Origin of the sequence: Methylocella tundrae, from assembly GCF_901905185.1 — a bacterium.
Classification (GTDB): domain Bacteria; phylum Pseudomonadota; class Alphaproteobacteria; order Rhizobiales; family Beijerinckiaceae; genus Methylocapsa; species Methylocapsa tundrae.
In genome coordinates this window covers 1-55585 of the sequence record NZ_CABFMQ020000081.1, presented here as the reverse complement: position 1 = coordinate 55585, position 55585 = coordinate 1, and the positions used below count along the sequence as shown (strand labels likewise).

General features: G+C 62.2%; 53 protein-coding genes, 1 tRNA gene and 2 pseudogenes. 33 read left to right on the top strand and 23 right to left on the bottom strand.

Features of this window, described 5'->3' with window-relative positions:
* The first annotated feature begins 101 nt into the window (after positions 1-101).
* Entirely contained in the window at positions 102-533 is a 432-nt protein-coding gene (locus tag MPC4_RS10960) for a DUF1036 domain-containing protein (RefSeq protein ID WP_134489370.1), read from the top strand.
* Between the two features lie 46 nt (positions 534-579).
* On the top strand, positions 580-2052 hold the full coding sequence (pyk, locus tag MPC4_RS10955; protein ID WP_134489368.1) for a pyruvate kinase: 1473 nt from the start codon (positions 580-582) through the stop codon (positions 2050-2052).
* Positions 2053-2223: 171 nt separating this feature from the next.
* Here pyk and MPC4_RS10950 read toward each other — a convergent pair whose 3' ends face one another.
* Positions 2224-3012, bottom strand: coding sequence for an ETX/MTX2 family pore-forming toxin (locus tag MPC4_RS10950; protein ID WP_174512556.1), 789 nt, complete (start codon positions 3010-3012; stop codon positions 2224-2226).
* A 187-nt stretch (positions 3013-3199) separates the two neighbouring features.
* On the bottom strand, positions 3200-5380 hold the full coding sequence (locus MPC4_RS10945) for a transglycosylase domain-containing protein (protein ID WP_174512555.1): 2181 nt from the start codon (positions 5378-5380) through the stop codon (positions 3200-3202).
* Between the two features lie 334 nt (positions 5381-5714).
* Here MPC4_RS10945 and dnaN point away from each other — a divergent pair, with 334 nt between their 5' ends.
* Positions 5715-6833, top strand: coding sequence for a DNA polymerase III subunit beta (gene dnaN / locus MPC4_RS10940; RefSeq protein ID WP_174512573.1), 1119 nt, complete (start codon positions 5715-5717; stop codon positions 6831-6833).
* A gap of 259 nt (positions 6834-7092) precedes the next feature.
* Here the strand turns inward: dnaN and groL are convergent, their stop codons facing one another.
* Both groL and groES read right to left on the bottom strand, forming a co-directional pair.
* Positions 7093-8736, bottom strand: a complete 1644-nt coding sequence (gene groL / locus MPC4_RS10935; RefSeq protein ID WP_174512554.1) for a chaperonin GroEL — start codon at positions 8734-8736, stop codon at positions 7093-7095.
* A 48-nt stretch (positions 8737-8784) separates the two neighbouring features.
* Positions 8785-9072, bottom strand: a complete 288-nt coding sequence (groES, locus tag MPC4_RS10930) for a co-chaperone GroES (RefSeq protein ID WP_134489360.1) — start codon at positions 9070-9072, stop codon at positions 8785-8787.
* Positions 9073-9110: 38 nt separating this feature from the next.
* Between groES and MPC4_RS10925 the strand changes: the two genes are divergently transcribed.
* A complete protein-coding gene (locus MPC4_RS10925) occupies positions 9111-9413 on the top strand; it encodes a hypothetical protein (RefSeq protein WP_174512553.1) in 303 nt (100 codons plus the stop codon).
* A gap of 43 nt (positions 9414-9456) precedes the next feature.
* On the opposite strand, the gene MPC4_RS10920 is transcribed toward MPC4_RS10925, so the two are convergent.
* The 3 genes from MPC4_RS10920 to MPC4_RS10910 form a co-directional block, all read right to left on the bottom strand.
* On the bottom strand, positions 9457-9687 hold the full coding sequence (locus MPC4_RS10920; protein WP_174512552.1) for a hypothetical protein: 231 nt from the start codon (positions 9685-9687) through the stop codon (positions 9457-9459).
* An 87-nt stretch (positions 9688-9774) separates the two neighbouring features.
* The gene (locus tag MPC4_RS10915) at positions 9775-10116 is read right to left on the bottom strand and encodes a type II toxin-antitoxin system PemK/MazF family toxin (protein WP_244628959.1); all 342 of its coding nucleotides are present in this window, start codon (positions 10114-10116) and stop codon (positions 9775-9777) included.
* A complete protein-coding gene (locus MPC4_RS10910) occupies positions 10101-10289 on the bottom strand; it encodes an antitoxin MazE family protein (protein ID WP_174512551.1) in 189 nt (62 codons plus the stop codon). The genes MPC4_RS10915 and MPC4_RS10910 overlap by 16 nt, the downstream gene beginning before the upstream one ends.
* A gap of 224 nt (positions 10290-10513) precedes the next feature.
* On the opposite strand from MPC4_RS10910, the gene efp reads away from it, so the two are divergent.
* From efp to MPC4_RS10895, 3 genes are all read left to right on the top strand, one after another.
* The gene (gene efp / locus MPC4_RS10905) at positions 10514-11086 is read left to right on the top strand and encodes an elongation factor P (protein WP_134489351.1); all 573 of its coding nucleotides are present in this window, start codon (positions 10514-10516) and stop codon (positions 11084-11086) included.
* Positions 11083-11874, top strand: coding sequence for an inositol monophosphatase family protein (locus tag MPC4_RS10900; RefSeq protein ID WP_174512550.1), 792 nt, complete (start codon positions 11083-11085; stop codon positions 11872-11874). Before efp ends, MPC4_RS10900 begins: the two co-directional genes overlap by 4 nt.
* A gap of 121 nt (positions 11875-11995) precedes the next feature.
* Positions 11996-12505, top strand: coding sequence for a DUF2852 domain-containing protein (locus tag MPC4_RS10895; protein ID WP_244628958.1), 510 nt, complete (start codon positions 11996-11998; stop codon positions 12503-12505).
* Between the two features lie 45 nt (positions 12506-12550).
* Here the strand turns inward: MPC4_RS10895 and arfB are convergent, their stop codons facing one another.
* Complete coding sequence (gene arfB / locus MPC4_RS10890) at positions 12551-12973, bottom strand: alternative ribosome rescue aminoacyl-tRNA hydrolase ArfB (protein ID WP_174512549.1); 423 nt, start codon at positions 12971-12973, stop codon at positions 12551-12553.
* 109 nt (positions 12974-13082) lie between these two features.
* Here arfB and MPC4_RS10885 point away from each other — a divergent pair, with 109 nt between their 5' ends.
* From MPC4_RS10885 to MPC4_RS10875, 3 genes are all read left to right on the top strand, one after another.
* Positions 13083-14081 carry an extensin-like domain-containing protein gene (locus MPC4_RS10885; protein WP_342343628.1) on the top strand — a complete coding sequence of 333 codons (999 nt, stop codon included), beginning with the start codon at positions 13083-13085 and terminating at the stop codon, positions 14079-14081.
* Between the two features lie 93 nt (positions 14082-14174).
* Entirely contained in the window at positions 14175-14420 is a 246-nt protein-coding gene (locus MPC4_RS10880; RefSeq protein ID WP_174512547.1) for a hypothetical protein, read from the top strand.
* Positions 14421-14456: 36 nt separating this feature from the next.
* On the top strand, positions 14457-14873 hold the full coding sequence (locus MPC4_RS10875) for a DUF1236 domain-containing protein (protein WP_174512546.1): 417 nt from the start codon (positions 14457-14459) through the stop codon (positions 14871-14873).
* Here the strand turns inward: MPC4_RS10875 and MPC4_RS10870 are convergent.
* A complete protein-coding gene (locus tag MPC4_RS10870; RefSeq protein ID WP_174512545.1) occupies positions 14870-15739 on the bottom strand; it encodes a LysR family transcriptional regulator in 870 nt (289 codons plus the stop codon). The two genes, MPC4_RS10875 and MPC4_RS10870, sit on opposite strands and share 4 nt — an antisense overlap.
* Before the next feature lie 114 nt (positions 15740-15853).
* Between MPC4_RS10870 and MPC4_RS10865 the strand changes: the two genes are divergently transcribed.
* The gene (locus tag MPC4_RS10865) at positions 15854-16909 is read left to right on the top strand and encodes a bile acid:sodium symporter family protein (protein ID WP_174512544.1); all 1056 of its coding nucleotides are present in this window, start codon (positions 15854-15856) and stop codon (positions 16907-16909) included.
* Between the two features lie 296 nt (positions 16910-17205).
* On the opposite strand, the gene MPC4_RS10860 is transcribed toward MPC4_RS10865, so the two are convergent.
* Positions 17206-19221: a tetratricopeptide repeat-containing sulfotransferase family protein gene (locus tag MPC4_RS10860; protein ID WP_210253628.1), complete on the bottom strand. Its 2016-nt coding sequence runs from the start codon at positions 19219-19221 to the stop codon at positions 17206-17208.
* 140 nt (positions 19222-19361) lie between these two features.
* On the opposite strand from MPC4_RS10860, the gene MPC4_RS10855 reads away from it, so the two are divergent.
* Positions 19362-21695: a phosphocholine-specific phospholipase C gene (locus MPC4_RS10855; protein ID WP_174512543.1), complete on the top strand. Its 2334-nt coding sequence runs from the start codon at positions 19362-19364 to the stop codon at positions 21693-21695.
* Between the two features lie 536 nt (positions 21696-22231).
* Here MPC4_RS10855 and MPC4_RS10850 read toward each other — a convergent pair.
* The 3 genes from MPC4_RS10850 to MPC4_RS10840 form a co-directional block, all read right to left on the bottom strand.
* On the bottom strand, positions 22232-22447 hold the full coding sequence (locus MPC4_RS10850; protein ID WP_174512542.1) for a hypothetical protein: 216 nt from the start codon (positions 22445-22447) through the stop codon (positions 22232-22234).
* A gap of 416 nt (positions 22448-22863) precedes the next feature.
* Positions 22864-22940 (bottom strand) — tRNA-Met (locus MPC4_RS10845).
* Positions 22941-23024: 84 nt separating this feature from the next.
* Positions 23025-23450 carry a hypothetical protein gene (locus MPC4_RS10840; protein WP_174512541.1) on the bottom strand — a complete coding sequence of 142 codons (426 nt, stop codon included), beginning with the start codon at positions 23448-23450 and terminating at the stop codon, positions 23025-23027.
* 1216 nt (positions 23451-24666) lie between these two features.
* On the opposite strand from MPC4_RS10840, the gene MPC4_RS10835 reads away from it, so the two are divergent.
* The 11 genes from MPC4_RS10835 (at position 24667) to MPC4_RS10785 (ending at position 34963) form a co-directional block, all read left to right on the top strand.
* Positions 24667-26616 (top strand): methyl-accepting chemotaxis protein, encoded by a 1950-nt coding sequence (locus MPC4_RS10835; protein ID WP_174512540.1) that lies wholly within the window; start codon positions 24667-24669, stop codon positions 26614-26616.
* Positions 26616-26927 carry an STAS domain-containing protein gene (locus tag MPC4_RS10830; protein WP_174512539.1) on the top strand — a complete coding sequence of 104 codons (312 nt, stop codon included), beginning with the start codon at positions 26616-26618 and terminating at the stop codon, positions 26925-26927. The genes MPC4_RS10835 and MPC4_RS10830 overlap by 1 nt, the downstream gene beginning before the upstream one ends.
* On the top strand, positions 26924-27289 hold the full coding sequence (locus MPC4_RS10825; RefSeq protein WP_174512538.1) for a response regulator: 366 nt from the start codon (positions 26924-26926) through the stop codon (positions 27287-27289). Before MPC4_RS10830 ends, MPC4_RS10825 begins: the two co-directional genes overlap by 4 nt.
* A gap of 50 nt (positions 27290-27339) precedes the next feature.
* Positions 27340-29559: a chemotaxis protein CheA gene (locus MPC4_RS10820; RefSeq protein WP_174512537.1), complete on the top strand. Its 2220-nt coding sequence runs from the start codon at positions 27340-27342 to the stop codon at positions 29557-29559.
* A gap of 5 nt (positions 29560-29564) precedes the next feature.
* On the top strand, positions 29565-30050 hold the full coding sequence (locus tag MPC4_RS10815; RefSeq protein WP_134489316.1) for a chemotaxis protein CheW: 486 nt from the start codon (positions 29565-29567) through the stop codon (positions 30048-30050).
* Positions 30047-30958: a CheR family methyltransferase gene (locus MPC4_RS10810; RefSeq protein WP_174512536.1), complete on the top strand. Its 912-nt coding sequence runs from the start codon at positions 30047-30049 to the stop codon at positions 30956-30958. Before MPC4_RS10815 ends, MPC4_RS10810 begins: the two co-directional genes overlap by 4 nt.
* A complete protein-coding gene (locus tag MPC4_RS10805) occupies positions 30955-31992 on the top strand; it encodes a protein-glutamate methylesterase/protein-glutamine glutaminase (RefSeq protein WP_174512535.1) in 1038 nt (345 codons plus the stop codon). Before MPC4_RS10810 ends, MPC4_RS10805 begins: the two co-directional genes overlap by 4 nt.
* Before the next feature lie 14 nt (positions 31993-32006).
* Positions 32007-32396 (top strand): response regulator, encoded by a 390-nt coding sequence (locus MPC4_RS10800; RefSeq protein WP_134489310.1) that lies wholly within the window; start codon positions 32007-32009, stop codon positions 32394-32396.
* Positions 32393-32968, top strand: a complete 576-nt coding sequence (locus tag MPC4_RS10795) for a chemotaxis protein CheD (RefSeq protein ID WP_174512534.1) — start codon at positions 32393-32395, stop codon at positions 32966-32968. Before MPC4_RS10800 ends, MPC4_RS10795 begins: the two co-directional genes overlap by 4 nt.
* A gap of 56 nt (positions 32969-33024) precedes the next feature.
* A complete protein-coding gene (locus MPC4_RS10790; protein WP_174512533.1) occupies positions 33025-33408 on the top strand; it encodes a hypothetical protein in 384 nt (127 codons plus the stop codon).
* 376 nt (positions 33409-33784) lie between these two features.
* Complete coding sequence (locus tag MPC4_RS10785) at positions 33785-34963, top strand: MFS transporter (RefSeq protein WP_244628957.1); 1179 nt, start codon at positions 33785-33787, stop codon at positions 34961-34963.
* A gap of 20 nt (positions 34964-34983) precedes the next feature.
* Here the strand turns inward: MPC4_RS10785 and MPC4_RS10780 are convergent, their stop codons facing one another.
* From MPC4_RS10780 to MPC4_RS10760, 5 genes are all read right to left on the bottom strand, one after another.
* The gene (locus MPC4_RS10780; protein ID WP_174512532.1) at positions 34984-35463 is read right to left on the bottom strand and encodes a molybdenum cofactor biosynthesis protein MoaE; all 480 of its coding nucleotides are present in this window, start codon (positions 35461-35463) and stop codon (positions 34984-34986) included.
* A 1-nt stretch (position 35464) separates the two neighbouring features.
* Positions 35465-35716, bottom strand: coding sequence for a molybdopterin converting factor subunit 1 (moaD, locus tag MPC4_RS10775; protein ID WP_174512531.1), 252 nt, complete (start codon positions 35714-35716; stop codon positions 35465-35467).
* A gap of 24 nt (positions 35717-35740) precedes the next feature.
* Positions 35741-36337, bottom strand: a complete 597-nt coding sequence (gene pgsA, locus MPC4_RS10770; RefSeq protein ID WP_174512530.1) for a CDP-diacylglycerol--glycerol-3-phosphate 3-phosphatidyltransferase — start codon at positions 36335-36337, stop codon at positions 35741-35743.
* A gap of 93 nt (positions 36338-36430) precedes the next feature.
* Positions 36431-38509, bottom strand: coding sequence for an excinuclease ABC subunit UvrC (gene uvrC / locus MPC4_RS10765; protein WP_174512529.1), 2079 nt, complete (start codon positions 38507-38509; stop codon positions 36431-36433).
* 109 nt (positions 38510-38618) lie between these two features.
* On the bottom strand, positions 38619-39686 hold the full coding sequence (locus MPC4_RS10760; protein WP_244628960.1) for a PA0069 family radical SAM protein: 1068 nt from the start codon (positions 39684-39686) through the stop codon (positions 38619-38621).
* Positions 39687-40985: 1299 nt separating this feature from the next.
* Here MPC4_RS10760 and MPC4_RS10755 point away from each other — a divergent pair.
* On the top strand, positions 40986-41150 hold the full coding sequence (locus MPC4_RS10755; protein WP_174512527.1) for a hypothetical protein: 165 nt from the start codon (positions 40986-40988) through the stop codon (positions 41148-41150).
* 400 nt (positions 41151-41550) lie between these two features.
* Here the strand turns inward: MPC4_RS10755 and MPC4_RS10750 are convergent, their stop codons facing one another.
* A complete protein-coding gene (locus MPC4_RS10750; RefSeq protein WP_174512526.1) occupies positions 41551-41934 on the bottom strand; it encodes a transposase in 384 nt (127 codons plus the stop codon).
* 287 nt (positions 41935-42221) lie between these two features.
* Between MPC4_RS10750 and MPC4_RS10745 the strand changes: the two genes are divergently transcribed.
* The 7 genes from MPC4_RS10745 to MPC4_RS10715 all read left to right on the top strand — a co-directional run bounded on the left by MPC4_RS10745 (position 42222) and on the right by MPC4_RS10715 (position 49727).
* Positions 42222-43475 (top strand): urea ABC transporter substrate-binding protein, encoded by a 1254-nt coding sequence (locus MPC4_RS10745; protein ID WP_174512525.1) that lies wholly within the window; start codon positions 42222-42224, stop codon positions 43473-43475.
* Between the two features lie 56 nt (positions 43476-43531).
* Positions 43532-45094 (top strand): urea ABC transporter permease subunit UrtB, encoded by a 1563-nt coding sequence (urtB, locus tag MPC4_RS10740; RefSeq protein ID WP_244628956.1) that lies wholly within the window; start codon positions 43532-43534, stop codon positions 45092-45094.
* Positions 45091-46185: an urea ABC transporter permease subunit UrtC gene (gene urtC, locus MPC4_RS10735; protein WP_134489288.1), complete on the top strand. Its 1095-nt coding sequence runs from the start codon at positions 45091-45093 to the stop codon at positions 46183-46185. The genes urtB and urtC overlap by 4 nt, the downstream gene beginning before the upstream one ends.
* Complete coding sequence (gene urtD, locus MPC4_RS10730; protein WP_174512523.1) at positions 46185-46913, top strand: urea ABC transporter ATP-binding protein UrtD; 729 nt, start codon at positions 46185-46187, stop codon at positions 46911-46913. The genes urtC and urtD overlap by 1 nt, the downstream gene beginning before the upstream one ends.
* The gene (urtE, locus tag MPC4_RS10725) at positions 46910-47608 is read left to right on the top strand and encodes an urea ABC transporter ATP-binding subunit UrtE (protein WP_174512522.1); all 699 of its coding nucleotides are present in this window, start codon (positions 46910-46912) and stop codon (positions 47606-47608) included. The genes urtD and urtE overlap by 4 nt, the downstream gene beginning before the upstream one ends.
* A gap of 32 nt (positions 47609-47640) precedes the next feature.
* Positions 47641-48579 carry an acetamidase/formamidase family protein gene (locus MPC4_RS10720; protein ID WP_174512521.1) on the top strand — a complete coding sequence of 313 codons (939 nt, stop codon included), beginning with the start codon at positions 47641-47643 and terminating at the stop codon, positions 48577-48579.
* A gap of 149 nt (positions 48580-48728) precedes the next feature.
* Positions 48729-49727, top strand: a complete 999-nt coding sequence (locus MPC4_RS10715) for a formamidase (RefSeq protein ID WP_174512520.1) — start codon at positions 48729-48731, stop codon at positions 49725-49727.
* Between the two features lie 4 nt (positions 49728-49731).
* Here MPC4_RS10715 and MPC4_RS10710 read toward each other — a convergent pair.
* Positions 49732-49915: pseudogene (locus tag MPC4_RS10710) on the bottom strand (IS3 family transposase); the annotation flags it as partial.
* Positions 49916-50154: 239 nt separating this feature from the next.
* On the opposite strand from MPC4_RS10710, the gene urtA reads away from it, so the two are divergent.
* Together urtA and MPC4_RS10700 are read left to right on the top strand one after the other, a co-directional pair.
* On the top strand, positions 50155-51348 hold the full coding sequence (gene urtA / locus MPC4_RS10705; RefSeq protein WP_174512568.1) for an urea ABC transporter substrate-binding protein: 1194 nt from the start codon (positions 50155-50157) through the stop codon (positions 51346-51348).
* A gap of 310 nt (positions 51349-51658) precedes the next feature.
* Entirely contained in the window at positions 51659-53167 is a 1509-nt protein-coding gene (locus tag MPC4_RS10700; protein ID WP_244628955.1) for an amidase, read from the top strand.
* A gap of 104 nt (positions 53168-53271) precedes the next feature.
* Here MPC4_RS10700 and MPC4_RS21230 read toward each other — a convergent pair.
* The 3 genes and pseudogenes from MPC4_RS21230 to MPC4_RS10690 form a co-directional block, all read right to left on the bottom strand.
* Positions 53272-53793, bottom strand: a pseudogene (locus MPC4_RS21230) (transposase); the annotation flags it as partial.
* A gap of 295 nt (positions 53794-54088) precedes the next feature.
* Positions 54089-54889 (bottom strand): ABC transporter ATP-binding protein, encoded by an 801-nt coding sequence (locus MPC4_RS10695; RefSeq protein ID WP_244628954.1) that lies wholly within the window; start codon positions 54887-54889, stop codon positions 54089-54091.
* On the bottom strand, positions 54886-55585 hold a 700-nt coding region (locus tag MPC4_RS10690), incomplete at its 5' end, for a FecCD family ABC transporter permease (protein ID WP_174512518.1). The genes MPC4_RS10695 and MPC4_RS10690, both read right to left, overlap by 4 nt.

Here is a 55585-nt window from a genome sequence, read left to right as displayed (position 1 = left end):
GCTGGCGGCGCCTTTGCGCCGGTCATGGCCACGTTCAAGGCTCACCTCAAGGCCAGGGCAGGCCGCTTTTAATAGTGGATCGAACCGCGACCTTGACGGCGATGAAACAAGCGATTACTCCCGCCTGCATGGCGCTTGGCGTTTTCTTGGCCGCTTCGACGGCGGCGCGCGCTGATTTTCGTCTATGCAACAATGCAACGAGCCGGGTCAGCGTTTCGCTGGCCTATACGGACGGCGAAATGTGGGTGAGCGAGGGCTGGTGGAATTTGAAGCCCGGCGCTTGCGAAACACTGGTTCGCGGTCCGCTCGCGGCTGAATTCTATTACGTCTATGCGATGGACGAGCGCGGCGGGGAATGGAAGGGCAAAGCTTTCATGTGCACGCGCGACCGCGAGTTCCGCATCCTCGGCCGCGAGGACTGTTATGTCCGCGGCTTCGACCGGACCGGCTTTTTCGAGGTCGATACGGGTAAGGAAGCAAAAAACTGGACGGTTCAGCTGACTGATCCGGCTCCGGCCCGGCCAAATCCTTAAGTTTTCGTTCCGACCTCTTATACGTCTTCGTTTCAATGAGGCTCCCATGCGGCGACTGCGACGGTGCAAGATCATTGCGACCATAGGACCGGCTTCGGCCAATCAGGAGACTCTGTCCGCGCTGTTCGAGGCGGGCGCGGACGTATTCCGCATCAACATGAGCCATGCTTCGCATGATTCGATGCGCGAACAGGTGCGCATGATCCGCGCCGTTCAGCTGGACGCGCGCCGCCCGATCGGCATCCTCCTCGACCTGCAAGGTCCGAAGCTGCGGATCGGCCTGTTCAAGGATCGCGTGGTCAAGCTCGTGAAGGGCGCGACCTTCACGCTGGATTCAAACCCGGAGCCCGGCGATGAGACGCGGGTCTGCCTTCCCCATCCGGAAATTCTGCGCGCGCTCGAGCCCGGCCATACGCTTCTTATCGACGACGGCAAGGTGCGGCTCCACGTCGTCAGCGCCGACAAGGATCACGCGGTCGCGCTCGTCGACGTCGCTGGCGAGATTTCAAATCGCAAGGGCGTGAGCCTGCCCGATACGGAGATTCCGGTTTCTCCGATGACCGATAAGGACAGAGCGGATCTCGAGGCGGGCCTTGAAGCCGGCGTCGATTGGGTCGCTGTCTCTTTCGTGCAACGGCCGGAGGACGTCGCCGAAGTCAAGAAACTCACGCGCGGCCGCGCCTCCGTGATGTCCAAGATCGAAAAGCCGCAGGCGATCGCCAAGCTCGACGAAATCGTCGAGATTTCAGACGGTCTGATGGTGGCGCGCGGCGACCTTGGCGTCGAAATGCCGCTGGAAAAGGTTCCCGGCCTGCAAAAGCGCATCAGCCGCAATGCGCGCCGTCTCGGCAAGCCGGTGGTCGTCGCGACGCAGATGCTGGAGTCGATGATCAATTCGCCGGTGCCGACGCGCGCGGAAGTGTCGGATGTCGCGACCGCCGTGTTCGAGGGCGCGGACGCCGTGATGCTCTCAGCCGAAAGCGCCGCCGGCCATTACCCCGTCGAGGCCGTGGCGACGATGAACAGGATCGCCGAGGAGGTCGAACGCGACGCTTATTACCGCGGCATCATCAATGCGCAGCGCGCAACGCCGGAGGCGACGGGCGCCGACGCCATCGCCGTCGCCGCGCGAAATGTCACCGAAACCCTCGATCTGAAAGCGATCGTCGCCTGGACCTCGTCCGGCGCGACCGCTCTCAGAATTGCGCGCGAACGACCGACCGCGCCAATCCTCGCCTTGACGCCAAATCCTGAAACCGCCGGACGTCTCGCCATCGCCTGGGGCGTCCATGCGGTCGTCACCAAGGATGCGCACGACATCAACGACATGTCCGCGCGGGCGGCGAAATTTGCTTTCCGCGAGGGCTTCGCCAAAGTCGGCGATCGCATCATCATCGTCGCTGGCGTCCCCTTCGGCACGCCGGGCGCGACGAACATGGTCCGCATCGACTTCATCGACGAAGCCGCGACCATCACCGCCGCGCCCAAGATGGAACAGGCGGCGCAGCAGCAGCAATAGTGCGGCGTAAATGCGCCGGAGCCATAGGCCGGTCCGGAGTCGCAGGGCGCAATAAAGTGCGCGATCGACTGAAATCCAGTCGATCGCGCTTTTAAATGTCTGCAGGAAAGCAGAGCGGTTTATAGTTTATCGACAAAGTAAATTGAGTGATTCTTGGCTAAAAGCCACGGTTTAGAGCAGCGCCGTGGTGACGGGTTCGACCTTCACATAAATGTCGGAAGCTTCCGAACCGGAGAGATTGCCGGATAAAACGAACGAGCGTTCTGCGTCCGACATCATGGCGGCGACGGGGAAAACCCAGCTCGAATATCCCTTGTCGCCTTTGAGCTTGACTTCGACGAGAACATTTCCGTCGAGCACTTTCACGTTGCAGTTGAACGGCGCGTCAATCTTGCCGATCCGGATATAGCCGATGACCTTCACGGATGTGAGGGGCTTGACCGTAACCTTTTGAAGAAAATTCCATTTGGATGATTCTGTCGTCGAGAAGCTCTGCTCGGCTGAAAAGCTCACCTCGGCGCTCACTTCGACGTTCGCTTCGCCGACCAGAGGCAATTTCGCCTTCACGCCCGCCTTGGCCCCGACCTTGAGGCCTTCGGTGAATTTGAACGACTGGCCGTCCTGGCGCGAATATTCATAGGAGAAGGTCGCCTCGAGCGGATCGTCAGGCGAGGCGTTGGCGTAGGTCTCCTGATGCGCGATCAGGCTTTTCAGTGACTGCTTGACCTCGCCATAGCTGAAATCAGTGATGAGCAGATCGTAACGATCCTGGTAAAACTCGGTGAGGCCCGTCTCGATGGCCGCGAGGTCCGCAACCCTCTGCGTCGCCCCGATAGAGGTCAAATAGTCGATGGCGCGCTGCATGAGAGTCGCTTGATCGATCGTCTGAAACTTCTTGAACAGGGCCGTGTTGATATCGAGTTCATTCTGCGTCGAAACGTTTCGTATTTGAAAGTTCATGGTCATTTCCTCATCTTTGCGCCGGTGATGGCGTCATTGCCCCGGCTATACATTTGATAGCGGGCGATGAGTGACGGTTGAGTGGGATTTCCCACTCGTCAGAGCTTTGCTCGATGGAGTCTTCAGTCGCGACGCGACGGCGCGCTCATCGCTTCGACGCCTTACGGCTGCATCTGGCGGATCGCGTTTAGCCGCCGAACAGATTGTCGAAGAAATTGCGCTCGCGCGGCGCCGGCCGCGCCTGCGCCGCCTGGCCAGCGTTGGGTATCAGGCCCGGCGGCGCGAACCCATTGTTGCGCGGGCGGGAATCGGCCTGCGCCGCTTGCGCGGGCGCGGCGGATGAGGGATAGGGCGGATAGGCTTGCGCGGCGGGCTGCGAAGGCCATCCGCTCTCCGCCACCGGGGCTGGCGCTGATGGTTCGGCCGGCCAGAAGGGGGCCGGCGCCTGCCACAGGCCGCCCGGCAGCGGCTGCGGCGGAACGCCCTGATGCGCGAAGCGCATATAGCGCGACCAGATCTCGACCGGCAGGTTGCCGCCCGAGGCCTTCCGTGTCGGCGAACTATCGTCATTGCCGAGCCAGACGCCGGTCACGAGATGGCTCGTATAACCGGCGAACCAGGCGTCGCGCCAATCTTGGCTCGTGCCGGTCTTGCCGGCCGCCTGCCAGCCCGGCACCTCGCCCTTGCGCGCCGTGCCGGTCAGCAGCGTCTCCTGCATCATCGTGTTCATCATCGGCAGATAGGCCGGATCGATGACGCGGCCATTGCTCGCGCCTTTGCGCTGATAGAGCAGCTTGCCGGCCGCCGTCTTCACACGGACGATGATGTGCGGCTGCACGCCGATGCCGCCATTGGCGAAGGGCGCATAGGCAGCGACAAGCTCGAGCGGCGAGACCTCCGAGGTGCCAAGCGCGATCGAGGCGTTGGGAGTCAGCTCCGACACGATGCCGAGCCGATGCGCCACCTTGATCACGTTCCTAGCGCCGACTTCGACGCCAAGACGCACCGCGACGGTATTGAGCGAGAGCGACAGGGCCTTGGTCAGCGTCACGGGGCCGAAATACTGGCGCGAGTAATTCTCCGGCTGCCAGCCTCTCACATTGATCGGCGCATCCTCGCGGATGGTCGCGGGGGTCAGGCCTTTTTCGATCGCGGCGAGATAGACGAAGGGCTTGAAGGCCGAGCCCGGCTGGCGCCTGGCCGCGACCGCCCGGTTGAACTGGCTGTCGGCGTAATTGCGCCCCCCGATGAGCGCCTTGATCGCGCCCTCCGGATCCATCGACACCAGCGCGCCCTGTCCGACGCCGAATTTCGCGCCTTTTTGATCGAGCTCCTCGGTCAGCGCCTTTTCGGCGTTCGCCTGCAGGGCCGGGCTGATCGTCGTCGTCACGGCGATGTCCTGATCGACTGCGCCGACCGTATCGTCGAGGACGTCCATGACATAATCGGCGGCGTAATTGACCGAGCCCGCGCCCGCGCCGCGCACGGCCTGCGCCGGGTGGGCGAGGGCGAGCTTGCCCATCGCCTCGGTGATGAAGCCTTCCTGTTCCATCGCCGCGATGACCTGCGCCGCGCGCTCGGTCGCCCCGGCGGGGTTACGGTTCGGCGCCAGCTTGGTTGGCGCCTTCATGAGGCCGGCGAGGACGGCGGCCTCCGCAAGCGTCACATTGCGCGCGCCATGGCCGAAATATTTCTGCGCCGCCGCCTCGACGCCATAGGCGCCCGAGCCGAAATAGACCCGGTTGAGGTAAAGCTCCAGGATCTGGTTCTTGCTGTATTTATGCTCCAGCCAGAGCGCGAGAATGGCCTCCTGGATTTTCCGCGAAACGGTCCGCTCCTGCGTCAAAAACAGGTTTTTGGCGAGCTGCTGCGTCAGCGTCGAGCCGCCCTGCATCGCGCCCCCGGCGGCGTTGCGCGTCACGGCGCGCAAAATGCCGAAGGGATCAATGCCCCAATGCGAATAAAAACGCCGGTCCTCGATCGCGATGAACGCCTTGGGCAGATAGGGCGGCAGATCAGCAAGGCGCACCGAGGCGCCGCCGGTGTCGCCGCGATTGGCGAGCAGCGTCCCGTCGTCGGCCAGAATGGCGATGTTCGGCGGGCGTTTTGGCACTTCGAGCTGGTCGATCGGCGGCAGTTTCGTCGCGTAAAAGGCGACGACGCCCGCCCCCGCGATCGTCGCCCAGACGAGGGCGGTGAAAAACCAGGAGAGCGAGGTCACGAGAAGCGAACGTCGCCGCCTCGCGCTTCGTCGCGATCCGCTGTTTTTCCGGGCCGGGCTCGTGGAAGGGCTTGCGTTCAACTCTGGCCTCTCCCGCGCCGCCTCGAACGTCGGTTCGCGCCGTTCTTTCGTCTCGCGCTTCCTCATTTCGCCGCGCCGCTGGTCCCCAAATGGCGATGACCCGCCGCCGCGCGCGCCTCGATTTTATGCGCTCGCGGCTTAAAGGCAGGTAAAAACCCTTAAAATTCTAGGCGTCGGCGGCGCTCGCGCCGCGCCAGACGCGCGCGGCCACATATGCCGGGCTTTAAGGTCATTCCAAGGCGCGCGCCGGAGCGCCGGGAAGGCGCTGATTTAGCCGTTGATTTCGGCTCTTCGCGCGCGCGGGAGACTTGCGATTTCGCTTAAGCCGCGCCAAAGTCGCGCCCCCGGCGGGAGACTGATGAGCTTGCGCGCGGAATTGAACGAACGGATTGGACGCGCCATGAAAGTCACCCTTGAGCGAGCGGCCTTGTTGAAGTCGCTCGGCCACGTCCATCGCGTGGTGGAGCGCCGCAACACGATTCCCATTCTCTCCAATGTGCTGCTGCAGGCGCGCGGGCAGACGCTTCTTCTCAAGGCGACCGATCTCGATCTCGAAGTGACGGAGAGCCGTCCGGCCGATGTAGGAGCGGCGGGCGGCACCACGCTGCCGGCGCATACGCTCTACGATATTGTGCGAAAGCTTCCCGATGGCGCGCAGGTCTCGCTCGAAACAACGGGGGAAAGCGGCCAGTTGCAGCTGCGTTCGGGACGTTCGCGGTTCAATCTGCAGACTTTGCCGGACAGCGATTTTCCCGATCTCGCGGCCGGCGAGTTCACCCATGACTTCACCCTCGGCGCGGGCGATCTGAAACGGCTGATCGACAAGACGCAATTCGCCATCTCCACCGAGGAAACGCGCTATTATTTGAACGGCATCTTCCTGCATTCGACCGAGTCCGAGGGCGCCACTGTTTTGCGCGCGGTGGCGACGGACGGGCACAGGCTCGCGCGGGTCGAAATTCCCTGCCCGAAGGGGGCTGTCGGCATGCCGGGCGTCATCGTGCCGCGCAAAGCCGTGGCGGAGGTGCAAAAGCTCATCGAGGACGCCTCGCAGGAAATCCGCATCGAGCTGTCGACGACCAAGGTGCGTTTTACTTTTGGCGATGTGGTGTTGACCTCAAAGCTGATCGACGGCACTTTTCCCGATTATGTCCGGGTCATTCCCTCCGGCAACGACAAGCGCCTCATCGTCGACCGCGCGCCTTTCGCCGCGGCCGTCGATCGCGTCTCGACAATCTCGTCCGAGCGCGGACGCGCCGTCAAACTCGCGGTGGCGGACGGCAAGCTCACTCTGTCGGTGACCAACCCGGATTCAGGCTCCGCGCAGGAGGAGTTGGATGTCGATTATGACTCGACGCCGCTCGATATCGGCTTCAACGCCCGCTATCTGCTCGACATAATGGAGCAGCTCGACAGCGACACGGCGCTGTTCAAACTCGCCGATCCCGGCTCGCCGACGCTGGTGGAGGATCGCGACGGCGCAAGCGCGCTCTATGTGCTGATGCCGATGCGCGTGTAGCATTTAGACGCATGCCGCAGGCCGTTTGCGATCGCGAACGGCGCCGCCCGCCTGTCGAGCTTTCAGTCGACCCCGGGGCATATTCCGATCAGATCGGTTCGATCTGATCAGCAACTATATGCTCAAGCTTTTGAATCTGAACCGATTTCTGACCGATCGAATGACTTCATTCGATCGGAAAGCTCTAAGAGTGTCCCGGCGCCGGACGCCTTCGCAATCAGACCCAGCGAAGTGACCGGGCCGGCCCGCTGATCCGGCCTCAGAAATCCATTCCGCCCATTCCGCCCATTCCGCCGCCGCCCGGCATTGCGGGGGCGTCCTTCTTCGGATGTTCGGTGATCGTCGCCTCGGTGGTGACAATCAAGCCCGCGATCGACGCGGCGTCCTGCAGGGCCGTGCGCACGACCTTCGTCGGGTCGATGATGCCGAGCGCAACAAGATCGCCAAATTCGCCCGTCTGCGCATCGTAGCCGTAGCTATAGTCGTTGGCTTCGAGCAGCTTGCCGACCACGACGGCGCCATCGCCGCCGGAATTGTCGACGATCTGCCGCGCGGGAGCCTGTATCGCTTTGCGAACAATATCGACGCCGGTCTTCTGATCGGGATTTTCGACCTTGACCGCGTCGAGGGCAGGGATGGCGCGCAGAAGCGCGACGCCGCCGCCGGGAGAAATGCCTTCCTCGACCGCCGCGCGAGTGGCGTTGAGGGCGTCGTCGACGCGGTCCTTCTTTTCCTTGACCTCGACCTCGGTGGCGCCGCCGACGCGGATCACCGCGACGCCGCCGGCGAGCTTGGCAAGGCGCTCCTGCAGCTTCTCGCGGTCATAGTCCGAGGTGGTCTCTTCAATCTGCGCCTTGATCTGGCCAATGCGCCCCTCTATGTCGGCCTTCGCGCCGGCGCCGTCGATGATCGTCGTTGATTCCTTGTCGATATGCACCCGTTTGGCGCGGCCGAGCATCTGCAGCGTGACGTTCTCGAGCTTGATGCCGATTTCTTCCGAGATCAGCGTCCCGTTGGTCAGGATCGCGATGTCCTCGAGCATGGCCTTGCGGCGGTCGCCGAAGCCCGGCGCCTTCACGGCCGCGACCTTGAGGCCGCCGCGCAGCTTGTTGACGACGAGCGTGGCGAGCGCCTCGCCCTCGATGTCCTCGGCTATGATGAGGAACGGCTTGCCGGTCTGCACGACAGCCTCGAGAATCGGCAGCAGGGCCTGCAGGGAGGACAGCTTCTTCTCATGCACGAGGATGTAGGGGTCTTCGAGCTCGGCGCTCATCTTCTCGGCGTTGGTGATGAAATAGGGCGAGAGATAGCCGCGGTCGAACTGCATGCCTTCGACGATTTCCGTCTCGGTCACGAGGCTCTTGGCCTCCTCGACGGTGATCACCCCTTCATTGCCGACCTTCTGCATCGCCTTGGCGATTTCTTCGCCGATGAACTGATCGCCATTGGCCGAAATTTTGCCGATCTGGGCGATCTCATCGTTCGATGAGACTTTCTTCGAATTCTTCTTGAGGTCGGCGACGATCGCTTCCACCGCGAGATCGATGCCGCGCTTCAGATCCATCGGGTTGAGGCCGGCCGCCACGGCCTTCGCGCCTTCCCGGGCAATCGAGGCCGCGAGCACGGTCGCCGTGGTCGTGCCGTCGCCGGCGTTGTCGTGCTGCCTCGAGGCGACTTCGCGCACGAGCTGGGCGCCGAGGTTCTCGAATTTGTCGGAGAGTTCGATCTCTTTCGCCACCGTCACGCCGTCCTTGGTGATGCGGGGGGCGCCGAAGGACTTCTCGATGACCACGTTGCGGCCTTTCGGGCCGAGCGTGATTTTCACCGCATTGTTGAGAATCTCGACGCCGCGCAGAATGCGATCACGGGCGTCGGTGGAAAAACGGACGTCTTTGGCAGCCATTGTCGTTCGCCTCCTGGCGGGGATAAAACGGGTGCGTGCGCCGCCGGGTTAATCGACGACGCCGAGGATGTCGCTTTCCTTCATGATGAGCAGGTCCTGCCCGTCGATCTTGACCTCTGTGCCCGACCATTTGCCGAAGAGCACCTTGTCTCCGGCCTTCACGTCGAGAGGGATCAGCTTGCCGCTCTCATCGCGCCCGCCCGGGCCGATGGCGATGATTTCGCCTTCCTGCGGCTTCTCCTTGGCGGTGTCGGGAATGATGATCCCGCCCTTGGTTTTCTCTTCGCCCTCGAGGCGCTTGACCACGACCCGATCGTGCAACGGACGGAACGCCATGCCGTTTCCTCCCTGTTTCGGGCCGCCCGGATCGCCACATGGGACAGATCCCGCGGCGGATAGACCAGAAAGCCTCTTTCGCGCTCTCTTGCGTGGAGCGTCAGAACGAACCGGAGATAGAACCGGCCTCGCGGCTTTTCAAGACTCCGGCCGCCATACGCGGACCGCATGGCTGCAAGGGTCATACGCTCATCGGATCAGGACTCAAATCGGAAAGATTCATCCGGCCGGCCCCTCACAGCGTTGCGCCGGCTCAGTTGCTCGCCTTGTGGCAGAACGCCGTCGGCAAGCTCATCAAGCTCATCTTGTCGGTGACGGCGCAACCGCGCTCTATGTGCTGATGCCGATGCGGGTGTGAGATGGCTTGAGGTCGGCTTGGGAGGCCTATTGCTCGTCCCGCAAAATTTGCGTCAGCAGCTCCTTGCCGCCTTCAATGGATTCGTCGCCGCGAAAGCGAGAGATTTCGAGATGATCATCCTCGAAAATGTCGATCTCCATCCTTTCGCCGACAAGCGTAACCGACAAAGTTATGGTGTCCGGGCGCGTCCGCATGATGAAGAAATGCAGGCGTGCGGCTTCCAGGGCCTTCATGGTTTCAAAAACGGCGGAAGACATTTGTATCTCTTTAGAGGTGGTCGCGAGGCCGTGACGATACATGGAGCAATCCATGTGGGATCGTGGCCTGACTCGCGATCGAGCAAGTCACACAATCCCCAAAAACAGCACCAGCGCGCGATTGACGCGCAGGAGCAGGGCGTCGTCGGCTTGGCCGATCACGTCGCCGATTTTGGAGATGGGAACGACGGTGAGTTTGTCGATCGCGATTTGAGAAATCTCTCGCAGTCCATTTCGGGGAGAAGGCGCGACTTCCAACCGGAACAGATCCGCGTCGTCGCGAAGCGTCGTCGTCAGGGGGCAAATGACGGCGAACGGCAGTTCGGCGAAAAGATCGCTTTGCACGACGAGCGCGGCGCGCGGCTTGCCGTAATCGCCCGATGTCGCAACGACCACGAATTGGCCGCGCTTCATTACGGCTCGGGCCATTCATAGACGCCGGCGACAAAGCGCATGATCTCATCGCCAGCCGGATCACTGGCGGCGACGGCGAGCGCCTGAGCGCGGCATTTTGCGGCAAAATCGGGGGCGCGGCTGTCCGGCGCCCATATTTGCACGGGGCGCAGACCTGCCGCCCGCATCCTCTGGCGATAACTCGCCATGCGCTTTTGCGGCGGCGCTGGACTTAACTGCCTCGGTCGACGCGGCATCCTGAGAACCTCTGATTTTGCGTAACATGTTACATTAAGCGGCGAAACGTGTCACGATCCTTTTCAACTCGCGTCCTAACCTGCCGGCCGGGCGGTTGACGCATCGCTGCCCGGCAGGCATTGAAGCGCACGCATCAACGCCGTAGCGCGTCCCCGCGCCGGAGCCAAAACATCAAATGCCCAAAATCAATGGAAACCAGATTGCGCCGGGCGCCGTCATCGAGCATGACGGCGGGCTTTGGGTCGCGGTCAAGACCAACGCCGTAAAACCCGGCAAGGGCGGCGCCTTCAATCAGGTGGAGCTCAAAAACCTGATCGACGGCCGCAAGCTGAACGAGCGTTTCCGCGCCGACGAGACCGTTGAGGCGATCGACCTTGAGCTCAAGGATTTCAGTTATTTATATGCTGAGGGCGAAAACCTCGTGTTCATGGACCTTGAAAGCTATGAGCAGATCGAACTCGCCAAGGACTGGATCGGCGAGCGCGCCGCCTTTTTGCAGGACGGCATGAAGGTCACGCTTCAGATGCATGAGGCGCGCCCGATCTCGATCCGGCTGCCGGCCTATGTCACCTTGCAGATCGTCGAGGCGGACCCGGTCGTGCGCGGCCAGACGGCGGCCTCGTCCTATAAATCCGCCGTGCTCGAAAATGGCCTGCGTGTGCTGGTGCCGCCCTTCATCGCGAGCGGCGAAAAAATCGTCGTCGACACCAATGAAGTCACTTACATGCGCAGGGCTGACGAGAAATGATCCGATCCGCTCTTATGAATGTGATGACCGCCGCCGCCCTCAAGGCGGGGCGCGGCCTGAAGCGCGACTTCGGCGAGGTCGAGAATCTGCAGGTCTCGGTCAAGGGGCCGGGCGATTTCGTCACCGCCGCCGACAAGCGCGCCGAAAAAGTGCTCTATGAGGAACTGGCGAAAGCCCGCCCCGGCTATGGCTTTATCCTCGAGGAAAGCGGCGAGATCGAAGGGTCGGACAAGAGCCACACCTGGATCATCGACCCGCTCGACGGCACCACCAATTTTCTGCACGGCCTGCCGATCTTCGGCATTTCGATCGGGCTTGTGCGGGAAGGCCAGATCGTCGCCGGCCTCGTCTATAATCCGGCCAATGACGATATGTTCATCGCCGAAAAAGGGCAGGGCGCTTATCTCAACAACCGGCGCCTGCGCGTCGCCGCGCGCCGGGACCTTTCCGATGCGCTGATCGGCTGCGGCGTGCCGCATCTGGGCAAGGCGGACGGCCACGCGCAATTCAAGACGGAACTCGCCGCCGTCATGGCGAAGGCCGGCAACGTCCGCCGTCTCGGCTCGGCGGCGCTGGATCTCTGCTATGTCGCCGCCGGCAATTATGACGGCTTCTGGGAGCGCGGGCTGAAGTCCTGGGACATGGCCGCCGGGATCATCATGATCAAGGAGGCGGGCGGCTTCGTCACCGACGCCGACGGCGGCGTGGACATGCTGGGCAAGGGCTCGGTCTGCGCCGGCAATGACGTGATCCAGCGCGCTTTGCTGGCGCTGATCAAGCAGGCGTGAGCTTTACGGGCAGAAACATTAATTTCGCGCGGCGCAGCTCGACGAAACAAAAAAGCTCCTTACATCTATGTCGTCACCGGCCCCTTTCGTTGCGGCGTCCGGCGAACAGGGAGCTTTGAAGATGAGCCCAGACATGGGAAAGCCTTTTGATCCCGGCTTCAATCGGTCGAGCGCCGCCGCGGCGCGGCGCTCTTGCGGCGGACGCAGCTGGAGGCCGCTGGAAATAGCGGCGATGGTGGCCGGCTTCGCACTCTATTGGCCGCTCGGACTTGCCGTTATCGCCTGGAAGTTCTGGCAGAAGAAAAGCGGCTATGAGGGGGACCTTTTCTCCTTCACGCGCGAAAAATGGGAAGGCGCCTCCAATTGGAGCTTTGGCGCCTGCGCCTCTCAAGGGCGGGGCTTTGCCGCGCGCAGCTGGCGCAATGCCGGGTTTGGCTCCAGCGGCAACCGCGCTTTCGATGAATGGCGCGAGGGCGAACTCGCCCGCCTCGAAGAGGAGCGCCGCAAACTCGTCGCCGCCGAGCGCGAATTCGCGGAGTTTCTTGAGAACCTCCGGCATGCGCGCGATCGCGAGGAGTTCGACCGCTTCATGCAGGAGCGGCGCAACCAGCAAGGCACGACTTCGATCTGAATTTAAGGCGCCCTTCGCGGCGCCTTCTTTTTGCGCGGGGGCTTTCTATTCGGAAGGCCCGCGCCGCAGCTTTTTGGTTTCGCCGCGCTGCACCTTCGTGTCGACGCGGCGTCTTTTCGCCGCAAGACTGGGACGCGTCTTGACGCGGAATTTCGGCCTCTCCGCCGCCGCGGCGATCAGCGCGACAAGCCGCGCGATGGCGTCCTTGCGGTTCAGCTCCTGCGAGCGGAAATTTTGCGCAAAGATCACGATCGCGCCGTCCTTCGTGGCGCGCGCCCCGGCAAGCCGCAGCAGGCGGCGCTTGACGGTGGGTTCGAGCGAGGGCGAGTTCTCGACGTCAAAACGCAGCTGCGCTGCCGTCTCGACCTTATTGACATTCTGTCCGCCGGGGCCGCTCGACCGCACGAAGGTCAGGCCGATTTCGGCCTCGTCGATCGAGACATGCGGCGTTGCTTCGATCCGCGCCACGGCTTCTCTCCTTAGGCTTGCGCCGCGATCAATTCAGCATCCGTTAACCGCGATGCTTTAGCACCGCTTAAAGATTCGCGCTCATCTTTACGCGATGGCGCGTCGCATCTTGCCATTTGTCCTCATCGGGGCGCTCTTTGGAACGCTGGCGGGCTGCTCCAATTACGTTGGGGCGCGACGCCCGCCTTGGCGCGCGCAGGCGGAAAACGCCTGTTTCGCGCAAAGACCGTTCCAGCTCTCGGCCTATGTCCAGCCGGCGCGCGAAATCGACGGTCCCGGCATTTGCGGCCTGACGCGGCCGTTAAGGGTGACGGCCCTCGAGGATGGCGCAGTCGGCTTCAACGCCCCCTATACGCTCGATTGCCCAATGGTCGCGGCGCTGAATGAATGGCTGCGCGATGTGGTGCAGCCGACGGCCGAGGCGCGTTTCGGGCAAAGGGTGGTCGAAATCATCGGCATGGGCGCCTATAGCTGCCGCGGCATGAACGGCATTCCCGGCGCGCGCATCTCAGAACATGCTTTCGGCAACGCCATCGACGTCGGCGGATTCCGCCTCGCCGACGGCCGCGAGATTTCGATCGTGCGCGACTGGACACGCGGCGACGATCAGACCCGCGCCTTTTTGCAGGATGTCCATATGGGCGCCTGCGCGCATTTCACCACGGTGCTGGGGCCAGGCGCCAATGTGTTCCACTACAATCACATCCATGTCGATCTCGCCATGCATGGCAATTCGTCGACCGGCCTGCGGCGGATCTGCAAGCCCCTCCTGCGGCCAAACCCGACGCCGGCGCTGCCTCCGGACGGCCTGCCGGATGCGCCGGATCTCGACGAAGAGATCGATACGGCGCAGAACAAGGTCTTGAAAGATGACGCTCGCGCCTTGCAAAGCGATATTTTGCAGGTGGGACCGGGGCCGGGTCCGACGGCGCGCATTCCGGATCAGTATTTTACCTCGGCGATGAAGCCGCCGGCTCCAATTCCGATGACGCGTCCCTCAACGGTGAGAGCCTACGCGCCAGCGCCCGCGCCGCTCCCAGCCGCCTCGGTTCCGGAGGGAAGCCCGTCCGAGTGGGATCTGACATCCTCGATTCCACAGCGGCGCTGACTGGCGCAATCGCGCCGGCGGCGCCCGCGAGAGACGGAACCGGGTCGATGCTCGTGCGTTCCGGCGGTGATTCCATCAGAAGGAGTTACAGTCATGAAGCCATTATTCGTCGGTATAGGCGCCGTTGTATTTGTCTTAGGCGCAGCTTTTGCGCAGGACACGACAGTTATTCAAAAAGACGGTCCAGACGCGGACAGGACGATAATTCAGCATCGTAGCGCGGATGACGACGCCAACGATCGGGTATACACCCGCGGCGACGCCGGATGTTCGAGCAAAACTGTCACGAAGAGTGACGAAAACGGTGACAGCGTCTCGAAGACCAAATCGAATTGCTGAACGAACGCAGATTTATTTTTATGATAAGAGGTCCCAATGTCATCTCATAAACTGATTATTTGCGCCTTCGCGGCGGCAACGCTCTCCACGGGAGCGGCCCAGGCGCAAGGGCTCGTCCGGGGCGCCGAACATGGAGCTGAGCAGGGCGGCGACGCCGCAGGTCCGGTCGGGGCCGTCGTTGGCGGCGCTGTTGGCGCGGCGACGGGCGTCGTTGGCGGCATTCTGGGCGTCGACGATCGGCCGCGCTTCCGCACCTATGTGGAGCATGAGCGTGTGCCATCGTATCGCTACGACGACGATGTGCGCGTCGGCGCCGTTCTTCCAGAGGAGGGCGTCACCTATTACGGTGTCCCGGCTGAGTATCACGTAAGAGGATACCGGTACACAGTCGTCAATGGCCGGCCGGTTCTGGTCGACCCGCGGACGCGCCGTGTCGTCGAGGTGATCGACTAGCTCGCAGCTATCCGGATACGGCCGGCGTTCGAGAGGATCGCCGCCACCAGCGCATTGGCGGCGTCGTTCCCGGCGCCGCCTCCGACGACGACGAATTCGATTTGTCCGAGGGGCGGCAGATGACGGGACGCGCTGAGCGGACCAAGCCCCTGCGGTATCAGCCGTGTGGAGTGTGCGGCGACGCCGAGCCCTGCGAGCGCCGCGGCCCTGATCCCGCTGAGGCTATCGCTGGTGCAGACGACGCGCCAGGATTGTTTGGCAATTTCGAGAGCCTCGAGAGCTCTCGCGCGGGTGATGCTCGGCGGCGGAAAAAGAATGAGCGGCAGCGGCGCATCTGCGGCCAGATGAAGCCCGGGGCGGCCGATCCAGGCAAGATCCTCGCGCCAGGCTGAGCGGCCGCGCTCGTCGCCTCGCCGCCGCTTGACGAAGATGAGATCGAGATCGCCCGCGTCATAGCGTTCATAAAGGATGCCGCTGAGGCCGACCGTGAGTTCAAGATCGACCGCGTTATGCTTTTTTGTGAATTCCGCGAGCACGTCGGGCAGGGCGGAAAAGACGAAATCCTCGGAGGCGCCGAAGCGGATATGCCCGCGGAGAATGGAGCCGGTCAGAACTGCCTCGATGCGCGCATTCGCCTCCAGCGCCTGCCGCGCAAAAGGCAGGACCGCATCTCCGTCTGGCGTGAGCGCGACAGAATGCGTATCCCGCGACAGCAGGCGGCGGTCTGTTCTCTGCTCGAGCCGCGATATATGTTGGCTGACAGTCGATTGACTGACGCCCAACTGCTGAGCCGCCAAAGTGAAGCTCTTGGTCTCGGCAACGGCGACGAGGCTGCGCAGAAGAACGGGATCAATCAGGTCACGCATGCTGATTTCTGAGGCCGGTTATTGCGATATTGAAATACTATTATTTAATTTATCATATATCGTCATAACGAAGGCCGTGCTAGATAAAATGATGGGTTTAGCCAGGGTTTCGAGATGATCGGCCGCAAAATTCTGTCTCGTTTTGGGATTGATCCCTATCTGCTCATGTTGATCGGAACGGTGGCGCTCGCAGCGGCGATCCCGGCGCGCGGCATCGGCGCGGAGGCGATGCATTATGCGGTTTACGGCGTCGTCGCGCTGCTGTTCTTTCTTTACGGCGCGCGACTGTCGCCGGAGGCGGTGGCGGAGGGCCTCACGCACTGGCGGCTGCAGTCGCTGGTTTTCAGCTCAACCTTCATCCTTTTCCCGCTGATCGGACTGGCGGTCGTAGCGGTGGCGCGTCCGTGGCTGCCGGCCGATCTCGCGATCGGGCTCATGTATGTCTGCGTCCTCCCGTCGACGATCCAGTCGTCGATCGCCTTTACGTCAATCGCGCGGGGCAATGTGCCGGCGGCGCTGTGCAGTGCTTCCGCCTCCAATCTCTTCGGCATCGTTATGACGCCGGCTCTCGTCGCTTTCCTTTTGAGTTCGCACGGTCCGGGCTTCAGCCTTGCGGCGCTGGAAGACGTCGCATTGCAACTCCTTCTGCCGTTCGCGGCGGGACAGTTTCTGCGCCCCTGGATCGGCCGATGGCTGAGCGCGCACAAGAGCCTAACGTCTGTCGTCGATCGCGGGTCAATCCTGTTGATCGTCTATGCCGCCTTTAGCGAAGGCATGGTGGCGGGAGTCTGGTCGCAGCTGAGCTGGCAGAGCCTCGCGCTCGTTCTGGCGCTCGATCTTTTGATTCTTTTCGCAGTGCTGCTGATCACGACCCTCGCCAGCCGCCGCCTTGGTTTTTCGAAAGAGGACGAGATCGCCATTGTTTTCTGCGGCTCAAAAAAGAGCATGGCGAGCGGCATTCCGATGGCGAACATCCTGTTTCCCGGCCAGGCGCTCGGCCTTCTCGTGTTGCCTTTGATGCTGTTCCATCAGGTCCAACTCTTCGCCTGTGCGATTCTTGCCCAGCGTTATGCGCGGCGTTTGACGCCAGGGGAGACGGCGGCGCATCCACAGAACGACAGGGCGCCCTATGCGCGGCCGGGCGGCGGGGATGCTTTGGCGGCGGAATGAACACGTCGCCCGCTCCGGCGAAGGCGGCATAACATTCAGTGCGAGCGGCCAGCGACGGTCGCTCCCGGCGCTTCGATCAACTGGTGCTGCAAGAAGGATTGGTTGCGGGGGGGCAGGATTTGAACCTGCGGCTTTCAGGTTATGAGTATGAGGGTCTTTGTGTCATCGGCGTTGGTGTTTGTGCCCTGGCGTCCCCAAGCTATTGAAGTCACACTGGAATTGTCCTAGGTAGTTGAGTTTTCAACAACAAAAGTCTCGCGAAATGAGGCGACCTGATAACCGGTGCCACCGCTGCGTTAATCGCGGTGCCGACCGATTGCGTCGCCCAGCGCCTTCCTCAACGGATCGAGCCAGGGATCGTAGTTCCGCCACTGGGAGATTCCTTCACGGAAGAGCGGCTGGCGCACCTGTTCCGAGCTGGGGGTGTTTATCGCGCGCCGGCTGCGGTGAAACGCCAGACATGCCGGGTCGTATTCGAGTCCGCAATGGGCAAGAATCCGGCGCACGCTGGCGCCGAGGTCCTCGACCAGGTCCTCGTAGCTGACCCGAAGCACCCGTCCCGGCAGGACACGATCCCAGTGACGCATCAGCTCCAGATACGTCCGGTAATACCGTGCGATCTCCTCGATTCCGTAGCAGAACTCCTGCCCTCTCGCATAGAGCTGCTTTAGGTTGCTGACGCAGCAGGCCATCGGCTCGCGCCGGATGTCGATGATCGTTGCATTCGGCAGCATCAGGTGGATGAGGCCGATATGCCGGAAATTGTTCGGCATCTTGTCGATGAAACGCGGCCGCCCCCGCCGATAGACACGAGTCTCGTCCAGGTAGCGCCGCCCGAGGCGCTCGAATAGGAGCGGGTCCAGGCCCGGCAGCAGGTCCGGGTAGCGCGCACCGCCGCCGTTTGATCCCTGTCCTTGGAATTCCGAAATGATGCGAGGGATGTCGTGCAATTCCTGCGTGCCATCGACGTCCGGGTGCGAGGCCAGGATCTGCTCGAGCAGCGTCGAGCCCGAGCGCGGCAGCCCGACGATGAAGATCGGGTCGCGAGCAGCTGCGCCGGCGCCGGTGCGGGCGGCGAAGAATTCCTCGCTGCACACCTCGAGCAGGCGGCGGGCGGCGCCCTCTATCGCCTCGGGACGGTAGCTGCTCTTCGCCCGCACAAGCGAATTGCCGCGGTCGTAAAATGCCCAAGACCCGCCGTAGTCGCCCCGATCTTCCAGCGCCTTTCCGAGCGCGAAGCAAAGGTGCGCGCGATCCGGCAGTCCGGGGCGAGATAGCGCCTCAAGGCCCCGCATGCGAGCGACCTCGTCGTCGCTGAACCGATAGGTTTTTAGGTTGGCGAGGCTCCAATAGGCGTCGCCGATATCGGCCTCGACGCCGGTCGCATCCTTATAGGCGCGCACGGCCTCCTCTGCCCGGCCGAGCGCTTTCAGCGAGTGGCCCAGCACGATCCGCAGGTGATTGCGCTGCGGCGTCTGCGAGAGCAGCTCGCTGAAGATTGAGATCGCCTCGTCGTGGCGTCCGAGGCCCGCGAGTATGGTGGCGCGAAGAAATCGGGCCTCAGGGTCGGAGGGCTCGGTTCGCAGCCGGTGCTCGGCCTGCTCCAGCGCCGCCTGATATTTCTGGCGCTCTATTAGAATGCGGACGTAATCGAGACGCGCGTCGGCGTAACCCGGCGCTGCGTCGACCACCTCGCGAAAAAGCTCCTCGGCCCGATCCGTCGCGCCGCGTCGTTGCGCGATCCGCCCGAGCAGGCGCAGCGCCTCGACATGCCTTCCCTCTCTGGCGATGTGACTTGTCAGAAGATTTTCCGCCGCGGCAAGCTCGCCGTCGCAGAACCGGGCGCCCGCCTCGACGATCGCGGGCGGCAGCTCCTGCAGCTTCGCCAGGCGCTGCGCCGCGACGCTCGCCCTCTGCGGCTCGCCGGCCGCGCTCAGCAGTCGCTCAAGCATCCCCCAGCTCGGCGTCAGGGCCGGATTCAGCGCGACCGCGCGTTCGAATGACGCGATGGCGCGCGAGGGGTCGTCCAGCGCCGCGAGGCAATGGCCGCGCTCTTGAAAAAGGAGGCTGTAGTTCGGATGCGCCCGCTCAAGCGCGTCCAGCGTCGCGAGTGCATCCTTCGCCTGACCGAGCAGCCGCTGGTTCAGCGCGGCCCAGTACAGCGCGGCCCGTTGCGATGGCGCGCGCCGCAGCAGCGCGCTGGCCGCCGCCAGCGCCTCGGCGTGCCGACGCCCTCGCGTGAGTTCCTCGATGCGGCGCAACTCGCTGGCGGCGGCGTCCGCCTCGGATTCGCGGTGATAAAGCTCAGTCACAGTTCTTTTGCTTTAGCTTCATCAGCCAGCAATGACCAGTTTCTATGCAGGCCGCGGTGGTTGGACATTGGGGAGGCTGCGAGTCGGCCCGGAGTCTATCCATCACGTATGCAACGTTACTCACGGGGGGACCTCATCCGATGAACAATACCGATCGCCGTAAGTTCCTGCAAATGCTGGGCACAGGCGCCATGACCAGCACGCTCGGCTCGAGCGTCACGAAGGCGCTTGCAATCCCGGCCAACAACCGCACGGGCACCATCAAGGACATCGAGCATATCGTGATCCTGATGCAGGAGAACCGTCCGTTCGACCATCACTTCGGCACGCTGCGCGGCGTGCGCGGCTTTGCTGATCCGCGCGCGGTCCAGATCAATCTGCCGCTTCAGTCGGGCGGCGCCGTCAAGGCCTCGGTGTTCTTGCAGCCGGCGGGCCCGGCCAACGTCAGCGCCGGCTTCAGCGTGCCGGCCAATTACGGCAATCTGGGCGGCCCGGCGAATGGCGTTCCCGTGATCCCGCCGTTCCGGATTGATCCCTCAAAAATCAGCCCCGGGCTCACGAGCCTCGGCTTCACCTACATCGGCGGCACCGACCACGGCTGGGGCGGCACGCACCTCGCCTGGAACTCTGGGCAATACGACAGCTGGGCGATCCAGAAGGGCCCGCTGGCGATGTCCTACTTCACGCGCGCCGACATTCCCTATCACTACGCGCTGGCCGACGCTTTCACCGTGCTCGACAACTACTATTCCTCGATCATGGGCCCGACCAATCCCAATCGTTGCTACCTATGGACCGGCTGCGTCGGAAACGTCAGCTATCTCGGCGCGAAGGGCACAGACGGCCATGGCGCGGGCCCGATCACCAGCAACGGCGTCAGCCCGCTCGGCAATTATCTGGCCTGGGAGACGTTGCCCGAGGTGCTGGACAAGGCGGGCGTGACCTGGCGGATTTATCAGGACATTGCAGGCGCCCCCTTCGCGCCGGACTTCGGCGACGGCTCGTCCGCCAGCAATTTCGACGGCACCTACACCGACAATGCGCTGCTCTATTTCGCCCAATATGCAGCATCGAGCCCCGGAACTTCGCTGTTCGACAACGCCTGCACCGGGACGGCGCTGTCCTCCACCCAACCTCCAGCAAGCGCCCCGGCCTCGGCCTGGGAGACTTGGGCCGAGAGCCTGTTCCAACATTTCAAGGACGACGTGAAGAACGGCACGCTGCCCCAGGTCTCCTGGCTGATCGCGCCGGCCGGATATACCGAGCACTCCTCCGCCCCGGTCAACTATGGCGCCTGGTACATCTCGCAGGTGCTCGAGACCCTGGTGTCGAAGCCGGAGTTGTTCAGCAAGACTGCCTTCATCGTCAACTATGACGAAGCCGACGGCAGCTTCGACCACCTCGTTCAGCCCTCGCCGCCGGCGACGCCCTCTTTCCCCGCTGCGCCCGAACTCGGCGGGTCGACGGTCGACTACCGCCTCGAGATCGTCACGACCTCGACGCCGAACGCCCCGATCGGCCTTGGCACCCGCGTGCCGTGCCTCGTGATCTCGCCTTGGAGCAAGGGCGGCTATGTGAACTCGCAGGTCTTCGATCACACCTCGGTGATCCAGTTCATCGAGAAGCGTTTCGGGGTCTATGAGCGCAACCTCTCGCCGTGGCGCCGCGCCGTCTGCGGCGACCTGACGTCCGCGTTCAACTTCAAGAACCCGAACGACAAGCCGGTCGATCTGCCGTCCACCAAGACCTTCCTGCCTCCAGTCGGAGAGCTGTCCGGCGCCGTCAATCCGCCGAGCGTCAGTCCTACGGCGAAGAATGTGATCATCGGCGTGCCGCCGCAGGAAAAGGGCGTCCGCCCGGCGCGCGCCTTGCCCTATGAGCTGAACGTCCACAGCACGGTCCGCGCTTCTAGCAACACGGTCGAACTGCGTTTTGTCAACAGCGGCAGCGCGGGCGCAGTATTCCACGTGCGCTCTGGCAAAACCACCGATCCGGTCCGGTACTACACGGTCGAGGCTGGCAAGCAGCTGTCGGGAACCTGGACCGTCTCTGGCTCTTACGACCTGACCGTCTACGGCCCGAACGGGTTCACACGCTACTTTAAGGGCAGCGTTGCCTTGGGCGCCGTTGCGGTCGATGTCCATTTCGAACACGAACACGAACACGAACACGGATTCGAATGGCGATCCGACGACAACGGCTCGTTCTCACTGTCGGTCCGGAATGCTGGCGCGCGGAAGGCTAGCGTGACATTGCTTGATGCGTACACGGGCGAGAAGATCCACCGCGTGCTTCCTCCAGAGGGGCAAGCCGAAACCCAGTTGTCGCTTGAGCGGTTCCAAGGCTGGTACGACGTGGTCGTCACGGTCGCGGAGGACCCGAGCTTCGAGCGTCGCCTGGCCGGGCATGTCGAGACCGGACGCGATAGCATGTCGGATCCGGCGATGGGCGGTCTGGTGACCCTGAAGGCCTGAGAACAGGCTCCTCGTCGCGCAAGCTCTTGGAAAGCGAGGAACGGCCGTGCCTGTGGGCACGGCCGTCCATGGGGATGCTGCACAACAAGCACTAAGCGCATTCAAGGAGAACAATCTTCAACCATCGTCGAAAGCTGACAGACACTCATTAAATTGTTCGTCATGTTCCAGCCGCGACGCGGCGCTCTCGATGGCATCCGCGCAACGCCGTTGTCAGTTGTGGCTTACGGAGCAAATTAAAAGCAGTCCCCATCGCTCGACGCCAAAAATGGAGATGTGGGAACAGGCCCGCGGGCAATTCCCCGGATTGAGCCGCCGAGGATTTGATGCTGCGTGGGCGGAAAGCGTGTGCGCGACAGGGGCGACGAAATGGTCCCAACCGGGGCGAAAGAAGACGCCGCCAGATAGAGAAAATCGAATCGCCGCATTAATCGCGCCGCATTTTTGGCCTGTCAACGCGTGTCATCTCTCGGTTGTTCCGGAACGGTCCGGATCAGCCACGGAGATGGCTCTCATGACCAATAATACCCCCCTTCTCACGCCGCTGCAGGCAGCAGCAACCGCTTCGCGATTTCCTGAATTGCCGCAATGGCCGGGGCGTTCCTCCGCGCCCAAAGCCGACTCAAAAGATGGTCCGGCACGAACTCGTCGTACTTGGCGCGGCGGAGGCCACGCGCATTCTCTTCTATCCGCGCCAGATCCTCCGGGGTGGATGCGGCGAGTTTGGCCAAGGCGCGCCCGGCTTCATCCATTCCGACGCCGGGGAGGCGCACCGAAAGGTCGTTCGCCTCCGCCCGCCATCGCGGTTCGGAGCCTGTCGGCCAAGCCGAGCGGCAGGACGGGACCGGATGTCTCTGCGGCTCCTAGGTCCGCAAGGCGGCTTCGCTCACTGCCGCCGCCGCGCTAGTCTGTCGCATAAGGGCCAATGTGGAACCCACTCCTGCGTACATAACGCTTCGAGGACATATCGTGCCTATGCCTTACGACGAAGAACTTTGCGGCGCGCCACTCGGCAACGCCTCCGACTTCAGACCCCTATGACGGGCGCGCGCGGTCTGCGCACTTTCAGGGTGGCGTGGTGGCGACAGGGTGGCGACATTCGCCAAAAGCAGCAAAGCCGCCCACGTGGGCGGCTTCCTGAAAGTCTCATCAAATCCGGTATTTAGTTTGGTTGCGGGGGCAGGATTTGAACCTGCGGCCTTCAGGTTATGAGCCTGACGAGCTACCGGGCTGCTCCACCCCGCGCCGACGGTGTAGCAGTGTCGATCGTGAATTGGAAGCGTTTATATCGCTTTGATGACGCGCTTCCGACATCGCCGCCGCGACGGCCTACCAGGCGCGCGGATGCAGCCTGCGTTTCCATTGCTGGCCGGGAGGCAAGGAAATGGCGTCCTCGCGGTTGCGGCGGGAGAAGCTCCGGGCGCGGACGGCGCGCGGCTTCTCCGTCGCGAACGCAGAGCTTGTTTCCGATTTCTCGGGGCCGGCAAGCGTCGGCGCTGGCCTTGCGCTCTTCGAGGCGGCAATTGAGGACGCGCGTTCGTGCTTGACGCGGCTTTTCCGGACGGGCGCCGAGGCGGTTTCGATTGCGCCACGTTTCATCGCAGCATCGGCGCTTTCGACGCGGTCAGCCTTCGGCTGTGCTTTCGGTCGTTCCGCAAGCGTCTTCCGCGTGCGGTTCTGACGCGCTGTCGCCGTCGGCGCGACGTGCTCTTCAGCCGCCTCGATCGCGGGGTTTTGATCAATGAGACTCGGCAAAATCCGCGGCCCCGGGCGGTTGTCTGGAGCCTGACGATGGGGCGCTTCAGCGGTCCGTCTGGGGCCAAATATCTGTTCGGCTTCTTTCAAGACCGAATCAGAGACGGAGCGATACGCCTGCTTGTCTGTTTGCAAAAAAGATGGGACGGCAAAATCAGAATCAGGTTCGGCATGGGAAAAAAGATCGGTCCTGGCGAAAAGCGGGGGGGCGGAACGGCCCGAGCCTGCTTTGTCCTTGCCAATGAAGTCGGCCGAGGAAGCCGCGGGCGAGGACGAGAGAGAGCGGCGAGAGCGTTTAATCTCGACCGCAAAGGGTTTCGGCGGATGTTTCATTTATTGTCCATAAGTACTGCAGGCGCGCAAATGTGCAAATGTTAAGCAGAAGCAAGGAGCGGTTTTCTGCAGGCGGCCAATAGGCTCTACAGGAAGCCGCGAGTGTCCGATCGATTCTGCGAGGATGCGCCGTATCGAGTAGTGACAAATTTCGAAGTTTTCGAATGTCCTACCGGGAATCACTATAACTTCCATGCCTACCATTGCAAGGCGCGGCTTGCAATTCTGTAACTTCCCAAGGTCTGCTGCCGATTGATTGCTCTAGGATGGCCGCGCTTGAGCATTTCCCAATCAGAACGGTTCGATCTGATTGACAAGAATGTGCTCAAGCTTCTGAAACTAGAGCGATTTCTGATCGATCGAACGAGTCCATCCGATCGGAATGCGCTCTCGAGGCGAAAGCAATCCTCTCTTCGCGCCTCTTCGCGAGTGTTGCAAAGATTACGGTAATTGCAAGGCTAAAGTGCATGGAATGCCCGCTTTGTGATCCGTCGCCGCCCTGACAGGCGCCGCGTCCGCCAACCAAATCCGCAACCGAAGTCCATGGCGATCGTCTTTCAAACAATTCGAAAACAAAAAAATCTCAGAAAAATGTAAGTATGCGTTTAACTGATAAAATAGAACTCGGAAAACGGTTACGAAATATAGAATAGAATATAAGTATATTTTATACAAAAATCCATAAAATAATCTCGTTGTCGATCATTTATTCAAAAATGTCGTGTGATAAGCAATATTGAAAGCGCATCAGACGCTGAGAAAGCCTTGCTCGCCTTGCGTCGCGGAGGCTCGATTCCAAGCAATGATCCATGGCGGCGGACCAGGCTTCGGTCCAACGCATCCCTGTGCGCATAGGTTCCAACGGCAACTTTCCGAGGACAGCATGACGTTAGCCAATTTGAGTATCGGACGAAAGCTGAGCGTTGGCTTTGCTTGCGTTCTTGTCGCCGTCGCCGTGATGAGCGTGGCTCTTTTCACGACATTCAGGTCACTGAACGCGGCGGCCGAGGTCAACTCGACCTCATACCGGGTCGTCGACGAAATCGATCTGGCGAGCGACGCTCTGCGCGAACAATCACGCGATTCTCTTCGCTACATGCTGATGAGAAATGAGCGTTTCGCCATGATGTACGACGATGCTGTCAAAGCCTTCGCCGACCATTTGGCGAAGGCCCGCAAGGACAGCGCAGGGCATCCCGACATTCTGGCTCTTCTCGAAAAAGTCGAAGCGGCGGGAAATCTCTTTCGTCACGACGTCGGCGATCCGGCGATGCGTCTTGTTCGCGAAAATCCGACGGCCGATCTTGCGATAAAATTTGTGAATTCAGATCGCACCATCGAAATCCTCGACGCATTCAAGGCAATGGCGACCGACGTCCGAGAAAAAGTAAATCTATGGTCTGAGGAAGCGCAGGTCCGGTTCGACGCGCTGATGGCTGCCCTCAATCAAATGCTTATCGTCGGCGGCGCGGCGGCGGTTTTGACCGCGTTGGGCGTCGGTTGGTGGATGAGCCGCATCATCGCTGAGCCAGTGACCTTGATGACGGGCGTCATGAACAGGCTGGCTGGGGGCGACCATTCGGTCGAGATTCCGGGTCTCGATCGCAAGGACGAAGTCGGCCTGATGGCAGGGGCGGTGCAGGCGTTCAAGAACGCGGCGATCGCCAAAGTCAAGAGAGACGCCGCGGAGGCGGAATCGATCAAGGTCTGGCAGAAGGAAGAGGAAGAGCGGACCGCCAAAGCCGCCGAAGAGGCGCGTCACGATCACATCGCGATACAGTCGCTCGCCGATGGTCTTGACCGGCTCGCCAAGGGCGACCTCGTCTATCGCATCGAGACGCCCTTCGGGCCAAAAGCCGCGCAGCTGCGCACGGACTTCAACGCGGCGGTCGACAAGCTGCAGCAGACGATGGTGAGCATCCGCTCCAACACCGACGGCATCGCCTCGGGCAGCGGCGAGATCGCATCGGCCGCCGATGATCTGTCGCGGCGCACCGAGCAGCAGGCGGCAGGTCTTGAGGAGACGGCGGCGACGCTTGACCAGATCACCGCGACCGTCAAGAACACGGCCGACGGCGCCCTGCGCGCGCAGACTGTTGTATCGGCGGCGAAGTCCGACGCCGACCACAGCGGCGAAGTGGTGCGTGAAGCGATCACCGCGATGGGCGAGATCGAAAAATCCTCGAAGCAGATCGGTCAGATCATCGGCGTCATCGACGAGATCGCATTCCAGACCAATCTGCTCGCCCTCAACGCCGGGGTCGAGGCGGCGCGGGCGGGCGACGCGGGCCGCGGCTTCGCCGTCGTCGCCTCGGAGGTTCGCGCTCTGGCGCAGCGTTCGGCCGAGGCGGCCAAAGAGATCAAGAGCCTGATTTCGGCGTCGACGACGCAGGTTTCGCAAGGGGTCGATCTCGTCGGCGAAACCGGCAAGGCGTTGGGCCGCATAGTTGCGCAGGTGGCGGAAATCAACACCGTCGTCGGCGCCATCGCGGCGAGCGCACAGGAACAGGCGAGCGCGCTGCATCAGGTCAACACGGCGGTCAACCAGATGGATCAGGTGACGCAGCAGAACGCCGCGATGGTCGAACAGACCACTGCCGCGGCGCATGCGCTGGGACAGGAGAGCGAAGAACTCGCCCGGCTCGTCGGCGTGTTCCAGGTTGGTCATGTTGCGAATGCCGACATGGCTCGCGGCAAGGCGCCGCGCCGCGCTGCCCAGACGACGACGCAAACCGCTCGTCCGGCGCTGAAAACGCTGTCCTCCTCTGGTCGCGGCGGCGCGGCCCGCAAGCCGGACGCGGCGAGCGCCGAAGATAGCTGGGAGGAATTTTGATGAGCAAAACGCAAAGCGCGTCTGCGCATCAAGCCCGCATTCTCGCTCTCCCCGCGATCCTCGATCTCAAGGCGGCCACTCCTCTCGCCAGTGAGCTTCTCGCCCGCCGGGGCGAGGAGCTCAGCGCCGACGCCTCGGCTGTGCAGCGCCTCGGCGGTCAGTGTCTTCAGGTGCTGCTTTCCGCGATCATGACCTGGAGGGCCGATGAACTTCCGTTCGCCGTCGTCAACGCCTCTCCCGACTTTATCGAAGGTTTGCGGCGACTGGGGATAGCGCCGCACGCATTCATCGACGAGGAACTTTCGCAATGAGCAAAACGATACTCACCGTCGACGATTCGCGAACCATGCGCGACATGCTGATGCTCGCTCTGTCCGACGCCGGCTATCGCGTCGTGCAGGCGGAGGACGGCATGCACGGCCTTGAGGTCCTGGCTGGCGAAATGCCTGATGTCATCGTCACCGACATCAACATGCCGCGCCTCGATGGGTTCGGCTTCATCGAAGGGGTGCGGGGCGATGAGCGCCATCGCGGCGTGCCGATCCTGGTGCTGACGACCGAGAGCGACGCGGAAAAGAAAGAACGCGCCCGCCGCGCCGGCGCCACAGGCTGGATCATCAAGCCTTTCGATCCTGTGAAACTTGTCGCTGCGATAAGGCGCGTAGCGAGCTGACGCTCGCGCCAACACTCAAACGGCCTGAACTCGAACAAGGATAGCGATCCATGGATGCGATGGCGGCGATCAAGCAGACCTTCTTCCAGGAATGCGAGGAGCAGCTCGCCGAGCTGGAGACGGGGCTTCTTGCTATTGATGACGGCGATCTTGATCCCGAAACCGTCAACGCCGTGTTTCGCGCGGTGCACTCCATCAAGGGCGGCGCCGGCGCTTTCAGTCTCGACGATCTGGTGCGTTTCGCGCATGTGTTCGAGACCGCGCTCGATCATCTGCGCGCCGGCAGGCTCACGCCCTCGCCGGAGCTGTTGAAAATCATGCTCCGCGCGGCTGACGCTCTCGCCGATCTCGTGCGCGCCGCGCGCGATGAAACGCGCGTCGATGCGCAACGCTATGCAGCGCTCGCCGCGGAGCTGCGCGCCTTCGATCCCGTCTCCGCGGACGAGCGGCCCGAGGAAGATGGCGGTGATGAAATCGCATTCAGCCCAGTGCTCATGGATGAATCGATGTTCGATGATCTCGATGCGCCGCCCGCGCCGGCGCTGCATGAGTTTAGGATCCGTTTTCGGCCGAAGCCCGGTCTCTACGCAAAGGCCAATGAAACCGCGCTGCTCCTGCGCGAGCTCGCGAGCCTCGGCGAAACCTCCGTCATCTGCGATACAACCGACATCCCATTGCTGCCCGAGCTCGATCCGGAAGGCGCTTACCTGACCTGGATCGTCACGCTAGCGACGACCCAGGATGAGACCGCCGTCCGCGACGTGTTTGAATTCGTCGAATGGGATTGCGATCTCGATGTCGAGGCCGAGGGGTTCTCCGCGCCCCAGGACGATATCGACATCGCCGCTCTGATCGAAAAGATGCAAAGCAATGTCGAAGCCGAGCTTGCCGCCCTGGCGCCGCCGGCGCAGCCCGGCGCCGATGCCGAAAGCGGCGCTCTGGGGCAGAAGCCTGAGGTCGTCGCCGATCTCGCCGCGACGCGCGCAAAGCAGCCGGTCGAGAAGAAGGCGTCCGCCGCTGAGGCCGCCGCCAAAACCGATCATCCGGCAAAGCCGGAACAGGGAGCGGCCTCGATCCGCGTCGATCTCGACCGCGTCGACCGGCTGATCAATCTCGTCGGCGAGCTCGTCATCAATCAGGCCATGCTCGCGCAGCGCGTGCAGGAAGCAGGGCTCGCGCGCGCCTCCGGCGTTGCGACCGGACTCGACGAACTCGAACAATTGACGCGGGAGATCCAGGACAGCGTCATGGCGATCCGCGCGCAGCCGGTAAAATCGGTGTTTCAGCGCATGCCCCGCCTCGTCCGCGAGGTCGCCGCGATGACCGGAAAATCCGTTCGCCTCGTAACCGACGGCGAGAACACCGAGGTGGACAAGACGGTCATTGAGCGCATCGCCGATCCGCTGACGCATATGATCCGCAACGCCATCGACCACGGCCTCGAAACGCCGGAGGCGCGGATCAAGGCCGGCAAGCCGGAAGAAGGCATGGTGCATCTTTCCGCGCTGCATCGCTCGGGCCGCATCGTTATCGAAGTCTCCGACGACGGGGCCGGCATCAATCGCCCGCGGGTCAAGGCGCTCGCCGCCAGCAAAGGCCTCATCGCGGCGGACGCGGCTTTGACCGACGATGAAATCGACAATCTGATTTTCCTGCCGGGCTTTTCCACCGCCTCGACGGTATCCGACATTTCCGGACGCGGCGTCGGCATGGATGTGGTGCGCCGCTCGATCCAGGCGCTCGGCGGCCGCATTTCGATTCAGTCGCGGCCGGGCAAGGGATCGACTTTCACCATGAGCCTGCCCCTCACCCTGGCCGTGCTCGACGGCATGGTGGTGACGGTCGGCGGCCAGACTCTCGTTGTTCCGCTGACGGCGATCGTTGAAACGCTGCAGCCCAAAATCACTGACGTGCATGGCTTTGGAGGCGGCGCCCGCGTGATAGCGATCCGCGAACATTTCACGCCCCTGATCGATGTCGGGCGCGAACTCGGCTATCGCAACGACAACGCCGATCCCCTTTCCGGCGTCGCGCTTCTCGTCGAGACCGAAGGCGGCGCGCGTAACGCGATGCTGGTAGACGCCATTCTCGGCCAGCGTCAGGTCGTCATCAAAAGTCTTGAGGCAAACTACCAGCATGTTCCGGGCATCGCCGCCGCGACCATTCTCGGCGATGGCAGGGTCGCGCTGATCCTCGACGTCGACGCGGTCGTCGCCAGTTCGCGAGCGGACGCCGCCGCGCTGGATCATCTTCTCGCAACAGCAGGGTGAAGGCCATGACTGATTCCAAAACGAACGATGGTCGCCGCAGGGCCGACGCGGGGCGTCCGCGCGAACTCATCGCGTTCCGCATTGGCGCGCAGGAGTTTTGCGTCGACATCATGTCGGTGCGCGAGATTCGCGGCTGGACCCCCGCGACGGCTCTGCCGCAGGCGCCGAGCTTTGTGCGCGGCGTTGTAAACCTTCGCGGCGCGGTGCTGCCGATCGTCGATCTTGCGGCGCGGCTTGGCTTTGCTCCCGCCGAACCGACCGCTCGCCATGTCATCATTGTCGCGCAGATCGAACAACAGGTCGTGGGACTTCTGGTCGATGCGGTGTCCGATATTCTGACCGTCACAGACGACCTCTTGCAGCCGACGCCGGATGTCGCGTCCGACATGGCGAAAACATTCGTTCGCGGCGTGCTCGCCATTGATCGGCGCATGATCAGCCTAATTTCCCTCGATCATGTATTGCCGCCGGCGGAGCGGGAGGCCGCATGAGCGGGGCGCAATTTGCTTCCTCTCCGATAAGCAAAGGCGCGGGTCTCGGGCCAGGCGAATTCGTGCTCTCGCGGGAGGACTTCCGTCAGATCGCCGCTATGTTGCACGAGGACGCCGGCATCCACCTGCCGGAGTCAAAATCAGCGCTCGTCTATTCGCGCCTCGCCAAGCGGCTGCGCGCGCTGGGCCTTGCGAGCTTTCGCGAATATTGCGCTCTCGTCGCCGGCGCCGATGGTCTTGACGAGCGTCAGAAAATGCTCGCCGCGCTGACCACCAATGTCACCAAATTCTTTCGCGAGCCGCATCATTTTGCGCATCTCGAACAAGTCGTGCTGCCGCCGCTGCTCGACGCCGCGCGCCGGGGCGGACGCGTGCGTTTGTGGTCGGCCGCCTGCTCCAACGGGCAAGAGCCCTATTCCATGGCGATGGTCATTTTATCCATGATGCCGGACGCGGCCCGTTACGACGTCAGGGTGCTCGCGAGTGATATCGACGTCAATATGCTCGCCGAAGGCAAACGCGGCGTCTACGCCGAGAGCTTCGCCGACGCCGTGCCCGCGAAGCTGCGCCAGCGCTGGTTGGTCCCCGCCAGCGAGGGCGCCCACGGCGACAAGGCGCGATGCGTAAGCGTCGCCGACGAGGTGCGGGAACTTGTCGCTTTCCGCGAGCTCAATTTGTTCGGCGCGTGGCCGATGAAGGGGCTGTTCCAGGCGATCTTCTGCCGCAACGTCGCGATCTATTTCGAGGAGGATATGCAGATGCAGCTCTGGAGTCGCTTCACGCCCATGTTGTCGCCGGGCGGCCGGCTTTATATCGGCCATTCCGAACGTCTGATCGGGCCGGCTGCGGCCGCCTTCGAAAGCGAAGGCGTTACCGGCTACCGCCTGAAGCAGGGCGCTCGCGCATGAAGCCCGTCCGCGTTCTCATCGTCGATGATTCAGCAACCGTGCGCGGTCTGATCCGCGTCCTCATCAGCCGGGATCCGAATATCGAGGTTATAGGCGAAGCGGCCGACCCGCATGAGGCGAGATCCGCGATCAAGGAGATGAACCCCGACGTCATCACGCTCGACGTCGAGATGCCGAAAATGAACGGCCTTGAATTTCTCGACAAGCTCATGCGTTTGCGGCCGACGCCGGTCATCATGGTCTCAAGCCTCACCAGCAAGGGCGCCGACGCGGCGATCGCGGCGCTTGAGATGGGCGCCTTCGATTGCGTCGCCAAGCCCGGTTCGGGAGAGCAGGAGCAATTTGGCGAGACCTTGCTCGCCAAGATCAAGGCGGCGGCCGGATGGCGCATGCGCGGCGCGCCACATCGCATCGGCGATCTGGCCCGCGCGCCGGTCCAGGCTCAGCGGCCCTACCGCAGCGATGGGCGGATCGTGGCGATCGGCGCATCGACCGGCGGCGTTGAAGCCCTCATCGCGGTTCTATCGCATTTCCCGGAGAATGGTCCGCCGACCGTCATCACCCAACACATGCCGGGCGCCTTCACCAAGACTTTTGCGGGGCGTCTCAATCGCCTTTGCAAGCCGGCGGTATCGGAAGCTTTCGACGGGGCGCCGCTGGAAGCCGGGCATGTCTATCTGGCGCCGGGAGGCGCCGCGCATCTGCGGGTCGAAGGCGTCTCTCCGCCGCGCTGCCGCCTCTGGAAAGGCGAGCCCGTCAATGGCCATCGACCCTCGGTCGATGTGCTGTTCCAGTCGGTCGCCAAGGCCGCCGGACCGCGCGCCCTTGGCGTCATTCTGACGGGCATGGGCCGCGACGGGGCCGAAGGCTTGCTGCTGATGCGCCAGGCTGGCGCTTCGACGCTCGGACAGAATGAATCATCCTGCCTCATATATGGGATGCCAAAGGTCGCCTTTGAGATCGGCGCAACCCAGAAGCAGGCGCCGCTGAATATGATGGCTTCAGAAATTTTGCGCGCCACCTGCGCCGTGTAAGAAGGAGAATTCCTATGCCGTTCGCAGCAGCCTTGCGAGTGTTAATCGTCGACGATCAGCTGACCAGCCGTTTGCTGATTCGCGGCGGCCTGCAGGAACTCGGCGTATCCGACATTGAAATGGCCGCCGATGGCGAGCAGGGGTTCAAGAGCATGATGGCGAAGCCAGCCCATCTCGTGATCTCGGATTTCAACATGCCGAAGATGGACGGGATCGCGTTCCTGCGCGCCGTGCGTTCCTATGAACCAACGCGCAGATCCGCCTTCATCCTGCTCACCGGGCGCGGAGACAAGGAGCTGATCGAGCGCGCTCAAAAATGCGGCGTCAACAACGTCATCGCCAAACCCTTCACCATTCCTGTTCTGAAAGCCCAGATCGAAGCCGTCGTGGGAAAGTTGAAATGACGATAAGCGCGGGCGATCGGTTTGGCGGCCAGAATGAAAGCATCGAGCAGCGCGTTCATATCATTCAGGGGGAATATAACGTCAGCGACGATCCCTGTGTTGTGTTGACGACGCTGCTTGGCTCCTGCGTCGCCGCCTGTCTTCGCGATCCTGTCGCCGGAGTTGGCGGCATGAATCATTTTCTGTTGCCTGGCCAGGAAGCCGATGAGGGCGTACGCCGTCGCGACGGGGAAACCTACGGCGTGCATCTGATGGAGCTTTTGGTCAATGGGCTGCTGCGTCGCGGCGCGCGGCGCGATCGTATCGAGGGAAAGCTCTTTGGCGGCGCGCGGACGATGGACGGCCTCGCCGATGTCGGCGCGCGCAATGCGAGCTTTGCCGAGCGTTTTCTGAAATATGAAGGCATTCGGCTCGCTGGCGGAAGTCTGCGCGGGGATCAGGGGCGGCGCATCCAGTTCTGGCCGGTGTCGGGCCGCGCGCGCCAGGTTTTTCTGTCGGCGAGCCAGACCCCGCGGCCACAGACGATCGCCGCGCCAAAGCCCGCGAACGCCGGTGGCGTCGAGTTCTTCTGAATACGCGTTTATTGCAAGCGCCGGAGGCCTCGGCTCGATGGCGGCGGACCACTGATATGACAGCACATAGCAAACCGGACGCCGGATCGTTGCACGCGCCAATGGCCGACGTGCTCGACAGAGTAGCCTACGAGCTTTCGCAGCTTTCAGGGAGCCTCAGCCACGTCGAAACTCTCGTCGGGCCGCTCATTCTCAAGGCGGCGCGCCGCGACGCTCAGCTTGTCCGTCAGATCCAGGATCTCGACCATATCCGTCAGAAAATGCAGGCCCTCGCCGACTTTCTGGCGGCCTTGGCGCTTGGCGCGCCGGATCAATGCCGCGTCGATGCGATCGCGGCCGCGCGGCTTATCAACCTCGCGGATCTTGCCGCGCGCTTGACTTTCTCCGATGCGGACAAAGCGGCGCGTCAGGGCGAATGGGGCGATTGCGAGCTTTTCTGATCCCCTCTATTATATGAGCAACGTCATCCAGCTTGCTGCGTTTTGTCGCATGGGTCGCGCTCGCGCCGCCTGCATTGTTCTCGGCGCCTCGAGGGAACTTTGGCGCCGCTTCGTGCGAAGCGCAAACGCGGTTTAGTCCTCACGCGTTCGTGCGTGACCCAAGCCTACACGGCGGTTGCGAACGCAATGAAGCTGGAGTTAAAGCATGACGCCTGAAAGGCGCATGCTTTTTGGCCTAAACCTCAGCTAAAAACATGATGATCATGATCTGTTCCCATGACTTGGTCGTCATGGGCTTGACCATCATATTCCAAAGCCGCCGCATGGATCGGCGTTCCGCCGGCATTGCGAACAACCTCGACCGAAGAAGGCTATTTTGACACCGCGCCTCACTTTCATTCTGGCGGCGGCATGCGGACTGATAGTCGCGAATCTTTATTATGCGCAACCGGTGGCGGGAGTCATCGGCGCGGAACTCGCAATGACGCCCGCGGCCGTCGGCCTTCTCGTCACATTTTCGCAAGTCGGTTACGGCCTCGGACTGATCCTTGTGGTTCCGCTTGGCGATATTCTGGAAAACCGCCGGCTCATCGCTTCATGTCTTGCGGTTTCGGTCATCGCCTTGCTCGGGATGGTCATCGCGCCATCGGCCGGCGCCGTCCTCGCGGCGGCCCTGCTGATCGGCCTCACTTGCGTCGCGGCGCAAATCATCGTGCCTTTCGCCGCGCATCTTGCGTCGGACGATACGCGCGGCCGCGTCGTTGGCGACATCATGAGTGGCTTGCTGCTCGGCATCATGCTCGCCCGGCCGGCGTCGAGCTTTTTGACTCATTGGCTGGGATGGAGATCTGTATTTCTCGTCTCGGCCTGTCTGATGGCGGCGCTTTCGCTGGCTCTCCTGCGCGCCTTGCCGCGCTGGCGCCCAAAAGCCGTCCTGAACTACTTTGGCATATTGAGATCGCTTGCAACGCTGGTGCGCAAAACGCCGGTTCTGCGCCGCCGCATCTCGTACCACGCGCCGTTATTCGCGGCGTTCAGCCTGTTCTGGACGGCCGCCCCCTTGCTTCTGGCGGGTCCGAAATTCGGCCTTTCGCAGCAGGGCATCGCCTTGTTCGCTCTGTTTGGCGCAGGCGGAGCGATCATTGCGCCGTTCGCCGGCCGCGCGGCCGACCGGGGCGACACTCAAATCATGACCGGCGTCTCCATCGCCTCCGTCGCGATCGCTTTCGGCATTGCCTGGATCGCGGGAGAGATGGCGTCGATCGCGCTTCTCGCGGCCGCCGCGATCGTGCTCGACATGGGCGTGTCCGCCCATCTCGTATTGAGCCAGCGCGCCATTTTTTCTCTTGGCGACCAGGCCCGAAGCCGTCTCAACGGGATTTTCATCGCCGCCTTTTTTATGGGCGGCGCAATCGGCTCGGCGGTCTCGAGCCTCGCCTTCGCCAAAGGCGGCTGGCCTCTGGCGAGTTTGACGGGCATCGCTTTCGCACTGGTGTCCTTCGCCTGTTACCTGACCGAGCCGCATTTGTTCCGGCGCCGCAAGATCAAGTATTAAAAGGCCGAACCGGCTCCGCTTCACGTCCGCCATTTTTCGGCGGCAAGATCATCTTCCGCCCTTGCTGCGACCCATCCGGCGCCGGCGCCGTCACGGGCCAGTATCTGCTTTTTCCAGAATGGAGCTTTCGCCTTCAGAAAATCCATCAGGAACGAGGCGGCGGCAAAAGCCTCGCCGCGGTGTTTAGCGGCAGTGACGACGAGAACGATCGGCTCGCCCGGCGAAATGCGGCCGTAACGATGCACGATGATGAGCCCTTCGAGCGGCCAGCGCGCGAGAGCTTCACGGGCGACGCGCCCGATCTCCTCTTCCGCCATGCCGGGATAATGTTCGATTTCAAGTGCGGCGAGAACGCCGCCCTCGTCTCGGCAGAGGCCGCTGAAGGTGACGACGGCGCCAATATCGGTTCGCCCCTGCGTCAGCCTTTCGCTTTCGCGCGCCGTGTCGAACGGCGCCGACTCGACCCGAACGATAGGCTGCGGCGGCGTCTTTGGCTCCATTCTAGCCCCCGGTCATGGGCGGGAAGAAAGCGATCTCGCTGGCGTTTCCGATCGGGGCGTCATGGCGCGCATGTGTGCGGTCCAGCGCCGTGCGGATCGCTTTCATATTCTCGAATGCGAGGTCGTAGCCCTCGCCCCGGTCGCGAAGCCAGATCATGAGGTCACTGATCGTCGAGACGCCGGGGGGTGGAGAAAGCTCCTCCTCGGCGACGCCGATGCGTTCGCGCACCCAGGCGAAATAGAGAGCTTTCATCAGAGGTTTCCTTCGGCGCCCCGGTCAATCTTCGGTGATCTGCTTGATTCCGGCCCTGAGATAGTCCCATCCGGTATAAAGCGTCAGCAGCGCTGAAGCCCAGAACAAAGCGAGCCCCATTTCGGTCGTCTTTGGCAAAATCTGATCGCCGGCGGGGCCCGCGATCAGAAATCCCAGCGCCACGAGTTGGAGTGTGGTCTTCCATTTGGCGATCCGGCTGACCGGGATCGACACTTTCAGTTCGGCCAGAAACTCGCGCAATCCCGACACGAGGATTTCCCGGCACAAAATGACGATCGCCGCGGCGAGCGAATAGCTGGATATGGTGTGGTCCGCGACGAGCATCATCAGCACGGCGGAGACGAGAAGCTTATCCGCGATGGGGTCGAGCATCCGGCCGAGCGCCGATTGCTGGGAAAGGACCCTCGCGAGATAGCCGTCGAGAAAATCGGTGATCGCGGCGGCGATGAATAATCCAAGCGCGACCCATCGCATCAGCGCGATCTCGGACCAGAACAGACAGCCGACAACCACCGGCACCGCGGCAACCCGGCCGTACGTCAGCAGATTTGGCACACTCCAGGTCCGGCCCGAACCTCTCGAAATTGTCGTCATCGCCATGGTTTGAGGGAACATCCTCTGAAAGATCACGTCAATAGGCTGGTGATGCGCAAGCGAGCGCCGGCCTCCCCGTGAACGCGCTTCTTGCCCGATCTATCCGCCGCCGTCGTGGAAAAAATTATAAACGAGTCTGGCCGTCGCCGCATTAATCCCCGCGACTTTCTCAAGATCCGACAGCCCCGCCCTTGAAATCGCCTTCGCAGTGCCGAAGGCATGCAGCAAAGCGCGCTTTCGCGCGGGGCCGACGCCGGCGATCTCATCAAGAGGGCTTTTGGTGAACTCCTTCTTGCGCCGCGCGCGATGCGTTCCGATCGCAAAACGATGGGCTTCATCGCGCAGGCGCTGCACGAAATAGAGCGCGGGATCCCGCGGGGACAGCCTGAAAGGGGGCTTTCCGGCGACGAAGAAGGTTTCACGGCCGGCGTTGCGATCAACGCCTTTGGCGATCGCCGCTATAGCGACGCGCTCGACCGAGAGTTCGGCGAGGATGTTCCTTGCCGCGTCAAATTGCCCTTGGCCGCCGTCGATCAGAATAAGGTCGGGCTTTTGCGGAAACGTTTCTTCCTCCTCCTCGTCCTCGCCGGAATCCGCTCCGGGCCGCGCTTCATCAGGGGCGTTCTCGCTGTGTTCGGCGGCCTGTTCCCTGGCGAGCCTCGTGAAGCGCCGCTTCAGCACTTCGCGCATCATGCCATAGTCATCGCCCGGCGTCAGATCCTCGCCCCGGATGTTGAATGTGCGATAGTGGGCTTTCATGAAACCGCCGGCGCCCGCGACCACCATTGCGCCGACGGCGTTGGTCCCCATGATATGGGAATTATCGTAAATCTCAACACGGCGCAGCTTGCAGGCAAGCCCAAAAGATTCGGCGAGCGCCGCCAGCAGTTTCTCCTGCGATGTCGTTTCGGCCAGTTTGCGGCTCAGCGCCTCGCGCGCGTTCTGCTCCGCATGGTCGACGAGTTCTCTCTTTTCCCCGCGCTGTGGCCGGGCAATTTCGATGCGATGGCCCGCTTTCGCGGACAGCGCGTCGGCGAGGACGGCGCAGTCCTCGATCTCATGCGATATCAGAATCAGCCGCGGCGCGGGTCTGTCAGCGTAGAATTGCGCGAGGAACGCGTCGAGCACTTCCGCGGACGTCAGGCTCTTGTCTGCGCGTGGGAAATAGGCGCGATTGCCCCAATTCTGAAAGGTGCGGAAGAAAAAGGCCTCGATGCAGAATTGCCCAGCCTGCTCGACAACAGCGAAGACGTCCGCCTCCTCGACGGTCTTGGGGTTGACGCCCTGGGCGCCCTGAATTGTAGAGAGGGCGGCGATGCGATCGCGCAAGCGCGCGGCGCGTTCGAATTCCATCACGTCCGAAGCATCCGCCATTTCTTTGGCGAGCAGGTCACGCACGGCGCGACTTTTGCCGGAGAGAAAATCGCGCGCCTCCGAGACAAGGGCGCAATAGTCCTGATGGCTGATTTCGCCGGTGCAAGGGGCGGAGCAGCGCTTGATCTGATACAGAAGGCAAGGGCGCGTGCGATTTTCGTAGAAGCTGTCGGAGCATGAGCGTAGCAAAAAGGCGCGCTCGAGCGCGTTCATGGTGCGGTTCACCGCCCATACGCTGGCGAACGGCCCGAAATAGTCGCCTTTCTGAAGGCGCGCGCCGCGATGCTTCGTAATCTGCGGCGCCGGATGATCGCCAGTCAGAAGAATGTAGGGGAATGATTTGTCGTCGCGCATCAGGACGTTGAAGCGCGGCTTCATCTGTTTGATATAATTGGTTTCAAGCAGCAGCGCTTCAGTCTCGGTTTCGGTCGAGACGAACACCATCGACGCGGTCAGCGCGATCATTCTGGCGATGCGGTTGTTGTGGCCGAAGGGCCGCACATAGCTTGCGATGCGCCTACGCACGCTTTTTGCTTTGCCGACATAGAGAACTTCGCCGTCGGCGGCGATCATGCGATAGACGCCAGGGCCGAGCGGCGCATGGCGCCAAAAACTGCGGATCACTGAAGCGCCTTGCCGCACAGAGGCGGGCGCCGCATCCGCCTCGGCGAGATCAAGATCGGGAAAATCCCCCATGATCGACGCGTCTTCAGCTTCCGGAAAATCAACGGGCTCGGCCGAAGCCGGGAGGTCGGCGCGCGTCGAAGAGGAAGCGGCGTGGAACTTCTTTTCAGTGGGAGCCATGACCGCAGATTTAAGCGATCGGCGCCGGCATGAAAAGGCTTGCCCGGCCAAGCAGGACGCGTTCCAGCGGGGCCTTTGCCGATTCTGCCTTTCGCTGCTCCGTGGTCAATTACAGTAATTGCAGCTGCTCTCCTTGTCTTGCCGGCCGCAAGAACAGATCGCTGCGCAGCGGCATGCGGCTTTTTGCGAGTCCGAGCCTTGCCGCCGCGGCCTCGAAGCGGCGTCCGACCATCCAGGCGTAGGGGCCGGCGCCGCTCATGCGTTTGCCGAATGTCGCATCGTATAATTTGCCGCCCCGAACCGAACGCACGAGAGACAGCACATGCCTTAGCTTGTCAGGGTAATGCGCCATCAGCCATTCAGCGAAGAGATCGCGCACCTCAAGCGGCAAGCGAAGCATCACATAACCGGCCTCGCGCGCGCCCATCGCATGCGCCCTCGTAAGAATTGCTTCAATCTCGGCGTCGTTGATGGCCGGGATGATCGGCGCGACCATAACCACAGTTGGGACGCCGGCCTCCGATAATCGTCTCATGGCGTCGAGCCGGCGTTCGGGCGAACCGGCGCGCGGCTCCATCTTGCGGGCGAGCCCCGGATCGAGAGTCGTAATGGATAGCGCGACTTTGACGAGACCCTTCGCCGCCATCGGGACGAGGAGATCAAGGTCTCGCAGCACCAGGGCGGATTTGGTTACGATGCCAACAGGATGATTCGCCCTGGACAGGACGCCAAGCACGTCGCGCATGATTTTCTCGGTGCGCTCGATCGGCTGATAGGGGTCGGTATTGGACCCGATGGCGATCGTTTTTGGCTGATATCCCGGAGCGGACAACTCGCGTTCCAGAAGCGCCGCCGCGTTAACTTTTGAAACCAGCCTTGTCTCGAAATCCAGCCCCGGCGAAAGTCCGAGATAGGCGTGGGTCGGCCGCGCGAAACAATAGACGCAGCCGTGTTCGCAGCCGCGATAGGGATTAATTGAACGGTCGAACGAAATATCAGGCGACTCATTACGTGTAATGATCGTCTTTGCGCGCTCGGGCGTCACTACCGTTCTTAACGGATTGACGTCTTCAGGCAGGTCCCAACCGTCATTTTCCGCGACCCGGACCTCGCTCTCAAATCGTCCGCTGGCATTGGTCAAAGAGCCGCGGCCCCGCCGCGCCGGATGGACCGGCATCGCCTCAGCGGCGGTGTCGAGGCTCCGCGAGGCCCTGGGCTTGGCGAGGGGGCCTCGGATGCGGTGCGTTGTCACTAAGGTCCCGGCTGGTGTCATCAAACTGGCGCCTTGCAACGGAAAAAGAACTTGTCTAGAACATAATAAGAACGTTGCCGCGCGAGTCAATGGTTCCTGTGGATAAGTTCCGGCAACGGACCAATGGCGGGTGTGCCGGTTTTACTTGCTGCAGCGATTTGATGAAATGTTTAATGATAAAAGAGAATGATTATCAGCCATAAAATTTAAGCATAATGGGGAATCACGTCGGACTTGACTTGAATTTGACGCGAATTCGAATATGTTTCGAGTATGTATTGAGCATTAAGGCAGTGGAATGTTTGGCTGATAGAAAGCGAGACTTGTGCTGGTAATCCGCCAGCAAATCGCGCGCGCAAGTTGTGGTTGTGTTTCTTATTCTCAGAGATGAGAAATATCCGTTTTAGACGTCGTATTGCGTGAAATAGTTGAGAAGATAAATTGTTTATTCCGGAGGCCCGCAAAAGGCGATCCAAGTCCGCCGCGTCAGCGCCAATTTATGCTTTGACCGCCGGACTGTGGGCGCATGTAAACGATTTTTCGGAAACTGGATGATTGCATAAATGAATTTTAATCAAATTCGAGAAAAGTTGCGCGGCCGGTTACTTGGATTCGCGCCAATTGAGTGAAGTCGCTCGGAGCAAGGTCCGCATCAGCGGTTTGTCTGCGCGCGCCTGATGATTTTTGGGGCCTTTGAGTCCACGCGAATGCTTGGGCCAAGGTTTTGATCGTAGGCTGTCTGTTGAACTTGAGCCAATAAAAACGTGAAGAAGAGATAAAGAGATGAATAAATTTAGAGCTTCGGTCCTGTGCGCCTTTGTCGGCTTCGCCTTACCTGCGGTTGCGGGCAACATTTCGTCTGACGCCGCGTCGCAAAACGATGTGACCGGCGCGATCAGGAACGACGCGCGCGCTTCGGGTGGCGCGCCGTCAATCGATTCGAGCCGTCCGAGCGAGACTTTCTCTTATACCAAGCCTTCGATGTCTTATGACGAGGCGTATCGAAATTGGCGCAATTGCGCGGCCGCGCATCAAGGCGTCGGAAATCCGCCGCCTCAATGTGAAGAACTGCGTGAGGCCCTGCGTCAGGCTATCGGCGCCCGGCCGCGAAGCGAAGCGAGAAGATAACGCCGAAGCGAGCGAAAACGGGACTGCGGCGCGCAGCGATGGCGCGCTGCAGCCGTTTGCGGCCTATTTGCCATTGTCGAGGATTTCCGCCGATTATTGGCGACGGCGTTCTGGCGACCAACCCATGCGAACACGTTCAGCATGGGGCGTCTGCAGCTTGAGGAGCTTTGCAGCATCCTCTTGAAGCCGGCGAATGGAAACGTCAATGACGCCTTGATCCGGCTGGCTGACGCCGATCCCGCGAAGTCGGGTTGGGCGTAATAGGGCCACGTTCATGCGCCGCGCCCTATTGCTGCGGTGGATGTTGCGCCGAAACCTGTGGCCGAGCTGAACAACGGCCCCGGGAGTTCATCGCGATTGCGACGGCGGAGAGTTGGGCCGCTTCCCACATTTTCATTGAGACGACGCTTGGCGGCCGGTCCGCTTCGTCCAGGAGAGCTTCGAGATCCCGCCGCGATTATTCGGCTAAGGTTACGATGCCGCTAGCTGGCGAACACCACAAGTCTTTGGCTTGCCGTTGCGGTCCAGCCTTCGAGGTCGGCCTCCATTTTTGTTGACGCGGCCAGCAACCCATCCATATCGCCAGGCGATGAGCGATATCGCTCTTGGCGTCTCGGTCCACACTGCGCTCATAAGTCGCTCTCGCAACTATGTCCGGCCCTCACCGCTGGCCGCGCACGAATGCGAAACGGCCGAGCGACGCTCCGCGCATTTGTTCCGAGCGAGCCGCGGCGGGACCGTTGAGCCGTGCCCCTTGCTCAGACTGTCCGGCGCTCCTCGGGGCGCCGGAGGCTGGCGTCTTTGATAGTCCATCGAGCCGGGCGGAGAGATTGCTGACGAGATTTCGTAACCGCATATTTTCGAGCTGGAGCTCTTTCATTTCATGGACCGCCGGCAGCGTCAGCCCGCCGTAGCGTTTGCGCCATCTGTAAAACGTGCGTCGCGTAATTCGCGCGGCGCTGCAAATTTCGGCAATCGACAGTCCGGCTCCGACCTCCTGGAGGAGGTGCAGAATTTCACCTTCGGTATGCTGCGATTGCCGCATTGTCATCGTCCCCAGCGTCGGTTGGACCCTTTGTCAGCGGCCGTGATGGTAGCGCTGCTGGGCTTTCGCCGAAACTGAATTTTGACGCGCAAAGAGCGTCAAGAGCGCGCGCGACGGCTCTGAAATAGCTCCGGCGCACGGCGCGCCGAAATGTCAAAAGTGACATAATATATTGAAAAATCGAGCATTTGCTGCCCTTTTGAGCAGCGTTGAACACTATTTGAAGTTGCGTCGCTGTGACGCTCTGACGAAAACTACGCCCGCTTCTGCAATAAAGGGTGTGGTCCATGAGCAGGTTTTCACGGCGTTCGTTCCTTCAGGCGACCGGTCTTGCCACTGCGGCCCTCGCCACGCCGATAGGCATGCCCGCGATCATCCGCTCCGCGCGCGCGGCAAGCGGCCCCGTCAAACTCGGCTGTTTGTTTTCCTCCTCCGGCACCATGGCCAATATCGAGGGGCGGCTGAACTATGTCGTCCGCATGGCCGCCGACGAGATCAACGCCAAAGGCGGCGTGAACGGCCGAACGATCGAGGTCGCAGTATCCGATCCGGCTTCCGACTGGCCCCTCTACGCGCAGATCGGCAAGCAGATGCTGGAGCAGGAGAAGGTCGCGGCGCTCTTTGGTTGTTGGACGTCGGTGTCGCGCAAATCGGTGTTGCCGGTCGTCGAGCAGGCGGATGGGCTGCTGTTCTATCCGCTTCATTTCGAAGGCGAGGAGAATTCCAAGAACGTCGTCTACGTGAATTCGCCGCCGGCGAGTTCCGTCCTGCCTGCCGTCGATTATTTGATGGGCGACGATGGCGTGAGCGCCAAGCGCTTCTTCATGCTGGGTTCCGATTACGTTTGGCCCCGCACCATCAACAAGCTGCTCAAAGGCTACTGGAAGTCCAAGGGCATTCCAGAAACCGCCCTGAAGGAAGAGTATGTCCCGCTCGGATTTTCCAACTTCCAGACTCTTGTCAATCAGATCCGGGCCTTCGCGGACCAGGGCGGCGGCAAGCCGATTGTCGTCCTGACGGTGGTTGGCTCGTCCATCCCGGATTTTCTGCGTGAGTTCGCCAACCAGGGCATCAGGGCGACCGACATTCCGGTGCTGGGGCTCGATATGGTGGAAGCCGACCTCGAAGGACTCAACACGGAGCCGCTCGTCGGCCATCTCAACTGCTGGGCATACCTTCAGAACGCCAAAGGCGCCGCCAACAAGGCCTTTCTCAAGCAATGGGCCGATTATGTGAAAACCAAAGGCGTGCCCTTCAAAGGCAATGTGGCGATTGACCCGATGGTGTCCGCTTATGATTCCGTGCATCTCTGGGCGATGGCCGCCGCCAAGGCCGGCTCCTTCGACGTGCCAGAAGTGCGCAAGGCCTTCGCGGGGCTCAGCTTTGATTGTCCGTCCGGCTATAAGATCGCGATGACGGCCGAAAACAATTACGTGTCGCGCGGCGTCTTCATCGGCTCCGTGAACGAGCAACAGGGGTTTGACGTGCTCTGGCAGTCTAAAAACACCCCCAAGCCTGTCCCGTTCGGCCTCCAGGGATAGCGATGCCGCGTCGTTTGTTGGTTGCCTTATGCCTTGCTGCGACGATGGCGACATCTTTGTCCCTTCACGCGGCGGATGCGGCGCGGCCCGCCCTGATCGCGGGACTTTGCGGGGAGGCCGCTACGCTTGGCGAGGCCGGGAGCGCCCTGGTTCGGTTGGCGGCGGATGGCTCGGACGACGATCGGAACTGGGCGGCGCCGATAGCCCGCGCCGTCCTCGATCATAAATTCGCCTGCGACGCGACCGGAGCCATTGTGACCGTCGGCGGCGCATCGCTCGACGCCCTGACGCGCGCGCCGCGGGAGCCGGGCGAGGATGCGCATGCGCCCGTGCTCAACCTGAAGAACAGGGCCGTATTCGAGACTGCCGAGGCGGCCCTCGCCCTGCGCGTCGCGCCCGACGCAACACGGCGGAGCGCGGCGCTGCAAAGGCTGGAGCGCAAGGCTGCGAGCTTGCCCGAAAGCCTTTTCGATGGAGCCGCGAAAGCCGAGACCGATCCTGCGCTGAAACAGCAGATTGTTGCGGTCGCGCAAGCGGCGGCTCTGAATTCGGTTGATCCGGCAAAGCGGATCGCGGCTCTCGCTCAGATCGCCGGAAACGCGAACGGCCGCGCCCTGACGCAGGTAGAGGCGCTGAAAAGCGATCCGGCCTACGCGGCGAATCCGGAGTTCAAACGCGCCGTCGACGCCGCGACCGCGAAAATCTCACGCGGCGTGGCGATCGGCAATGTGCTTGCAACCCTTTATAATGGCTTGAGCTTTGCCAGCATTCTGTTCATGGCGGCGATCGGCCTCGCCGTGATCTTCGGCCTGATGGGCGTGATCAATCTGGCTCAGGGCGAATTTATCATGATCGGCGCCTATGTGACCTGGCTGGTGCAGGAGGCATTACAGCGCCTCGCGCCCGGCCTCGTCGACTACTATCTCATCCTGGCCATTCCGGTTGCTTTTCTGGCGACCGCGGCAATTGGCGTTGCGATCGAGGCCGCGCTGCTTCGCCACCTCTACCGGCGCCCGCTCATGAGTCTTCTCGCCACCTGGGCCGTCAGCCTCTTCCTCGTCAATCTTGTCCGGGTGACCTTCGGCACGCAAAATCTGCAATTCGTGACCCCCTTCTATGTCACGGGCGGCGTCCCGGTTATCGGAGATTTCATCTTCACGTGGAACCGCATGTTCGCGATCGTCTTCGCGATTTTGACGCTGGCCTTGACCCTGGGGATCGTGCGCCTGACGCCGCTCGGGCTCAACATTCGCGCGGTCACGCAGAACCGGACCATGGCCGGTTGCATCGGCATTCCGGTGCGGCGGGTGGATATGCTGGCCTTTGGCCTCGGCTCGGGCCTGGCCGGCCTTGCGGGCCTCGCGCTGGCGCCGGTCTATAGCGTCAATCCTCTGATGGGGCAGAATTTCATCATCGACAGCTTTATGGTGGTCGTGCTTGGCGGCGTCGGCGCCATCGCCGGCACGGTCGTGGCCGCGCTCGGGATCGGACAGATCAATGTGCTGATCGAGCCGCTTTGGGGCGCCGTCGCCGCCAAGGTCATCGTGTTGTTGATGATCATCGGCTTCCTGCAATGGCGCCCTGAAGGTCTCTTCGCGATCAAGGGGCGCCGCAAATGAAACCCTGGACGTCGGATCGGCCGCTGCTCTTGCTGCTTGCGTTCATCGTGGCGGTTGCGATCCTGCTCGTCATCTCGGCTGTGAGCTCTGTCGGCGTTTCCGCCTACATGGCGAATGCGATCGGCCAACTCGCATCCTTCGCGGTGCTCGCCCTCTCGCTCGACCTCATCTGGGGCTATCTCGGCATATTGTCGCTCGGGCAAGGGCTGTTCTTTGGCGTCGGCGGCTACGCGGTCGCCATGTATCTTCTGAAACATTCGTTCGAGGTCACCGGCAAGACGCCCGACTTTATGCAGTTCATGGGTTGGAAGGAATTGCCGTTCTACTGGGCGGGCTTCGGGTTCTTCCCTTACGCGCTGCTTGCGGCGGCGGTCGTGACGTTGCTGATCGCCGGCGCGTTCGGCTATATGTCCTTCCGGTCTCGCGTTGGCGGCGTCTATTTCGCCATCATTACGCAGGCGCTCGTCTATGTCGCGATGCTGCTGATGTTCCGCAACGATACGGGCTTTGGCGGCAATAATGGAATGACTGGCTTTTCGGTCATTTTCGGCTGGCCGATTGGCGCAAATGGCGTCGTCATCGCGATGTCGATCGTCTCCGTGCTGGCGCTCGGAATGACGCTGCTCGGCTGCCGCATGTTGCTTGGCAGCCGTTTTGGCGCGCTCATGCTGGCGGCGCGCGACGATGAAGTCCGGCTGCGCACCCTTGGCTACGACACGCTTCGTCTCAAGCTGGCGGTGTGGTGTCTCGCCGCGCTCATCGCCGCTCTGGCCGGCATTCTATACGTGCCGCAGGTCGGCATCATCAATCCGCGCCTCCTCGCGCCGGACCTTTCTCTTGAAATCGCCGTATGGGTCGCGATAGGCGGGCGTGGGCATCTGATCGGCGCGGTAATCGGCGCGCTGCTTGTCAATGCGTTGAAATTCTGGCTTTCGACCGCGGCGCCGGAACTGTGGCCCTTCATCCTGTCGGCGCTCATCGTTCTGGTGGTGCTGGTCTTTCCGAACGGTCTCGTCGATCTTGCCAAGATGAGGCTCGTGCGCCCGATGGGACCGAAGCGGATGGCGGCCGGCGCGCGGGAACTGTTCTGATGTCCGGCGCCGCGCTTCTCATTGACGCCGTCACCGTGGAGTTCGGCAGCTTCCGCGCCATCGACGCGCTGTCGCTCGCCATCGATTACGGCGAGGTTCGCGCGATCATCGGTCCGAACGGCGCCGGCAAGACGACCCTGCTCGACGTCATCTCCGGCATCACGCGGCCGAAGCAAGGCGCGGTGCTGTTTGACGATTCAACCGACATCACGCGCGCGAGCGAGTCGGAGATTGCGCGAGCCGGCGTTCGGCGAAAATTCCAGAAGCCAAGCGTCTTCGAGGGGCTTAGCGTTCGCCAGCATATCGCCATCGGCGCGGAGGCCGGCTATCGCCGCACGCTCTCCGAAAGCCTCCTCGACGAACGCATAACGGAGATTCTCGAAGCCATCGGCCTTGCAAATGTGGCCCAGCGTTCCGCGTCCGAGCTCGCGCACGGGCAAAAGCAATGGCTCGAAATCGGCATGGTGCTGGCCTCAAATCCGAAAGTCCTGATGCTCGACGAACCGGTCGCCGGCCTCACCGATGAGGAAACCGAGCGCACGGCCACTCTCGTGCGCAGCTTGCGGCGTCCGGACCGCGCCATCGTGGTGGTCGAGCATGACATGGATTTCGTCGAGCGCATCTCCGATCGCGTCACCGTTCTGCATGAGGGGAAAACTCTGTTCGAAGGCTCCATGGCTAATGTGCGGGCGGATGAGCGCGTCGTCGAAGTCTATCTGGGGCGTTGAGCGTGCGATTTCGCGTTGAAAACCTCGATCAGCACTATGGCAGCGCACAGGTTCTGCGGCGCGTCGGGTTCGAGATCGAGCCGGGCGAGTGCCTTGCGGTGCTTGGCCGCAACGGGGCCGGCAAGACGACGCTGCTCAAATGTCTGATGGGCGTGCTGCCGACGACCCAGGGGCGAATTCTGGTCGACGACGCCGATATCACGCATTGGTCCACCCATCGGCGTTCGGCCCGCGGGATCGCCTATGTGCCGCAGGGACGTGAAATCTTTTCCGAACTGACCGTCGGGGAAAATGTCGAGGCGGCCGCCCGCGCGCATGGGACGTTCGGGACAGGTCTTATGGATGAAACCCTCGCCCTGTTCCCCGCGCTGAGGCAGATGTGGCGGCGCCCCGGCGGCGCGCTCTCCGGCGGACAACAGCAACAGCTTGCGATCGCCCGCGCGCTCATGACCAGGCCGTCGCTGCTGATCCTGGACGAGCCGACCGAGGGCATTCAGCCCAACATTGTGACGGCGATCAAGGATGTGCTCGGCGCCCTCAAAGGCAGGATCTCCCTGTTGCTCGTGGAGCAATATCTCGATTTTGCGATCAGCCTTGCCGACAGCATCGTGGTCCTGTCCCGCGGGACCGTGATCGAGGCCGGCCGCGCGGAGGCGATCAGCCGCGAACAACTCACGCGGCACATCGCCGTCTAACATCGAAAAACCTGAGAGTAACGGAGCCTTTTATGTCTCGACGCCACGAAATTCCCGCAACGCCCGAAAACATGGTGTGGGGCTATTTGGACAGCGCCACGAAGCCGGTGTTGGAAATCGCCTCGGGCGATGTGGTGACGCTTCATTCCTTCCCGGCCGGCGGCAAGGAATGCCTGCCGGAGGATCGGAGCCTTGTGCCGCCCGAGTACCTCGATGCGCTCGATACGCTTGTGCAGGGGCCGGGCCCCCATTTCATCACCGGGCCGGTCTACGTCAAAGGCGCCGAGCACGGAGACGTGCTTCAGGTCGACATTCTCGACGTCAAAGTGCGCCAGGACTGGGGCTTCGTATCGATCCTGCCTCTGCTCGGAACCTTGCCCGACGAATTCACTGATTATGAGACGATCCATCCGGTCGTCGATCATGCTCGCAACCTATGCGTCATGCCGTGGGGCGCGGAAATCCCGCTTGAGCCGTTCTTCGGCATCATCGCCACGGCGCCGCCGGCGGCCTGGGGCCGCTGCGGCTCGCCTGTGCCGCGCAGTTTTGGCGGCAACATGGACAACAAGGAGCTGCGTCCTGGGACCACACTCTACCTTCCTGTCTTCAACGAGGGCGCGTTGTTTTTTGCCGGCGACGGGCATGGCGTGCAGGGCGACGGCGAGGTTTGCATCACCGCGCTCGAGACCGGCGTCACCGGCAGTTTCCGCCTCACCGTCCGCAAGGACATGAAGCTCGCATGGCCTTTCGCGGAAAGCGCCACCCATCTGATGTCGATCGGCCTTGACGAGGATCTGGACGACGCCGCCAAACAGGCGGTGCGCGAGATGGTCAGCCATATTTGCGCCCGCACGAATCTGACCCGCAATCAGGCCTATATGCTTTGCTCGCTGGCGGGCAATCTGCGCGTGACGCAGCTTGTTGATGGCAACAAGGGCATCCACATGATGTTCCCGAAAGCCTATCTCTGAAACGTGGACGATGAAGTTCCAGCAGCGCGTCCGTGCAGGCATAACGCCCGCTGGCGCTCGACCGCGCAGAGCTTCGTTACTGCGCGGCGAGACGCCTTGACGCGTTCGCTCGGGACAAGAACATACGCATCCTTGCAGGAGATGATCTGATGAGCACCAGCGGATTGGGCGGTCTGAACAAGTCGCCTAACGGCATCGTCATTGGTCTCGTTCAGTTGCAGAATCCGAATGTGGCGACGACGAGCGAACTCGCTGCGCAGACGGCGAGGATCGTCGAGATGGTCGGCAAGGCGCGGCGCAATAACCCGGCGATGGATCTCGTCGTGTTCCCCGAATACTCGCTGCACGGCCTCTCAATGAGCATTGACGACGCCATCATGTGTGAGCTCGAAGGCCCCGAGGTCGCCGCTTTCAAATCGGCATGCGTCGAGCACCGGATCTGGGGCTGCTTCTCGATCATGGAGCGCAATCCGCGCGGCAATCCGTACAACAGCGGCCTCATCATCAACGACCATGGCGAGATCAAGCTCTACTATCGCAAACTTCACCCCTGGGTGCCGGTCGAGCCCTGGGAGCCTGGCGACATCGGCGTGCCGGTCTGCGTCGGTCCCAAGGGCGCCATGCTGTCGCTGATCATTTGTCACGACGGCATGTTTCCGGAAATGGCTCGCGAAGCGGCATACAAAGGCGCCGAGGTCATTATCCGTACGGCGGGCTACACCGCGCCGATCCGGCACGCGTGGAAAATCACCAATCAATCGAACGCGTTTCAAAATCTTGCGCAAACCGCGAGCGTCTGTCTGTGCGGCTCCGACGGCGCCTTCGACTCGATGGGCGAAGGCATGTTCTGCGACTTCGATGGCACAGTGATGATCGAAGGCAGTCATCGCCCCGACGAGATCATTACCTGCGAAATGCGGCCAGACCTCGTTCGCGAGGCGCGCGTCAACTGGGGCGTCGAGAACAATATCTATCAATTGGGGCATCGCGGCTACGTCGCGGTGAAGGGCGGCGCGCAGGACTGCCCATACACATTCATGCATGACATGGTGCGCGGCGAATATCGCTTGCCATGGGAAAAAGAGGTGCGCGTGACCGACGGCGCTTCCTGCGGATTTCCCGCGCCTGAGCGCGAATATGGGGCATAGGCGTCGCATCCGCCAGGAGCCGCTTCGGGCGCGCATTATCGTCCTTAAGTCTCTTCAGCCGCTTCGCCGCGGCGGCGTCCATAACGCTGTGCTTACGGCGCAGATCGGCCACCGGAACGCCGGCCTCGTGCTCCCTGCAATATGATGACGATCTGCTCTTCGCTGGATGCTTGCGCTTCACGCGTCAATGCCGCCCGAACGGTTATCGACGAAGGCCCGCGCCGAGTTTGGCGATGGTCGTCACTTAAAACACTCGGAGGTAATGGAGCGAGGCACGGAATGTGCTTGTGTTTCGAACGACGTCAAGCGCCCGCGATCGTTCTCGCGGCCCACGTAACCATATGTATCGAGGTCTATCTTGTCTGAGAAAAAGTCCGGGGCAAACAATGACCCGAAGTTCGCCCAGCGCCGTCAAATCCTGAAGGGCATGGCGGCGCTTCCAATGTTTGGCCTGCTTGCGCCGAAAGCCTTTGGCGCCGCGGAAGCCAGCGCCATCAACACCACCGGTCTGGCGGTCACTGATGATAGCGTCACGATCGGCATTCTGCATTCCTTGACCGGGACGATGGCGATTTCGGAAACCGGCGCGGTCGAGGCTGAGAAGCTCGCCGTCGCCGAGATCAACGCCAAAGGCGGCGTTCTTGGACGCCAGATCAAGCTCATCGTGGAAGATGGAGCGAGCGACTGGCCGACCTTCGCCGAGAAGGGAAGGAAGCTGCTCCAAAACGACAAATGCGCGATGGTCTGCGGCTGCTTTACCTCGGCGTCGCGCAAGGCGGTGCTGCCGGTCTTCGAGCAATATGACGGCCTGCTCTATTATCCGACGTTTTATGAGGGGCTCGAGCAATCGAAGAACGTCATCTACACGGGACAGGAGGCGACGCAGCAGGTTCTTTCCAGCTTGAACTGGCTGGACAAAACCAAGGGCGCGAAGAGCTATTATTTTATTGGCTCGGACTACATCTGGCCGCGCACCGTCAACAAGATCGCGCGTAAGCACATTGAGAACGTGCTGAAAAAGGAAATCGTCGGCGAGGATTATTTTCCACTCGGAAACACGCAGTTCAATTCGGTCATCAACAAAATCAAGCTGAAGAAGCCGGATGTGATCTATGTGACCGTGGTCGGCGGATCCAACGTCGCGCTGTTCAAGCAATTGAAGGCGGCCGGCGTCGACTTCAGCAAACAGACGCTGATGACGATCGCCGTGACGGAGGACGAAATCAAGGGCATCGGCGCCGAAAATATCACCGGCGCTTATTCATGCATGAAATACTTCCAGTCGATCGATACGCCCGCCAACAAGGCATTCGTCGCGGCCTACAAGAAAATGTGGGGACCGGACGCCGTGATCGGCGATCCGCAGCAGGCCGCCTACCTGATGCCATATCTGTGGAAACTGGCCGTCGAAAAGGCCAACAGCTTCGACGTGGATAAGGTGGTGGCGGCCTCGCCAGGGCTCGAATTCCCGGACGCGCCCGAAGGGCTGGTCCGCATTCACCCGAACCATCATTTGTGGTCGAAGGCCCGCGTCGCCAGGGCGCTGCCGGATGGACAGTTCGAGATCATTTACACGACGGATTTGATCGAGCCGAACCCGTTCCCCAAGGGCTATCAATAGCAGCTTTCGCGCTGCGGTCGGGGCTTAAGTCCTGGCCGTCGCCGTCCGCTGCGCGCCGAGGTGAAATCATCCTTGTGAGGTAGGATCTGGGGCCGTCCCAACGAGCGGCGGCGCCAGCGCGGAACGATCGCCCGGGTCCTCGGGAGCGCAATGCCGCCCTGATCTCACCATGCTTCGACGAGCTAGCGATGCTGGCTGTCATTTAGCGCCGAAATTTGGACGTCTTTCTCACATTCATCAACTGATTGGAGTCGCCGTGACATCAGATGCCTCAGCCCTTAAAAACGAATCCGCGATCGATCCCGTAGAAATGACCGTCGCCGATGTCCAGGCGGCTTTTTCGCACGGCAGCCTCACCTCGGAGGCTTTGACGCAGGCCTATCTCGACCGCATCGCGCTCTACAATCCGCGCTACGTCGCATTGATCACGATGAACCCTGACGCCTTGAGCGATGCGCGCGCCATCGACAGGCGCCGCGCGGCGGGCGAGAAGCTCGGGCCTCTCGCCGGCGTCCCCGTTGTGGTCAAGGATACGATGGACATGGCCGGCCTCCCGAGCACTGGCGGCTGGCGGCTGCTGAGTGAGCGGGCCGGTGGGATCGACCTCATCCCCGCGACGGATTCGCCGGTTGTGGCCCGGATGCGGGCGGCGGGCGCCATCATTCTTGGCAAGACAAACGTTCCGGTGTTGAGCGCGACCGGAAGCCACGCCAGCGACAGTTGGGCTGGCGTAACTCTCAACGCGGTTGATCCAGGCCGCCTGCCGGGCGGCAGCAGCGCCGGGACGGCGACCGCGGTGGCTGGCAGTCTCGCCGTCCTGGGCCTCGCCGAGGAAACAGGGGGCTCGATCCAAAATCCAGCCTCGGCTCAGGATCTCGTGGGGATCAAACCCACCTTCGCCCTCGTTCCGAATGCGGGCGTCATGCCGCTCGCGGGCAGCACGCGCGACGTCGTGGGGCCAATCGCCCGTTGCGTGCGCGACGCCGCCCTGACGCTCGACATTTTGGCAGGGTTCACCGCCGAAGACCCGAAGACGGTTGCCGGAATCGGGCAAAGGCCGAAGGGCGGCTATGCCGCTGGTCTCGATGCGAATTCATTGCAAGGCAAGCGCCTTGGGCTTTATGGCCCCGGCTGGCGCGATCGCCCGCTCTCGGCGGAAGCTGCTGCGCTCTATCAGCGGGCGATCGGCGAACTCGAACGTCGCGGCGCGACGCTGGTCTCGGATCCCTTCAAGGGAACCGGCTTCGCCGACATCGGCCGCCCCGCCAAAGGCACCGATCATTTCGATCCGACCGGCATGGAATCCATACCATACGATATGGACCGGTACCTAAAACGCATGGGACCAGATGTGGCGATCCCATCGTTCGAGGCCTTCGTTAAGGCTGTCGCGAGCGAAGATCCATTCGCGCCAACAGGCGTGCTGTTCTATATGAAGGATCAGCGGCAGCTCGCCGCGGGCCTTGCCGATCCTCTGGCGCCGCCGGACCTTTCCGATTTCATCGCGGCCAAGGAAGCGTATCTCTCCATCTTCAATGACGTCATGGCCCGTGAAAAGCTTGATGGCCTCGTGTTTCCGCAGATGCGCGACGAACTGCCGCCTCTCATTGGCCCCGAAACGCTGCACGAAACCTCGGTCTGCGAGATCAACATCGCCGGTCTGCCTGGCGTTACCGTTCCCGCCGGCTATTACGCCTCCGGGGCGCCCTTTGGTCTGATCTTTATCGGACCGATGTGGAGCGAGGCGAGGCTGCTGTCCTTCGCCTACGACTATGAAAGCGCCACGATGCATCGCAGGACGCCAACTCTCAGCCAATAGGGCAGGGGCGCGGCCTCTGGCCTGAGGGGCCGCGGATCCGGCGCTCACGTTCTTCGGCGGGGCCAGGCGCTCCGCCTTGCTCCCTACTGTTCCTTCGATCCCGGCGCGCGAACCTCCTTGCCGCTCGGCCGCCTGGCTGGGCGAAGAACGGCGCCGTCGAACACGACGATCGGCTGGAAACCGTATTCGTCGTAATGGCCGTTGGCAGGCGCAGTTGCTGGCCGCCGCGAACCGCGTCAAACGTGCCGTCAATGTCGAGCACGATCCGTTTCGAGACCTACCCGAAGGACTGGCAATACAGATCGACCATGGCGCGGCCCATGCGCAGCAAGGCGCGGGCGTTCCGCTGGCTTTCGAGGCGGGATATGGCCGACTGCGTACACAGTTCCCGATCGGAGAGCACCAGATCGAGCCCTATTTTGAACGGAGGTCGCTCCACAGGTACCCTGCATCGTTGCCGTCTTCATGCCCAGCCCCGATCGTCAGCAAGCGAAAGCAGCCGTTGCCCGACCTCGCGCGACACCAGAACGCCGCCGTCCGACGACAGCAGACCGCCGTCAAATTTGGCCACAACAGATTGCCGGAGACTGGGACAAGCCGGGCAGCGGCAGCATAGGATCGGTCATGGCGGATGTGGCTTCGCGGAAACGGCGCGGATTGAACTCGACAACCAAATCCTGCGCTGTCTCAAAAGCTTAAGCTATATCCGACAAACCGCCATGAACTCTCCGGGCTCGTTGAGCCAGATTAACGATTCTTCTTCTCTTTCCAGCTTCTCGAAAGCTCCGCGAACAAAAGCCCGCTACGGTCTCCAGGGCAGCGAACCCTCGACCGTTAGGAGGATAACGCGGCATGCCATCGCCAGAAGCGGACGGGACTCCGGCGGGCTGCAGTTCCGGTTGCGGCCTTCGCCGCCGGGTTCTATGTCGGCCGCTGGAGGCCGCCGGCCGCGACGAACAGGCCGGGAAGCGGCGACGCCGCGACTCTCACCCCGTAGAGATCGAAGATCGATTCCGGCGTCAGCGTTTCCGCCGGCCGGCCCTGCCGCAGAACGACGCCGTCCTTCAACAGGACAACGCGCGTCGCGGAGGCGAGCGCGTGGTCTGGGTGATGCGTCGTCATTAACACGCCATAGCCATCGGCGGCGAGCTGCTGCAGCTGCCGTAGCAGCTCGATCTGACGGCCGAAGTCGAGCGCTGCGGCCGGCTCGTCGAGCACTAGCACGGGCGCCCCCTGCGCAAGCGCGCGGGCGATCAGCACCATCTGCCGCTCGCCGCCTGAAAGCTCGGTGTAGCGCCGCCGCGCCAGATGGCCGACGCCGAGTCTCTCAAACGCCGCGGCGACGCAGGCGTGATCAGACGCGCCCGGCGCCCGGAACAGGCCGTTTTCGGCGAGGCGTCCGAGCATCACGACGTCGCGCGCCTCATAGGGAAACGGCGCGACATGAGCCTGTGGCACATAGGCAAGACGGCGCGCGATCTCCCGCCGCGTCAGTCCAGAGATCGCGCGGCCCTCAAGAAAAATCTCGCCGCTAGCGGGCGAGAGCAGGCCGAGCGCCAGCCGTAGCAAAGTGCTCTTGCCGGCGCCGTTGCCGCCGAGCAATGCGACGATCTCCGAGCGGCCGACGTCCAGGCTGAGGCCCTTGAGGACAGCGTGCCCGCGATAGGAAAAGGCGACGCCGCGCAATTGCAGAAACGGCGGCGTCATTGCCTCGACGCTCAAAGCCAGCTCTTGCGGGTGCGCGAAAGCAAGAGCAGGAAGGCCGGAATGCCAAGAAGCTCGGTCAGGATGCCGATCGGAATCTCGATGCGTCCGACCGAGCGCGAAACAGCGTCGGCGGCGAGCAGGAAGATCGCGCCCAAAGCGGCGCTCGCCGGCATCAGGCGACCATTCGACGGGCCGACGACGAGACGCGCCAGATGGGGGACGAGCAGGCCAATCCAGCCGATCATTCCGGCGGTCGAGACGGCGAGCGAGCAGATGAGCGTCGCCGCGGCGATGACGCCGTAGCGCAACAGACCGACCGGAACGCCCAGCGTCCTGGCTTCGTCATCCCCCATTGAGAGCGCGTCGAGACCTCGCCCGCAGGCGGTCAGCACGGCGAGGCCAAGCGCCATCGGCGGCGCGACGAGGGCGAGCTGCGCCAGATCGGCCGAGGCGAGGCTCCCCATCAGCCAGTAGATGATCGCCGGCAGCTGATTATACGGGTCGGCCACAAATTTGACGATCGTCAGTAGCGCCGTGAACAGGGCGCCGCTGATCAATCCGCCGAGAACCAACATGATCGTTGACGCCGGGCCGGCCAGATTGGCGATGCCGACGCCGAGCGCGGCCGCCGCGAGGCCGCCGGCGAATCCGGCGATCTGGAGGGTCAGCCAGTCGCCGCCAAGCAACAGACCCGCCACCCTGTCTCTTATA

Excerpts from the sequence above, each read along its gene's own strand:
- MPC4_RS10960 (WP_134489370.1), top strand. The coding sequence starts at position 102 with ATGAAACAAGCGATTACTCCCGCCTGCATGGCGCTTGGCGTTTTCTTG.
- pyk (WP_134489368.1), top strand. The coding sequence starts at position 580 with ATGCGGCGACTGCGACGGTGCAAGATCATTGCGACCATAGGACCGGCT.
- MPC4_RS10950 (WP_174512556.1), bottom strand. The coding sequence starts at position 3,012 with ATGAACTTTCAAATACGAAACGTTTCGACGCAGAATGAACTCGATATC.
- MPC4_RS10945 (WP_174512555.1), bottom strand. The coding sequence starts at position 5,380 with ATGAGGAAGCGCGAGACGAAAGAACGGCGCGAACCGACGTTCGAGGCG.
- dnaN (WP_174512573.1), top strand. The coding sequence starts at position 5,715 with ATGAAAGTCACCCTTGAGCGAGCGGCCTTGTTGAAGTCGCTCGGCCAC.
- groL (WP_174512554.1), bottom strand. The coding sequence starts at position 8,736 with ATGGCTGCCAAAGACGTCCGTTTTTCCACCGACGCCCGTGATCGCATT.
- groES (WP_134489360.1), bottom strand. The coding sequence starts at position 9,072 with ATGGCGTTCCGTCCGTTGCACGATCGGGTCGTGGTCAAGCGCCTCGAG.
- MPC4_RS10925 (WP_174512553.1), top strand. The coding sequence starts at position 9,111 with ATGGGACAGATCCCGCGGCGGATAGACCAGAAAGCCTCTTTCGCGCTC.
- MPC4_RS10920 (WP_174512552.1), bottom strand. The coding sequence starts at position 9,687 with ATGTCTTCCGCCGTTTTTGAAACCATGAAGGCCCTGGAAGCCGCACGC.
- MPC4_RS10915 (WP_244628959.1), bottom strand. The coding sequence starts at position 10,116 with ATGGCCCGAGCCGTAATGAAGCGCGGCCAATTCGTGGTCGTTGCGACA.
- MPC4_RS10910 (WP_174512551.1), bottom strand. The coding sequence starts at position 10,289 with ATGGCGAGTTATCGCCAGAGGATGCGGGCGGCAGGTCTGCGCCCCGTG.
- efp (WP_134489351.1), top strand. The coding sequence starts at position 10,514 with ATGCCCAAAATCAATGGAAACCAGATTGCGCCGGGCGCCGTCATCGAG.
- MPC4_RS10900 (WP_174512550.1), top strand. The coding sequence starts at position 11,083 with ATGATCCGATCCGCTCTTATGAATGTGATGACCGCCGCCGCCCTCAAG.
- MPC4_RS10895 (WP_244628958.1), top strand. The coding sequence starts at position 11,996 with ATGAGCCCAGACATGGGAAAGCCTTTTGATCCCGGCTTCAATCGGTCG.
- MPC4_RS10880 (WP_174512547.1), top strand. The coding sequence starts at position 14,175 with ATGAAGCCATTATTCGTCGGTATAGGCGCCGTTGTATTTGTCTTAGGC.
- MPC4_RS10875 (WP_174512546.1), top strand. The coding sequence starts at position 14,457 with ATGTCATCTCATAAACTGATTATTTGCGCCTTCGCGGCGGCAACGCTC.
- MPC4_RS10870 (WP_174512545.1), bottom strand. The coding sequence starts at position 15,739 with ATGCGTGACCTGATTGATCCCGTTCTTCTGCGCAGCCTCGTCGCCGTT.
- MPC4_RS10865 (WP_174512544.1), top strand. The coding sequence starts at position 15,854 with ATGATCGGCCGCAAAATTCTGTCTCGTTTTGGGATTGATCCCTATCTG.
- MPC4_RS10855 (WP_174512543.1), top strand. The coding sequence starts at position 19,362 with ATGAACAATACCGATCGCCGTAAGTTCCTGCAAATGCTGGGCACAGGC.
- MPC4_RS10850 (WP_174512542.1), bottom strand. The coding sequence starts at position 22,447 with ATGGATGAAGCCGGGCGCGCCTTGGCCAAACTCGCCGCATCCACCCCG.
- MPC4_RS10835 (WP_174512540.1), top strand. The coding sequence starts at position 24,667 with ATGACGTTAGCCAATTTGAGTATCGGACGAAAGCTGAGCGTTGGCTTT.
- MPC4_RS10830 (WP_174512539.1), top strand. The coding sequence starts at position 26,616 with ATGAGCAAAACGCAAAGCGCGTCTGCGCATCAAGCCCGCATTCTCGCT.
- MPC4_RS10825 (WP_174512538.1), top strand. The coding sequence starts at position 26,924 with ATGAGCAAAACGATACTCACCGTCGACGATTCGCGAACCATGCGCGAC.
- MPC4_RS10820 (WP_174512537.1), top strand. The coding sequence starts at position 27,340 with ATGGATGCGATGGCGGCGATCAAGCAGACCTTCTTCCAGGAATGCGAG.
- MPC4_RS10815 (WP_134489316.1), top strand. The coding sequence starts at position 29,565 with ATGACTGATTCCAAAACGAACGATGGTCGCCGCAGGGCCGACGCGGGG.
- MPC4_RS10810 (WP_174512536.1), top strand. The coding sequence starts at position 30,047 with ATGAGCGGGGCGCAATTTGCTTCCTCTCCGATAAGCAAAGGCGCGGGT.
- MPC4_RS10805 (WP_174512535.1), top strand. The coding sequence starts at position 30,955 with ATGAAGCCCGTCCGCGTTCTCATCGTCGATGATTCAGCAACCGTGCGC.
- MPC4_RS10800 (WP_134489310.1), top strand. The coding sequence starts at position 32,007 with ATGCCGTTCGCAGCAGCCTTGCGAGTGTTAATCGTCGACGATCAGCTG.
- MPC4_RS10795 (WP_174512534.1), top strand. The coding sequence starts at position 32,393 with ATGACGATAAGCGCGGGCGATCGGTTTGGCGGCCAGAATGAAAGCATC.
- MPC4_RS10790 (WP_174512533.1), top strand. The coding sequence starts at position 33,025 with ATGACAGCACATAGCAAACCGGACGCCGGATCGTTGCACGCGCCAATG.
- MPC4_RS10780 (WP_174512532.1), bottom strand. The coding sequence starts at position 35,463 with ATGGAGCCAAAGACGCCGCCGCAGCCTATCGTTCGGGTCGAGTCGGCG.
- moaD (WP_174512531.1), bottom strand. The coding sequence starts at position 35,716 with ATGAAAGCTCTCTATTTCGCCTGGGTGCGCGAACGCATCGGCGTCGCC.
- pgsA (WP_174512530.1), bottom strand. The coding sequence starts at position 36,337 with ATGGCGATGACGACAATTTCGAGAGGTTCGGGCCGGACCTGGAGTGTG.
- uvrC (WP_174512529.1), bottom strand. The coding sequence starts at position 38,509 with ATGGCTCCCACTGAAAAGAAGTTCCACGCCGCTTCCTCTTCGACGCGC.
- MPC4_RS10760 (WP_244628960.1), bottom strand. The coding sequence starts at position 39,686 with ATGCCGGTCCATCCGGCGCGGCGGGGCCGCGGCTCTTTGACCAATGCC.
- MPC4_RS10750 (WP_174512526.1), bottom strand. The coding sequence starts at position 41,934 with ATGCGGCAATCGCAGCATACCGAAGGTGAAATTCTGCACCTCCTCCAG.
- MPC4_RS10745 (WP_174512525.1), top strand. The coding sequence starts at position 42,222 with ATGAGCAGGTTTTCACGGCGTTCGTTCCTTCAGGCGACCGGTCTTGCC.
- urtC (WP_134489288.1), top strand. The coding sequence starts at position 45,091 with ATGAAACCCTGGACGTCGGATCGGCCGCTGCTCTTGCTGCTTGCGTTC.
- urtD (WP_174512523.1), top strand. The coding sequence starts at position 46,185 with ATGTCCGGCGCCGCGCTTCTCATTGACGCCGTCACCGTGGAGTTCGGC.
- MPC4_RS10720 (WP_174512521.1), top strand. The coding sequence starts at position 47,641 with ATGTCTCGACGCCACGAAATTCCCGCAACGCCCGAAAACATGGTGTGG.
- MPC4_RS10715 (WP_174512520.1), top strand. The coding sequence starts at position 48,729 with ATGAGCACCAGCGGATTGGGCGGTCTGAACAAGTCGCCTAACGGCATC.
- urtA (WP_174512568.1), top strand. The coding sequence starts at position 50,155 with ATGGCGGCGCTTCCAATGTTTGGCCTGCTTGCGCCGAAAGCCTTTGGC.
- MPC4_RS10700 (WP_244628955.1), top strand. The coding sequence starts at position 51,659 with ATGACCGTCGCCGATGTCCAGGCGGCTTTTTCGCACGGCAGCCTCACC.